Raw genomic sequence first — 57,671 nt, 5'->3', positions numbered from 1 at the left:
CAGGCCGAGTGAAATTCGGCGAAGTTTGCCGACCATCACGGAGGCATGCGCGAGACTTCGAAAGAACTATCCGTTGGAGTTTGTCCTAGCTCTTGCTCCCGGGCTGGATGAGCAAGTCATTCGGCCCTATGAGCGCCCTGATGTACCTCTGATACCCGTGAAAGGCGCTACTTATGAGGCGCTTGCAGCTGCTGACTGTGCCATAGTCTCCAGCGGCACTGCGACGGTGGAAGCGGCGCTGCTCGATTGCCCTATGGTGGTTGTTTACCGCGTATCCGCGTTGACTGCGGCAATCGCGCGTCACATGGTCACGAGCTCATTTTTCGCCATGGTCAACGTAATTTCTGGCCGGCAGATTGCAGCAGAACTGATCCAGGATCAATTCACAGCGGAAGCTCTCGAAAATGAGGTCCGGCGTTTGCTGGACGCGCCGCGGGCGCGCGAGGACCAGAAGCGTGGTTTGGCCGAAGTCCGGGCAAAATTGGGAAAAGGAGGCGCCATCGAGCGCGCTGCTGAAATCATCGCTGGAATGCTGTAACCTTATAGGTACGGGCAACTAGAAAGCGCTCTTACGCACTCTAACGAACGGACAATTATGGCAAATCGTACTGTCATTCGAGGTCTTAGCATGGTCAAATTCGGGCTTTGTCTCGCGTTGTTCGCTCTGCCCTTCTGTTTCATTGCTGATACAGCACTGGCGCAGCAACAACTCCCGGAATTTGATTTCGATGCCGTTCACTATGACGTTAAAGCGACTCTTCATCCGGATCAGGAGAGCTTAACGGCAGACGCAAAGGTTGAACTGGTAGCGAAAGTAGATTCGAGCACAATTCTTTTCGAGCTGCACCCGGATCTTCATATTGATTCCGTCACGTTGGTGGGCGACGGTCGAAAACTCGACTTTCATCGCGATTCGTTCAACCCGCTGGATGTCGTGGTATCTCTTCCCTCCAGCGCCCAGGCTGGGATGCATGTCACGATTGACTTCGAATATTCGGGCGCCTTTGCCAACGACGAAGACAGCCCCACAAAAGACGTTCGCTTCGCGTGGATCGATAAGAATTCTGCCTACTTACTGCTTCCCGCTCGCTGGTTTCCGCTTACCGATTATCCTTCTAATCGTTACACGGCGACGTTTCAGATCATAGCGCCTGACACTTTTGCGGTTACCGGCACAGGCGCATCTTCCATACCAACGGAGTTGCCGCCGGAAACAGCAGGCGAGCCTGGACGAGCTCAGTACACATTTACGTGCAACGCCCCCGGACCGGTTGGAACGTTTGTCGCTGGTAATTTACAGCTCTCCCCAGTTCACGCGCAGGGATTGTCAATTTCCGTTTTCGCTCCGCCTTCCGCGAGTTCAACTGCCGGACACATGGGCGACGCGCTGGCGGCCATACTGCTTTACTATTCGAGCGAATTTGGTCCTTTGTCGTCGCCGAACGTGACCCTGGCGCAGTTGCCGGACGGCACGCTCGACGATTACTCGGCTCCGGGTTTGCTGCTGCTGAGCGCGCACGAGTGGAACAACAGCCTTGATCAGTCTGCGCTCGCACACGTCGCTGCGGAGCAATGGTGGGGGAATCAGGTTCTTCCTGCGTCGCCATCCGACGTCTGGGTCACCGATGGTTTGGCGCAATATATTGCTGCGATGTATATCGAGCACTCGGCGGGCGAATCCGATTTTCGCAAGGAACTAACCTCTTTTGCGATCGGCTCTGTGATGTACCCAAACGCCTCTCCGATTGCTCAGGCGGGACAGTTGCAGCGCTACTCGCCCCAGTATGAATCGACAGTAGTGCAAAAAGGCGCGATGGTATTTCACATGTTGCGGTCGTCCATGGGAGATGCGTCTTTCGCCGCGTTAATCCACGATTTCTATGTCCAACACGAAGGAAAGAATGCCAGCATCGACGATTTTGAAAAGCTGGCGCAGTCGAGGCTGCCGGCGCCCGTGCAAGGCCAACGCCGATTGAATTTCGTGGCGTTCTTCTCACAGTGGCTCGCCTCGACCGGCATCCCTGAATTCAAGCTGGACTACATCGTTTATCGCACTCCCAAGGGATTCAAAGTGGTCGGGAAAGTGATGCAACCGATCGAAACCTTTAACATGCCCGTGGAAATTCGCGTCGACGCCGAAGGCAATCCTGTAACGAAAACGGTCCAGGTGATCGGCACGTCGACCGAATTCACGATCGACACATATGGCCAGCCCAAACCCGATGGCATATCCATTGATCCCGATGACGATATTCTGAAGACGGATCCAAAGCTGCAAATTCGCGCGCTCATTGCAAAGGGAGAAGGTCTCGCAGAGCAGGGTAAATTTGCCGAGGCGATCCAGCAGTATCAGCAAGCTCTCAGCATTCAGTCGAATAATTCGCTGGCCGACTTCCGCATTGGCGAAGCATTTTTCTATCAGAAGAATTATTCGTCCGCAGCGGACTCATTCCGCAGCGCACTCGATGGCGACTTGGCTCCGAGCTATCGCTGGGTTGAGGTATGGAGCCACATCTACCTCGGCAAGATTTTTGATTTGACCGGCTCGCGGGAAAGAGCCATCAACGAATACGAAAAAGCGGAAGAGCTGAAGGACGACACAGGCGGAGCCCAGAAGGAAGCTGAGAAATACATGAAGTCGCCGTACACGAGTCCTGATTCACAGCCGGCCGCTCCTGTGCCTTCAAAACAAGCAAAGTCGTAATGTACGGTATAGAAAACCGGCCAGATTTCTAAGAATCAGCGCGCGACTCTGGGCCTTTATCTTTCCAAACTTGCTCGAACGTTTTCAGTGCTCGTTCATCGAAGAGAACGAAATAGATCTTTTCGAGGGCAGTGGTCCCTTCGAGGTGCCGCGTCGCCGCCTCCAGCATAATCTCCGCGCATTCGTGCATCGGGAAAGCAGCGATGCCGGTTCCGACGGCTGGAAAGGCAATGCTGGTCAATCTGTGCTGTGCGGCAAGCTTCAAAGATTCTCCTACCGAACTGCGTAGCGCATTCGCTGTCGTTCGGCCGCCGAGTGCCATGCTTGCCGCATGAATCACATATCGTGCTTTGAGACGACCACCTGTGGTAATCGCCGCGCCTCCAACGGCAATTGAGCCAATCTCATCACACTCCCGTTGAATCTCCTCGCCACCCTTGCGCCGAATCGCGCCAGCCACTCCTCCGCCCAATTGCAAATCGTTGTTTGCAGCATTGACGATCGCGTCGACGTCCATATCTGTCAGATCGCCCTGCAGAAAAGAAATCGCCTTTTCGATACTCGCCATCGTGAGAACCTTCGACATACAGGACGCAGCACACGACGGAATCGTAATTTAGGATTTCGGCTTGGCCCCTGCTTCTTTGTAATCGTATACACCGCGCCCGGACTTGCGACCTAAGCGGCCCGCCTTCACATATTGTTCAAGCAGCGGACACGGACGATATTTTTCGCCCAGCGTGCGATGCAAGTGCTGCAAAATACTCAGCCGCACATCGAGACCAACGAGATCAACAAGCTCAAACGGTCCCATCGGGTGATTCAGCCCCAGCTTCAACGCTTTGTCGATATCAACAGCGCTGGCAACGCCTTCCTGCAACATGAAAAACGCCTCATTGCCAATCATGGCATTGATGCGGCTGGTCACGAACCCAGGCGATTCGCGCACGACTACTACGTCCTTGCCCATGTTCCTTCCCGCCTCGGCGCATGCCGCGACAGTCGCCTCCGAAGTTTCCAGCCCACGGACAATCTCGAGCAGCTTCATTTTCTGGACGGGGTTGAAGAAATGCATGCCGATGCAGTTTTCGGGGCGAAATGTGATCGCAGCCATTTCCGTAATAGAGAGAGACGATGTGTTACTTGCGAATATCGCGCCCGGCTTCGCGAATTTGTCGAGGATTGTAAAAATCTCCAGCTTTGTTTCCATTTCTTCAGGAACCGCTTCAATAATGAAGTCGGCCTGGCGGCAAGCATCCTGAACCACATTCGACGTTGTGATGTGCGCCATGGCCTGTTGTTTTTGCTCTTCAGTCGCTTTCCCGCGAGCAACCCCTTCGTCAAAAGCACGACGAATATAATCAAGCCCCTGCTCCACCATTGGCTGCGAAACATCCTCCAGAATCGTTTGATAACCCGCAAGCGCAGAGCAATAGGCGATCCCGCGGCCCATAGTTCCGGCACCGATCACTAGCACGGTTTTAATTTCCATGATTTCTCCCTGTGAAAAATGAAGCGATCCAGACCTGCCGGGACTTGCAACAAACAATATATCAAGGACCCACGGGGAACAGCCGCGCGGCATTGTCATGGAGAATCTTGCGCTGCGCAGCTTCCGAAATCGGCAGCCTGCGAAATTGTTCTATGTTGCCTCGAATCGCGGGAACTCCCGGCCCCGGCCAATCCGTGCCCCAAAGTACTTTATCGGCAATTTCTTCGATTCGAGGAAAATACTCCATGAGTCGCTGTGGCGGAATGCCGGAAATGTCCATGTACATATTCGGATGACGGCGAACAAGAAAGAACGCTTCGTTCATCCACAGTGGACGGCCACCGTGCGCCAGGATAACCACAAGTTTCGGAAAGTCGATGGACACGTCGTCGGCCAAGATCGGCTGAGCATATGGATTCCGCGCTCCGGGAAAAATAGAAGTACCCGTGTGAATCATCACTGGTATCCCGTTTGCCTGAGCCCGCTCATACATCGCCGCGAGCGGCCCGAATCCATCACGATATGCATTCGGGGCAAACTCCTGATGCGAAGGGTGCACCTTGAGGCCCCGGATGCCAATCTTTGCCAGGCGGTCCACTTCAGCGCCGGCATCGGGAACATGTTTCGGGTGCACGGACCCGAATGCGAGCAGTCGCTTCGGATCCGTAGAGCAATAATCGGCAATCCAATCGTTCACTTCCGGCGGAAAACCAATAACTTCAGGGCTGACGTAGTTAATCAAGCCAGCTCTCTCAATTCCCATCTCGTCCAGGAACTTGAGAAAGGCCTTCGAATCTGACGTGTATTTCTCAACCTCCGCGTAATCCTTGCGTCCTTTTTGGATTAATGCCAGAGCGTGAGGTTTGAACATGTGTAGTGGCTGAATATGGATGTGGATATCGATGATCGGGCCGCCTGATTCCAATGCCAAGCTATCCCTCCTTGCAAACCAAGGCCAATTGACACAACGGGGCTTACAGCGTTGTTTCCAACTTCTCACTCGACGAGCTTCTTTAACCCTTCCTCATCGTAACCCAATACAATTCTCTTCCCGGCAATCACCACGGGGCGGCGAATCAAATTTGGCTCGGCAGCCATCATTTTCAGCGCTTCCGCTCGCGACGGAGGGTTTTCTTTCATGTTTTTCGCGCGATAGAGTTCGTTGCGCGAGTTCAAAAATTGGCGATAATCGCGATCTCCGATCAAACTTTCCAATTCAGCGGCACTCAACCGCTCTCTGCCAAGATCGCGCGTTTCCAAATCAGCGCCGTGTTCGAGCAAGAGACCTCTTGCTTTTCGGCAAGAGGTTCAAGTTGGCTTCTGTAGGAATTTGATCTTTCCTTTTGTCACGATTTGAAACCTTTCAGTAGCGCGGCACGCTGGAGTCGATTTCGCGAGACCACCGGTCGATTCCGCCTGCCATGGAACGTGCGCTCGAAACTCCCTGTGAACGCAGCCACGCAGCTGCATCGAGACTTCGCCGCCCACTGTGACAAAAGACTACGACATTTTGGGCATTCTCGAAGGCGTGGAGATTGGCGGCGATCTGCCCTAGGGGGATTAGCTGCGATCCCTCGATGTGGCAAAGCTGATGCTCCCAGGGCTCGCGCACGTCGACGAACAAAACCTTTTCGCCGCGATCCAGTGATTGCCTCACCTCGTGGGGGCCGACTTCGATATTTGCAAACAAATCTTCTGGCATGGTCATCCTTCATTCAAAAGCAAGATCAAAATCAAACGCCAAAGTCAGCGGGCACCGAGGACGCATGCTCTCGCACCGCAAGCGAAAAAGTCCGTGCCGCGCCGAGCTTATCAAGGTATGCCCGGCGATCCGGCGCGCTCAATACCCATTTCTCAAGCCAGCGCTCGAATTCAGCCAATTCACGCGTCTCGTCATGATACTCGGCGAAGAATCTGTGATCGCGACCATAGTGACCCTGCACAGGCGAAGGATGCGCGCCGCCCGGCTCATGCACCACGGCAGAAACGAGAAAGCCGGGAATGAGTGTACGATTGGGGTCGGACGCAATCACCTCCGGCGCGACAATCTCTTCCGCAACCACCATCACGCTCCTCGCCGCTCGCGCGCCGTCGATGGCCACGCCGAGGCTGCCCCAGATATGCGCATTCCCTTGTGGATCCGCTTTCTGGACTTGAATGATCGCAACGTCGGGGCGAAGCGCTCGCACCGCAATGAGTTTTTCCTCGCTGACGGGCGAGGAGAATTCACGCAGGTTGCCATTCTTCTTAAGGAGATCGCTCCCGAGCGTCGAATACGTAGGCATAAACGGTATGCCCAAGGCGCCTGCATGAAGAGCGAGCGCCAGTGTGAAATTCGAATAATCGACTACATCAATCCGCCTCGGAATTTGCGCTTCGACCGCACGCCGGAAGCAATAGCCGGTCCCTTCAGACACATTGCCAACCCACGCAGCCATCACTCGCTCAACACAGCCCGCGCCTATCAACTGGTCAAACAGAATGTCGGAAATCGGCCCCACGAGCGTCAAATCGCGCCGGCCCTGGCGAATCAGTTCGTGCCCCGCCGAAAACGGAATCATAGGCTCAAGCTGCGCGCCCATTAACACCATCGAGCCTGAAGGTACATGGCGCCCAATGGCTTCTCTCATGCTGACGACTTTTGACTCTGCACCCATTCTGAACTTACCGTCCGTGCCAAGCGGGATCGCGTTTTTCGAGAAACGCTCGGATTCCCTCCTGCGCGTCTTCGGTCTTCATCAGCTCTCCCAAATAAAAATCCTCAACGGCCTTCAGCCTGCGATCAAAATCGAATCCTGCTGCATCCCAGAGCGCACGCCGCGCCATACCCAGTACTCGCGGACTCAATGCGCGTAAGTCATTTACAAGCGTTCTCACCGCGCCATCCAACGCACCCTCTGGGACAACCCGCGAAACGAGCCCAAGCTGCTGAGCTTCGCTTGCCGAAATCGTCCGACCGCTCAATATTAAGTCGGTCGCGACACGCATGCCGGCAATCTGAGGCAAAGTAACTGTTGCCACAGGCGGAAAACATCCCAGCTTAATCTCCGGTTGGCCAAATCTTGCGGATTCCTCGGCAATCAAGAAATCGCAAAACGTCGCCAGCTCGAAACCGCCTCCCAGACAATGCCCGTGCACTGCGGCGATGGTCACGACTGGGCTTTTCCAAAGCTTGCGGAATATCGCGTGAAATGTCTGCAACATTTCCGCGACTCGCTCAGTTTTGTGATCGCTGGCATCTGCACCTGCCGAAAATGCCTTGACTCCTGATCCTTCAAAGGCCAGGAAATCAATCTGCGACGCAAGCTCATCGATCGCCCAGCCGATTTCACGCATCATCGCGATATTCATTACGTTAAGCGGAGGACGGTTCAGAACAATGCGCGCGAGGCGATCACCGTTGTGTATTTGAATGTTCTTGTATGCGATCATTGCCGGCCAGTCCAGAATCCTTTTGGATCGAGATCGCGCATCGCGCGAAGCTCCGCAGCGGAAGGCGGGGCCGTTTCGTCCAGGTGCTCCGCCACTCGCAATGTCCATGAAGTACTTGCCAGGACTTCTTCAACAGGCACACCGGGATGAACAGAGGCGAGATACGCTTCGCCGTCTGGACCAAAACGCAGTACCCCTCGCGTCGTGATGATTGCCGAGGGGCCCGACTTGTGCGGCAAGCCATGTTCGCGCCGCCAGCGATCACCGGTGCCAAATCCCGGCGAAGTCACATAGCTCACGCGCTCCGCAAGCCGGTGCCTTTCGTGCGCGAGCAACACCACGGTGCGTTGCGAAAGGCACGCGATATCGCACGCACCACCGGAACCCGGCAAGCGCACAGCCACACCGGCCCGTCGTCCCCATGTCGAATTCAGATTGCCGAACCGGTCGACTTCTGCCGCCCCGAGAAAGCCGACATTGACGCGCCCCTGCTGCAGAAACGACATCACGTCGATCATCTGTCCGCAAAGTGTAGCTCCTCGAAGGTTCGGCGGATCACCCATTGTGTAGAGCATCTCCGGCGAGGGAGTCTCGCGAATTACGCCGTTCTCATAGAGGCCAACCGCCTGCGGCGCATGCGTGAGCTTCGCAATCAGAAAAGAGAGCAGCGGAAGCCGCATGCCAACGAACACCAATTCCTTGTTGGCGATTTCTCTCGCTGCGGCTACAACCATTAATTCGCCGGCCGTATATTTCCGCGCGGCGACATTTGTTTCTCCCATGGATGGCAACGCTATTCCACTATTCTTTCCGGCGCCGTCAGCTGGCTCGTGCGCAATGGTTCTTGCATTCGCATTCTTTGTCAGGTCCGAATCCGATTCAGCACTTTGGCAAGCTGCTTAAAATGACGCATCTTCACGCTGCGGCCTTTTGCATTCTTCGCACTGGTCGAAGGCAGAACGAAAACGGTGGCTCCGTAAAGCTTTTCCTTCTGCAGTCCGAGGAAACAGCGCCGCCCCGCAAATTTTTCGTAAACTAATTTCCCATTGAAAGCAACAAGCTGCGGCCGAAACTCCTCGAGCTTCTGCGCTAACAGAACGCGGCCTTCGGAGAACTCCTCGCGCGCAATATCTTCAATTCCCTTAGATGGCCGCTTGACAAGATCCGTCAGGCCGATCCCGAACTCAACCACGCGCCGGTCATCGTTGTAGGTGAGAGGTTCCGGAATGACGCCGGAATCATACAAGAGCGGCCAGAACTCATTCCCCCGGCCGGCATAGTAATGTCCTACGCGAGCCGAGCGTTCTCCTGGGTTACATCCCACAATTACCAGTCTCATTCCGCGGCGAAGATGATCAGGCAGCGTTCGCATCGTTTCCAGCAATCTCTGTCGTCAAGCTTGATTCCCCCATTTCATGCGCACCCCTCATTTTACCCGTAATGCTTGCTCGCGCCGCGTTACTTCCCTTTGAATTTGGGCTGCCGCTTCTCGACATACGCATCAATTCCTTCTTTTGCGTCCACACTCGTAAAAAGAAGCTGCTGCAATTCGCGCTCAAGGGCCAGCGCTTCACCAAAACCAACCTCAGCTCCGGTCACCACAGCACGTTTGATCCGTCCCACCGCGTTCGATGCTTTATTCGGAGGGCAGAACTGCCGTGCGTACGTCATCACGGCGTCCCAGAATTTCTCGCGTTCGTACACATGATGAACAAGCCCAATTTCCAATGCCTCCTCGAAACTGAACGTGCGGCCCGTGGCCATCATTTCAAAGGCGCGAGCCCGGCCAACAACCCGAGCGAGTCGCTGTGTTCCGCCCGTGCCGGGAAGGACGCCCAAATTGACCTCGGGCAAGCCAATCTTGCCTCCTTCTTTCTTCCCGATACGAATATCGCATGCCAATGCAATCTCGAGCCCGCCACCGACTGTATGACCGTTAAGCGCGGCGATCACGATTTTTGGCGTTTGTTCCAATCGGCACAGCGTTTCATTCGCATGCAAGCAAAAATAATATTTGAATTGTGGATCAGCCTTCGCGAGCATAGGAATACTTGCCCCAGCGGAAAAAAACTTTTCCCCTGCTCCGCGCAGCAGTAAAACATGAACGTTTTCGTCCATGCGCGCCCGTAGAATCACCGCGTCGAACTGGCACATCATTTCGTAGCTGTAGGTGTTCGCCGGGGGGTCGTCCAGCTCGACGATGGCGAGGCCACCATCGACGCAATACTTCACAAGCTGCTTCGTGTCTCTATCCTGTTCCCTTGTCATTCCCTATTCTTTCTCTTCAAAATACCAGTCTCGTTGACTTTATCCGTCAGCAAAACGAACGTCAAGCAGCCCAGTGCAGGTCATTTTCTGCGAGAAATCAGGCTCTGCAGCTAAGAAGTTTGCATCCTGCCAGCCTTACAAACGTCAAATGAAAGGCGGCTCTGGAGGATAGCACAGCGTGCGTTTGTGCTAGGCTTTATTGGTCCCGTACCCATATATGATGCCAAACGGAAAAAGCGTGGAACCCGCGCGGGCTAAGTCCACTGATCCCCAAGCCAGTCTGGCCGATAACGAATCTGTTCTTGTCGCCGCAGCGAGAGCCGGCGATGTAAACGCGTTTGAATCGCTGGTGACGCGCTATGAGCGCAAGATTTTTCGCCTCGCCCAGCACATCACCCAAAACACGGAAGACGCACAGGATGTCACACAAGAAGCGTTTCTGAAGGCATTTGAGCACCTCGCCGAATTCCAGGGCAACTCGCGTTTTTACACCTGGCTCGTGCGTATTGCGGTGAACCAGGCGTTGATGAAGCTGCGCAAGCGCCACAATAAGGACATCTCACTCGACGAGGAAGTTAAAACCGAAGACAGCGTAATGCCGCGCGAGATCGAGGATTGGGGACCTTCACCCGAGGAGCGGTATACCCAGCGAGAGCTGGCAGAGATTCTCGCCCGCGTGATCGGCGAACTCGACCCTCCTTTCCGGACCGTTTTCCAATTGCGCGATATTGACGAACTTTCCACCGAGGAAACTGCGGAAGTTTTGGGCATTTCCATCCCAGCAGTTAAGTCGCGCCTGCTCAGGTCTCGCCTGAAGCTGCGCGAGAAACTGAATCGTTATTTTCAACGAGGTGTGCCCCAATGAACTGTAAAAATGTAGTACGTGAACTTTCCAACTATTTGGATGACGCGCTCGACCAGAATCTAAAACAATCGCTTGAGGTCCATCTCGAGCACTGCGAGGATTGCCACCTGCTGGTTGACACAACCAAGAAAACGATCCAGATTTTCTGCAATTCTGAGCCGCTGCCACTTTCCGAGGATGTTCGCACGCGTCTGCACGACGCACTCTTGAAGCGCTTGCACCGCCCCAAAAATTAAGAAGCCGTCCGCTCCCGCGCCCCCTCGTCTCGCCAGAACGGCACTTCCCGCCCCACCCCTCTCTTCAACGCTAGCTCGTAGACTTTCCCGGCGGTCACGACATCTTCAATCGCAATTCCGCTCGACTTGAATAGCGTGATTTGTTCCCGCGATGCGCGTCCCGTCGTTCGTCCCGCAACTAAATCGGATAGCTCTTTCACAGTTTCCCAGTGGCTCGGTGTTCCTGCAAACGACTGGATCAAATCGCCAGCTTCCATCTCGGCCTGCTCGCGCGAGTCTACGAAAATCACATTCGCGCGGTCAATAGCGGATGCGTCCAGCTCGCGCTTTTGCGGGAAGTTCGCACCGATGGCGTTGATGTGCGCCCCCGGTTGGAGCCACCGGCCTTCAACGACTGGAGTGGAAGATGTCGTCGACGTGATCAAGATGCCAGCTTCACGAACAACAGCTTCTGCGGTTGCCGCTGCTTCCACCCTCACTCCGAGCTTGGCCGTCATTTCGCCTGCAAATCGCTCGCGCCTGCCTGGATCGCGTCCAAACACAAGGATTCGTTCCGCTCCGCGCACCGTGGTCACCGCTTCGAGTTGTGTTCGTGCTTGCAGCCCGGTGCCGATGATGCCAACCGTACGGGAATCCTCGTGCGCAAGGTATTTCGTTGCTACTCCGCTCGCCGCGCCGGTGCGCATCTGGCCAAGAAAGTCTGCTTCGATAAACGCCAGTAGCTCACCGGTCTTCGCACGGAAAAGGGGAATGAGAAATCGCAGCCCATCGCGCGAACTCGTATAGATTTTCAGGCCTTCATACCCACCCGCTCCGTCCGCGGCGGCCATGTAGTGGAGATATGAGAATCCTTCCAAGTGCAGTCGTCGTCGCGGATGAACTTGCGCGGTAGCATCCGCCAGCCTTCGGAACGCTGTTTCGACCGCCTCCAGCGCAATCGACATCGTCAGCAACGATCGAACATCCGTTTCAGTCAAGAGCAAGGGCACGGTCACACCTCTGCGGAACTAGCCGCGTTCAAATGCATCGGTCATTCGGAAATGTTCATCTTAAATCGCAACACGCGCATGTCCGGCTGGTCAAGAACCAGGAGCTCGCCTTTGGGGGTAAATGCGATGTCTGCCGGTGCGGCATTTTGTCCCCATTCCGGATGTCGCGAAAAATCCACGCTCAATTCTTGCTGGCCGTCCAATGTCCAAACGCTCAGCAATCGTTTGGTGAGATCCGATGCCGCTACCAGATTCTGAAACACAGCAAGTCCGCATGCACGGGGCGTGTCGCGTGTGCCCTTCGAGTCACTAAAAGGAAAATCCCAGGAAGCCACGTAATGGCCATTGCCAGATAGCTTGTCGATCTTTTGGCCCGTCGGATCGGCAACATACAAATCGCCGTCCATGCCGAGGCGAATTCGAGATGGTGTCCACGTCTTGGCGGGCATATCCGCCGGTTTACGCCAAGCTTCGAGAGTGCGGCCGCGCGGATTCAGAAGAGCGACCCGTCCCGTTTCAGAATCTGCAAGATAGAAATCGCCGCCCGATTCGATCGCAATGCTCGTCGGATCGTTGAACTCGGGTCGATAACGAAAAAATAGCGTGTGGAAGATTTCTCCTTCGGGTGTGTAAATGTGAATCTGCGCGTGGGAAACGTCTACGAGAAAGATCGCTTGCCCTGAGTCGACGGCAATGTCCCAATCGTTCTGCACTCCCGTAACACCGAATGTCAGCAATGGGTGGCCCATAGCGTCGAATTTCTCAATTTGAGCAGGGTTGCCATCATCCGCGACGTAAACATTTCCCACTGCGTCGACGCTGAATGTCCGTGGATTTTGGAACTGGCCTGGCTCAGTGCCCGGTGTGCCCCATTGTCCAAGATATTGAAAGATTGGGGGCGGAGGACTCTGGGCCGCAGTCTGTGGATGCGAACAGGAAACAGTCGAACAGACAACAGAAATTAATAGAGCAGCCGCGAGAATGCGGATGGATACGTCATGGATCGACACGCTCCTGCCAAGCGTTCTTCGCCGGATTTCCAAAACTCCTTTCAGCGTCTTGATTCCTGGGTCGTGCCGGTGCGATCAATGCGCCGCACGGTCGTCGACCGCATTCTGTATTGGAGCATTTGCACACCATCTGCGCTTCTATTTTGAAAACGAAAATACGCGTCACCGCCAGAGATTCGCGCTGGCGTAACCTGCACGGGCAAATTCCCGCAGATCCCTCCCTCGACAAATGCGGTCTCATAGCGTTGTCGCGAATCGCTCCACGTATAGACGCGCAACAACGTGAAGTCACACGGACGCCCGTCTCCATCGCGTGATCCCGTCACGAGAAATTCCGACTTCACTCCACCTGAGGAATTCGCCACCTTGTTGATTTCATACCAGGAGACGATTTTCATGCTCTCGGAGCTTTGATAGCCCGCGAGCGGGCTCGGCAAATCAGGATCCACAAATCGCCCAAGCACCCAACCGGAAACCTCGCCCACATTTCTCAGTTGTGCGCGAACCAGCCACCAATCCTCTGCATTCTCGTTCTGCCCCGCGCCGCTCTCAGCGGACTTTGCGCCGTCATGCGGCACAACCTTCCTCTCCAAGAGCAATACGGGAGTCTGAGCGAGCGCTTCGGCAATTACCGGTTCGTGACGGCCGGCGCGTGTGTGTAAATTGCTTGGCACGCGAGTGAAACCGCGGGCTTGAATGGGCATCACTTTCGTCATTTCACTCAGCTGAGATTCTTCGTGCCACACCGATGCATCCAGCAAAGAATCTGCCGAAACCCAACCCCGAATCTTCGTCGTTGTCTCAATCAGCTCCATGTTCCCATTGCGCTGGGCGATTTGTACCGGCTGCCCGTAGGCCAGCGTCGTAATCGGTGTTCGGACTTCCGCGGTGCTATTCCAGACCGTTACGCCCTGCGACCCGGCATAGGCTTCGGCCATAGGCAGCGGCCGATGCATCCGGTACACACGAATGCTCACCGCAATGAGCGATCCTACAACCAACGCGACCACAAAAATTCTTCTCATCAGGGCCGGTCTCCAAATGTTATTCCGATACCACGAGCCGTGCGAATCACATCGCTATCAGGGTCGACGATTTTCAGCGCACCAATAGCTTCTTCCAGCAGCACGGAGCGGATTTTCCCCGCTTGTAAACAAACCATCCGTCCGAATTCGCCTCGCGCAACCAAGTCCACTGCATGCACGCCAAACCGCGAGGCCAGAATGCGATCAAAAGGACTCGGCGAGCCGCCGCGTTGAACGTGCCCCAACACGGTCACACGCACCTCCCTATGAAGATATTCTCGTATGGCATATCCGATTGCGTTACCAACCTGTCCTGCCGCCGATTTTGGAAACGGCTTCCCGAACGCATCGCGCTCAGGAAGTATGGCGCCTTCCGCAACTACCACAATGCAAAATGACCGGCCTGCTTCTTCTCTGCGCCGAATCGCTTCGCATACGGTCTCGATTGTAAATGGTATCTCTGGAATCAGAATCGCGTCGGCGCCTCCGGCAATTCCCGAGTGTAGAGCTATCCAACCCGTCTGGCGTCCCATGACTTCAACCACCATCACCCGATGATGACTTTCCGCAGTCGTGTGCAGGCGATCGATCGCGTCGGTTGCAACGTGCAACGCCGTATCAAAACCAAACGTGACCTCCGTGGCGCGGATATCATTGTCAATCGTCTTGGGGACCCCCACCACTTTCATCCCGAGTTTCTCAAATTCATGAGCAATGTGCAGCGTCCCGTCACCGCCGATGACAATCATCGCCTCGATACCCATTTTGGACATATTTCCCATGCAACGCGCGGAAAAATCCGAGGTGAGTGTGACGCCGTCGGTCTCGGTGGGAAAAGCGAAGGGATTCCCACGATTTGTTGTGCCTAGGATAGTCCCGCCGCGCGGCAGAATGCCTCGGATCTTATCGAGGGTCAGGTCGAAGGACTGTTCCGGCCAAATCAGCCCATTGAAGCCGTTTGTAATGCCAATCAAGCGCCAGTTATAGCCGCGGATGGCCGTGCACGCAACCGCACGGATGACGGCATTCAATCCTGGCGCGTCGCCGCCACCATTGCAGACCCCAATAATCCGCTGGGCGGAGGACAATTCATCTGCCTCATGAACCACAAAGCTTGATTGTACATCAATGTATAAGATGCTGCAGACTGCCGAACCGGCTGCGCCTTGGAACTGGCCAGGTTTCTGCTAAAATGCCACCGCTTGGGGGAGTGACTGCACAAATGAGGTATAGCCTCCAGCTAGGAGGGTGACGATGCATAATCTCGAAAGATTAAAGCCGCTTGCGCTTCTAATCCTTCGCGTCGGGCTCGGGGTTATTTTCATCTACCATGGCTGGCCCAAACTCATCACGCATACCCATGAGACATTGCAAGCCTTCCCACACATGGGCTTTCCTTCCTACTTCGCTTACATATCGGGAATAGTGGAGCTATTCGGTGGGATTCTCTTGATTGCGGGTCTATTCACGCGAATCGCCGCTCTCCTGATTGCTGGCGAAATGGCCATTGCCATCCTCAAGGTGCATCTGCCGCAGGGCGGCATCATGGCGGTGGGCAACTATCAATTCCCGCTGGCCTGCGCGGTCGGTGCATTCGCTCTCGTAGCCGTGGGAGCAGGTGCAATTTCTCTGGATCGGGCAATTTTTAAGGATAAGGCCTAGGGGCGGGCCCTATGCAACAAAGCGCAGCGACGCGTCCCAGCCTAGGCACGGGGTGTCTGCGATGCGTCGGGAGACGGCGCAGGAGCGCCAGATTGAACGAACACGGGCCCCAACGGCATAATTAACCACGCGGCCAGATACACGAGCAACCCCGGCACGATTCCCGTGAATATGGTGACGAGCGCCCAAACGAGCCGTACAATCGTCGAATCCGTGTCGAAATATTCGCCCAATCCGCCACACACTCCTGCGACTTTGGAATCGATAGCGGAACGGTGCAGCCGCCGCGGCGGCGCACCAACCTCTGCCGCGCGGGCCTGCCGCGTGCCGCAGTAATAGCAATAGCTTGAGTAATCCGCGATTTCTCTCTGACATTTAGGACAAATCATCGTCGCCTCCACATGTTCCTTCCTCAGCCTCTGTAATTCAGATACGACTTGGCTGCTAAAAAGGTTTCATGCGAGCGCCGCAGAATCAGAACGCTATCAGCTCACGCACTGCCCTAACGATATCCTCCGTCTGCGGCAAAATCTTATCTTCGAGCTTCGGCTGATAGGCACAGAATGTGTCTGTCGCTGCCACGCGGCGAACTGGTGCATCCAGCTCCTCGAATAACTCGTCGGCAATGCGCGCTGCGATTTCCGCTCCGTAACCCCATGAAAGCGTATCTTCGTAGGCAACGATCACTCGATTTGTCTTCCGCACCGACCGGGCGATTGCTTCCCAATCGTAAGGGCTCAACGTCCGCAGGTCGATGATCTCGACATCCGTGCCCTGCCGAGCCAGCTCCGCGGCGGCCACTTCAGCGCGATGAACCACTGCTCCGTAAGTGATGATGCTCACGTCCTTGCCTTCGCGAACCATGCGCGCTTTGCCAAATGGAATCGTGAAATCCGCGCCCGGATACGGCTCGCGATTGTATGGTTGCCGATAGAGATGCTTATGTTCGAGAAACATCACCGGATCATCGCATCGGATCGAGGTCCGCAGCAGTCCGCAGAGGTCCAGCGCCGTCGAAGGCATCACAACCCGCAGGCCGGGCTGATGCGTGAACATCACTTCCCCGGATTGGCTGTGATAGATCGCTCCGCCGGTTAAATATCCACCAATCGCCACGCGTATCACCGCTGGCGATTTGAAATTCCCCCCCGAACGCCACCTTGTCGTCGCCAGCTCGTTGCGAATTTGCATCATTGCAGGCCAGATGTAGTCAAAAAACTGAATTTCCACCACAGGCTTCATTCCGCGCGTGGACATTCCGATAGCGCGTCCAACAATGTTCGCTTCCGCGAGCGGCGAATTGAAGACACGCTCTCCGCCGTATTTGCGCTGAAGTCCAGCCGTCGCTTTGAATACTCCGCCTTTGCCCTTGACCTTATTTAGGTTTTCTTCATGGCTGCAATCGGCCACATCTTCGCCGAAAACAACGATACGTTCATCGCGCCCCATCTCATCCATTAGCGTCGCCGATACCATCTCCACCATCGTCAACGCCGAACCAGCATTCGCCGGCTTTGTCGCAAAGGCTTCGCTCTTGGGATCTATATCTGGCGAGTACACGAAATCGTAAATCGAATCCGCCGACGGAATCTCTGCCGCAAGAGCGCGATCCGTGGCCTCGAGAATTTCTTTCTCCACACCCGCTTCCAGCGCCTCCAGGTCTTGCTCGTCCAAAACTCCTTCGCGCACCAGAAACAAACCGAATTTCGGTATCGGATCGCGATGCGCCTCCATCTCCCGCTCTTCCGCCGTCTTGTAGAGTTTTTCGTCGTCAGATAAGGAATGCGAATAAGGGCGCGTCACGTGAGCGTGGAGCAGCGCCGGCCCGCGCCGCTCGCGACAATGCGTTGCCGCGCGCTGTGCCGCGGCATAGCTTTCCAGTGGGTCCGTGCCATCGTAATCTTCAATGTGTAAATTCGGATGATTCGACAGCAGCCGCGATACGCTTCCTCCCGGATGCTGCACTTCCGAAGGCACCGAAATCGCGTAGCCATTGTTTTCTACTAGGAAAATGACGGGCAACTTTCGAAGGCACGCTGTATTAATCGCCTCCCAAAATTCTCCTTCGCTCGTCGCACCTTCGCCGCCGGAAACACAAACAACTTCGTCGCGATAATGGCGCACCGCATTTCCGAGCGGCGCAGCCTCCGCCTGTTTCAGCGATTTTGGAAACTGGTCGTAATAAAGGGATGCTTCCGCCGCTCCAACTGCTTGTAACCATTGCGTCCCCGTAGGAGAAGACCTGGAAACGATGTTGTGCGCTTGGTGGCCCCAGTGCGATGGCATCTGCCGCCCACCCGACGCCGGATCGTCTTTCGCACCTACTCCTTCGAGCAGCATTTCGTATGCCGTCACTCCTAGCATCAGGCAGAGCGCACGGTCGCGGTAGTAGAGATAGAACCAGTCGTAGCCCGGTTTAAGAACGAGTCCGGCGGCAGCCGTAGCTGCTTCGTGCCCCGCGCCGCTGATCTGAAAATAGATCTTGTTCTGGCGTTTGAGCTGAATCTCGCGGTCATCGAGCCGCCGTGACAAAAACATTGTACGGTACAAGCGAATCAAGGCATCGCGGTCGAGTCCGTGATACTTGGCGGCGTCAAATTTTGCTGTTCTTGTCTTTGTCTGCAGGGCCATCAGTTTCCTTTCGCATCGTACTGGTGGGTGGCACGACAATTATAGCAGAGCGAATTTCCGTCCAGCCTATGCCAAAGATTCGTATAAGTTGTTCGTCTTCTCGAAGCCGTCCTCATTCGCCCTAACGATTTCGGACTCGGCAGATTTAAAGGGCTCTTCGCTCGGAATCCGTTTGATCCACGTTTGGAACAAATGCTTTTCGTGATTCGAAAAGTCGAGGCGCACGAATAGGCGCACACGTGTATCGGCGCTGGATTCATTGACTTTGGTCCTTGCATCCTTCGCGGAATCAGAGGATGTTCTTTCGAATTTGAATTGCAGCTTGTTACCGAGTCGAAATCCCTGTTTCCATCCGTCAATGCGGTGCCGCGCCTGCTGTGCCGCTTCTTCGTTCTTCCTAAAGTCGAAAACCAGAAGAGCTTGCGCCATACCGCCATTCTATAGCGTCATGCTGTTTCGAGCCACTGTGATTCGCTTCCAGTCGCCCGGCCTATGTTCGCTCAACGACTTCCGCCATTTCATCCAGCATCGTGAGCAGCTTCGCGAACTCATTCTCAAGATGCTTTACCGCTTCTTCCGCCAGAAATCCATAGCCGCGCAACTTTTTTGGATCTGACTCCTCCAAATTGATGATAGCGCTCGACACCAGCGCGCGAATCCTCCGCCTCCGCGAATTCGTCGCCAGGTCCAATTCGATCTCCGAGGTGATCCGCCGAATTTCCGAGCGCACCGCCTCGCTCATTCGCCGCAGCGTTTTGCCTTGTTCCGTCGAAAGATCGTCGCTCACCATCCGCATCACGCCCGTCGTTTCGTCGAGCGTAGCTTCGACCTCATCGCACGTTGCTTCAATGCCGCGTAGCAATACAGATACAACTCGCTTGTGGTTTTCGCTGAGCTTTAGTTTCTCACTCATATTCCGAGCCCGCCGTCTTTCCCTAACTCGGCTCTAATGCTTGGCGCTTCGGTAGAGGATCACGCGCACCTTTTCAAGCGTGATCAGGCCGCCCTCAACCATTTCGTCGAGTTGGGGCAGAATCTGTTCGATGCGTTCCGTGTATTCCACGATTTCGATAACCATCGGCAAGTCCTGCGAGAGCCTCAAGATCTTGTCAGTGTGGTACACGCTTGAACTTCCATAGCCGCCGACTCCCCGCAGCACTGTCACGCCGGAAAACTTTTCTCGCCTCAGCATTTCGACAATCGCTTGATAGAGAGGTTTCCCATGCCAGTGGTCCGATTCCCCGATGTGAATCCGCATCAATGTGCGTTCGCCTTCGAACTTTTCGTGTGTCATGGCAGTCTCCTATAGCGCATCGCCAAGCCGCATTCCTGCGAGCATGAACACCAATCCCACAAGCACGCTTGCCAAGATGTAAAGCAGCGCTCTTGTCCATTCTCCATCTTCAAGCAGGCGGACGCTTTCCCAGCCGAACGTCGAAAACGTCGTGAAAGCCCCAAAGAATCCGACCGTGATTCCGATGCGCCAGTCTGGTGAAATCGAGACGTGGTTTAACGCAAACTTCCCCACAAGGCCCAACAAGAAACATCCCGAAAGATTCACGCACAGCGTCCCAAAAGGAAAGCCGGATCCTGTTCGCTCCTGGATCAAGCCCTCCAAACCGTAGCGCGCCAGCGTCCCCGCGATTCCAAACCCTGCCAGCAACAAGATCCGCACTTTTGCTCCGATTCTGCGCCACTGGCGCTCAACAAAAAACTCCTGGTCGCCTCGTGGCAGCCAGGAGTCATCAGCCCTTTCGGACGGTTACGGCGAACTCCATCGCCGTTCATTTAGGATTACAACGCCATTGTACGCGTTCCTCTCCGTCGGCAAAAGGGTCCATTTCGTATGTATCTCAGACCGAAATCCAAAATTCCAATTGCGCCGCTTGCTCCTCAGTGTTAGCCTTAGCGAACAAAAGGCGAAGGAGAAAGAGATTGGCACAATCGCTGGCAGTCCGTACCCGCGCCTCCCTCGACGTCATCCATGAGGCCCTACGCGAGATTGCGGCGCGCGACCGCACCGGGGAGGTCCTGACTGTCGTTCAGCGCATCCCTGCGCGCGAAGCTCAGCTTGCTCCAATGCCTTCGTGGGTTGCCCCAGACTTGGCTGCCGTTTATCGTGCCAAGGGCGTTGAGCAGCTTTACACGCATCAAGCCTCAGCCATCGAACGCGTCCACGGCGGGGAAAATATGGTCGTCGTTACGCCGACCGCCTCCGGCAAAACACTCTGTTACAACCTGCCTGTGCTCAACGCCATCCTTGAAAGCTCCGACACCCGCGCGCTCTACCTCTTTCCCACAAAAGCTCTTGCTCAAGACCAGCTCGCCGAATTGCACGATCTAGCAACGCGCCTCAATGATCGCTTCGGCGTATTCACTTATGACGGCGACACGCCCGGCGACGCTCGCAAAGCCATTCGCGAGCGGGGCCACATTGTTCTCACCAATCCCGACATGCTGCACACAGGAATCCTCCCACATCACACCAAGTGGATGCGCCTCTTTGAAAATCTTCGCTATATCGTCCTCGACGAACTCCACACCTATCGCGGCGTTTTTGGCAGCCATCTCGCCAATGTTCTTCGCCGCCTCCGCCGCGTCGCGCGATTCTACGGCTCCAATCCCACTTTCATCTGTTGCTCCGCCACAATCGCAAATCCCGGAGAATTGGCTTCTCGCCTCATCGAGGATCGCGTCGAAGTCGTGGACGAGAATGGCGCGCCCTCCGCCGAGAAAGTATTCGTCTTCTATAATCCGCCTGTCATCAATCGTAATCTTGGCATCCGCCGCAGCTATCTGAACGAAGCCACGCGCGTCGCCAAGGAATTGCTGGCCCGCAATCTTCAGACCATTGTTTTCGCTAATAGCCGCCTGCACACGGAAGTCATGCTCACGTATCTCCGCCAGGCTTTTCCTGCCTCGCCCGGCCATTCGGAACCGATTCGCGGCTATCGCGGTGGGTATTTGCCCGGCGAACGCCGCGACATCGAACGCGGTCTCCGCGACGGCAAAATTCGTGGCGTCGTCTCCACGAACGCACTCGAATTCGGCATCGACATCGGCTCGCTCGACGCTACGGTCCTCGCTGGCTATCCCGGTTCCATCGCTTCCACGTGGCAGCGTGCTGGCCGTGCTGGCCGCCGCAGCGGCACGTCATGCGCCGTGATGGTCGCTTCGTCCTCGCCGCTCGATCAATTCATCGTCCAGCATCCCGAGTATTTCTTCGGGCGTTCGCCTGAGCATGCTTACGTTCAGCCCGACAATCTGGAAATCCTCGTCAATCACTTGAAGTGCGCCGCCTTCGAATTGCCTCTCGATCCCGCAGAACGTTTCGGCGACGTGGATCTGCCCGCGCTCTGCGACCGCCTCGCCGAGGCTGGATTTCTTCACAAGAGCGGCGGCAACTTTCACTGGACTCAGGAAGCGTATCCCGCCGACGCTGTCAGCCTGCGTTCTGTCACTTCCGACAATTTCGTGATTATCGATATCACCGGCGACGAGCGCGATGAATCCACTGGGCCCGAAGTGATTGGCGAAGTCGATTTTGCGAGCGCTCTGACGACCGTGCATCCCAAGGCCATCTATATCCACGAAGGCCAGCAATTTCATGTCGAGCGCCTCGACTTCGCCGAACGCAAAGCCTACGTCAAGCGCGTCAATGTTGACTACTTCACTGACGCCATTCGCTACACGCAGGTTCGCGTCCTCGAAATCGCTGGCTCGCACTCATCCGCTGGCTCATCTGAGCGCGCACATGGTGACGTTCTCGTTCGCTCACAAGTTGTCGGCTTCAAGAAAGTCAAATTCTTCACCAACGAAAATGTCGGCGCCGGAAAACTCGAATTGCCCGAAAACGAAATGCACACGACTGCATTTTGGCTCACCCTTCATCACGAGCTCGTCGCCTCGCTTCCCTTCTCCGTTTCCGACCGCCAGGGCGGCATGTTCGGCTTGCTCCATGCTCTCGAATCGGTCGCCACTCTGCTCCTGATGTGCGACCGGCGCGATCTTGGCACCGCCATCGGTGAGCGTCCGCCAAATCCCGGAGTCGAAACCGAATGGGAGCACGTCCCCGAAGCGGCCGTGGATCCCGTGGAGACCAAGGAATTTTTCGAGCCCAATCTTTATCTTTACGACGCTTATCCCGGTGGCATCGGCTTCAGCGGGCCGCTTTATCGCATTTCGAGCCTTCTGCTCCATCGCACGCATGAACTTATATCCGCGTGCCCTTGCGAGAAGGGCTGCCCGTCGTGTGTCGGCCCGCTTGGCGAGCGTCACGAACGCGCAAAAGAAGCGGCACTCGAAATTCTTCGCCGCTTGGACGGTTAAGCTCCGGTCAAAATGGCCACTGCGCCCAAAGACAAATTCGCAAGTCTAAAGGCTCTCCGGCCGGCAAATCGTCCTGCGTCTGCGTCGACAGCCGAACTCTCTGTTCAAACAGTTGAACGATGCGATTCTCTCGCTGAGCTTCTCGGCGCGACGCCGCAGCGCAATCGCTTCGGCGAGCATCTTTCCATCCGTCGCTGGTATTCCGATCCGTCCTCAATGGACCCGGACTTGGAATCACTTCGTTTGCTCTCGCCAGCTGCTCCTTCCGAGGCTCTCGACCCTCAGCGCTGGTTGTTCCTCGATACGGAAACCACCGGCCTATCCGGAGGCTCGGGCACTTACGCATTCCTGGTCGGTATCGCCTGGTGGGACGCCGCCGGTCTCGAAGTCGAGCAATTTTTCATGCGCGACCACAGCGAAGAGCATTCGGTTCTCTTCGAACTTCGCACGCGCATGCGCGAGCGTCCGATTCTTGTGACTTTCAACGGCAAATCCTTCGACTGGCCTTTGCTCGAGACTCGCTTCCGCATGACGCGCTCCATACCGCCGCATCTTCCTCTCGCGCATATTGACCTCCTTCATCCTGCGCGCCAGCTTTGGCGCCTGCGCGTCGGCAATGCGCGGCTCTCGCAGCTCGAGGAGCATGTCCTGGGCTGGCGCCGCGAAGGAGATGTATTTTCGGAATTGATTCCGCAGATTTACTTCGATTTCTTGCGTACCGGCGCCGCAGCGCCGCTCGTCCCTGTGATCCGTCATAATCAGATGGACCTTCGCGGCCTTGCCGCGCTCACGCGAAAAGCATTCTCTCTGCTGGCTTCGCCGGAATCGGAAGAGTCGGACGCGTTTGAACTTTACGGTGTCTCTCGCATCCTCAACCGCCGCGGCCATCGCGCACGCGCGCGTCAGCTTTACGACCGCACTCTCGATGCCGGTTTGCCCCCGGAACTTGAGACTTTAGCGCGAGGACAGCTCGCGCGCTTGGCGAAGCTCGATCGCGACTATCCTGCTGCTATGCGACTGTGGGAGGAATTACGCCTTAGGAAAAATGTCGGCATCGTGGAAAAAACAGAAGCCTGCATTGAGTTGGCGATTCACTTTGAACACCGCGCCCACGACCCTCTTCGAGCCGCCGAAATCATGCGCGATGCTCTGGCCCAGCTCTCAAGTCCCGCAAAGCAGAGCGGTGCTGCCACCGTACGATGCCGCAAACTCCGCGCTCGCGTCCAGCACCGCCTCGACCGGCTCGCTCGTAAGTGCCTTCAGCCAAGAATCGACGCAGCGCTCTCAGCGCCTTCCGCCCGCCAGCGATGAACCCCCTCCGCTCCGCCGATTTGTTGTATTTCTCTGAGCGTTCTCCGCCGGCCAGCTAAGCTCCCGGACGATTCGATCATCAACAGATCGCTCCGCTCCTTCGACGCTCAAGCATTCATCTTTCACACACCGAAGATACACATCGCCCGCCGCCATAAATTCCGGTCCTGCATTGTCCGGTTTTTGAATTCCGTGTTTCTTCTCTAGCGCGTCGCGATACGCACCGAAAAAAGCGCCCGTGTCTTTCGCATTGTCGATTGCCAGCAAGACAACGAGAATCGTCTGTTTCGTGTCTTTGTTTTCGAACACCGCATAGCGATCGCCATCCCACATGGGCGCGAATTCATCGGCGTCGCCCGGCCCGATGAACTGCTTCAAAATTTCACCAAGAGCAAACTCTCCAACGACATTCTCATCCAGCTTCTCGTATCCGTCTGGCAGATCCCGCTTCAAACGCGGCAATGTGATTTTCCTGGGCTTTATCTCATCAAAATAGAGCTTCGGATGCAAAATCTGTTGCGTGGAGACCGGCGGATTCTCAAACACTTTTTTGAAATCCGCCCATCCTGATGTGGATTTCAGCACCGCCTGGCTGAACTCGGCTCCTTGCAAGTAGGGAAAAAGCAATTCGTCGCGAATGAATGGCGGCGCTTTCGCTAGATTCGGATCCGTGTCCATATCTGCCGCAAGGCCCGATTCAATGAACGGAGCGATGTCCGGAATCTGCCGCACGCTGGTGTGCAGATCGCTCAGCGAATAATCCATCATCGAAGCGACTGCGGAACCCTCGATGACCGCCTCGCGGGCCAGCGACGCATCATCATTGGCCTCCGCGCCTTTCTGCCACTTTTTCAAATGAAAGTACTCATCGTCCAGCGCATGCGTCAGCTCATGCGCCATCACTGGCTTTTGCTCTACGGGATCGATCCAGTCCGCGATATAGAATTCCTTCTTGTCCGGATCGTACAGGCCGGCGACCTGATCCGTAAGCAGGCTCAGCAAGAAGGCATCCAGCGGGAAACCTTTGGGGATTAAGCCAAAGGCTTCGAGAGTGCGCTGGTCGGCGTAATGTTTTTTTGCTGATTCGTCCTTCTTGTCCTGGGCGACGAGATACTCGCGGATTTCCGCCTTGGTGCGAATGCTCTCCTTGACTGGCGTCTTGACCGGCAATGCGAGGATTTTGCTCATCACCTGCAGCACTTCGTCCGCGGCCGCAAAGAAATCCGTATTCGACCGAGCATCGGAATTCGCAGGCCGCCGTAGCGTCGCTATTTTGTCCTGCGCCCAAGCCATATTCGCCGCGATGAATACAACGGTAAAAAGACTCGCGTACTTTCGAATGTCCATGGCGCCTCGTCCCCGATTGGATGTTTCTCGAGTCTGAATCGTTTCCTCTGCCTCGGTCCTATTTCATATGCCGGCGTGCAATATGAAAACGAGCCGCGCTGCCCGAACAGACGGCCCTTCCATGGACGGAAATTGTTTTGTTCCGATTTCTGAACACCTTTATCTCTCTGCTATAATCGCCCGCTCAATCGAACAATTCCCGGAGTTGCGCGGTGATGTTTCCTGGAACGTGCCTGCGTCAAGTGAGGGAGCGGCTCGGCTTGACGTATCGAGACGTTGAGCACGCAAGCTATGAACTTGCAAACCGACACGGTCGTCCCGAGTTCATTTTGCACATCAGCCGCTTGGCCGACTTCGAAAATGCCGGGACGATCCCAAGCCTTCACAAACTCTACAGCCTCTGTGCAATTTATCACCTTGATCCGGACGAGGTTTGCAAGTGGTACGGCGTCCCGCTGAGCGATACCTTCGGCAGTCAACATTCATCTCTCGCACCGCGCACTCATCTAGCTGCTTCGCCTCGCATCGTTCGATTGCCGATTCGTTTTGATCCGGCTTTTGATCCGCGCCGCACAACCTATCTGACGCGCATGGTTGAGGACTGGGGGCATTTCGAGGCTGCAGCCCTGGCAAATCCCAACGGTTACAATTATGGTTATGTCGGACAGGATGATCATTGGATGGAACCGCTTCTCCGCCCCGGCGCCCTCGTTCTCATCGACCCGAATCGTCAAAAAGTCTCCGCAGGGATTTGGCGTAACGAAGCAGAAAGGCCTATCTACCTTGTGGATATTCGCGATGGTTACCGATGTTGCTGGTGTCTTCTCGAAGGGAATCGCCTGGTCCTGCAACCGCATCCTCTGTCTTCATGCGCGCCGCAAAACTATCGCTTCCCGGATGACGCTGAAGTTGTCGGCCAGGTTGTGGCCGTTTCGATGCGCCTTATTTCTCCTTAGCCTCGCCATTCGCGATCAGCGCAAGCAACGCGCTCTGGTTGGAACAAAACAGATCTCTCAAATAGCCCGGGACGCCCGACGGAATCAGCAAGCGGTAGAACTCGTGCTCCTGCCAGCGCGCGGCGATTTCTTTCACCGGTTCTCCAAACCCTTCCAGGCAATTCCGAAGCTCGCCTGACTGTCGTTCCAGCGAAGTCTCGAGATTTTTCTCGAACAGTTCTTCGTGGCACACACCGAGGGCTTGGTTAACCGACCCCTCGGAATAGATTTTCTCCAAACCTTCGTGCCGGTATCGCCCTGTCGCCAAATCGCGCAGCGTTGCCACGTGCAGAAGACGCCCGAAGTCTCCTGGAATCGCCGCAAGCGTCGTTGCCGCGAAGTCTTCGATAACTCGCCGGTTTTGTCGAAATTCGTCCAGTGTTAGCTCTCCTGCCCCTGTTCCGTGTTCAGAACATTTCTGCTTCTGTTTGTGACCCCTGACCCCATCTCTCTGAAACTCATGCCCGGAGGTGGTCAATCATGAAACGGATCGCTGATGTGCTTTTTGTCTGTGCGTTACTTCTGGTGATGGTAGTCCCCATAGTTTCCGCCGTCAACTTGCAGTCATCTCGCACAGTGATACATCCCGTTACTTGGGCTGATGGTAGCGCACCAGTGCCCCCAACGGGTCTGCCGGGTCAATCCCTCTGTGTCGGCCTTTAAGCTGAGCATGCGCGCTCGGATGCCTTTTGGTAGACGTTACCGATATCGAAATGGTATATTGCCGTCCTGGCGCGCATGGGTCTTTCACTTTCCGCATCGATTCACTGGGCCGCAGGCGTCGCGGTCGAAGCAGTCCTTTTTGTCTTGGCGCTCCGTCGCGGCCTTTTTCGCCGCCTCCCATTTCTCACCCTCTATCTCGGCTTGTTGCTTGCCAACGAAGCTGTCATGTGGCTGACGTATCGCTTGACTGGAATTAATTCAGCGACCTCCGCCAACGTTTACTGGATCATCCAAGCGACTTTGATCATCGCCCGTGCCGTGGCTGTCTATGATATTTGCCGCGCGATTTTGTCTCCTTATAGAGGCATTTGGAAGTTTTGTCGTCTGTTTCTAACAGGCTTGGGCGTCGCTCTCACAATTGCCGCGGCTGCTTCCACAAGAAGTCATCTGCAGCACGTTATCGTCGCCAAGGTTTTTACCGCTGAGCGCGGATTGGAATTAATGATTCTCAGCATTTTGATTTCCGGCCTCATTTTCTGCCGGTATTATGGCGTCAAGGTCGATCATTACCTTACGTGGCTGATGTTCGGTTTCGGTTTTTATTCTGCTGTTCAGGTCGCCAACGATACGTTCCTGAGAACTCCGATTTCCTGGCACCGCTTCACACTCTGGCAGGATTTGCGTCTCGTTTCTTTCAACATCGCTACTCTTCTTTGGTGCGTGGCCCTGCTTAGGCCCCTCCCCGAAGTAAGCCCTTCGCCGGCGCTCATGAAACCGGACAAATATGAGACGATTGCTCCCCAAATGTCTGCCAGACTTAGGCAGCTTAATTCTGCGTTACTGGGCTTGTGGAAATGACGCTGCTCACCGCCATTTTGCTCTCTCTTGCCGTTCTCATTTTTCTCGTCTGGCTTCTCTTTCCTCCGCGCGTTGCCTCATCGACCGCCACAGTCGAAGCGCTTGAGATCGAGAAGCTATTGCCGCTGCATTCCCGTCACTTCCCACAAATCAGTCAGATCCTATGCAACGAAGACCGGGAGTTCATGTCTCGCCACTCTCCAAAGTCCATCGAGACGCCGTGGCGCAGGCAGCGACGCAAGATTCTGCGCCAGTATCTCAATAGTCTGGCCGAGGATTTTACGCGCCTCGAACGCCTTGCTCGCCTGGCCTCAGCTCTTTCGCCGGAACTAAACAAGGCTCATCAATGGGAGTGGTTGCGTCTTGGCCTTCAGTTTCGCGTCATGTATCGCATGCTCGCCATTCGCATTGCGTTTGATAGCGTCACTCCGAAACAGCTTGTCCGGATAACCAATCTCATCTCAGGTCTTTCGGGCGAACTGGAAACTCGCATGTCTCAGATTGCCGGAATTATGCCTTCTCGCCTCGGCCCGAATCCCAGCAATTGAAAAAGGACTTTCGGCCGATAATTTTTCAAGTCCCCGCGCCATTTATTCCAACGTAACTTCTACGCTCAATCACAAGAGAATCGCGCCTGCTGCGCCTCTTTTCGCCGCTATAATGCTCGAGTCGGGGAGATGCGCCTTGGCCGGGGAAAAAATTCTCGTTTGCGACGACGAAGAAGCGATTCGTGAAGTTGTCTCGACGCTACTTGAGGCTCAGGGGTATCACTGCACGACTGTCTCCGATGGCTTTCAGGCAATCCAGAAAATCAACAAAGACTCCCATGACCTGGTGCTCAGCGATATCGTTATGCCGCAAATGGACGGCATGCGTCTCCTGCGCCAGGTTCGCACCCAGGATGTCGACGTTCCGGTCATCATGGTCACAGCCATGCACGATATTTCCATCGCTCTGGAGGCGATCCGCGCCGGCGCTTATGACTACATTCTAAAGCCCTTCGAAAAGGATCAGCTCTATCACAGCGTTAATCGCGCTCTCGAACACCGCCGCCTGGTTCTCGAAAACCGCTCCTACCAACATAACCTCGAACAGCTAGTCGCCGAACGCACCCAGCAGCTTTCCTTGACTCTCCGCGACCTCGAGCAATCGTACGACTACACTCTCGAAGCGCTCGGCGGCGCTCTTGACGCCAAGGACGCGGAAACCGAAGGCCATTGTCAGCGCGTTACCGCCATTACAATTCTGATCGCCAGGATCATGAAAGTCGACCGCAACGAACTGCGCCAAATCGCACGCGGCGCTTTTCTCCACGACATTGGCAAAATGGGCATTCCCGACCAGGTGCTTCGCAAGCCCGGCCCTCTGTCCGAAGAAGAGCGTCAGATCATGAAGCGGCACTGCGAAATCGGGTACACAGTGCTCAAGAGGATTCCCTTCTTGAAAGATCCTGCGCAGATCGTCTTGGCCCATCAGGAGTTTTATGACGGCACCGGCTATCCGCGCGGCCTAAAGGGCGACGAAATTCCCTTGGGAGCAAGAATTTTCGCGGTCGCGGACACTCTCGATGCCATGACGTCCGATCGTCCGTATCGAAAGGCTCTGCCCTTGTGCGCCGCTCGCGCGGAAATCGTCAAGTTCTCCGGCACGCAATTTGATCCGCGCGTCGTCGAAGCTTTCCTGTCCAAGCCGGACGAATATTGGGCCGAAATCCGCAAGAGCATCGGCGACCCGTTCAATTTCCTCCAGTCCGAAGACGAGTGATTTCATTCGCGAGATTATCTATGCTGCCTTCTGGTATGATACCTTCCGTTCGCAAGGGATCTTAAATTCAAGGAGACGGCGCATGAAACGTATCGTTACGATGGCCCTGCCTCTGCTCCTGGCGCTTTCCGCGCTCGCGTTTGGACCGCCCGCGCAAGCTCAGGACCAAGCCACCATCACGACAACGAATCTGAAAGTCGGCGACCTTGCTCCCGATTTCACGCTGCCGAGCGACCAGCATTCCACAGTTTCGCTCAGCAGTTTTCGGGGCAAGAAGAATGTCATCCTCGCCTTTTACGTTCTCGCGTTCACCGGCGGTTGAAAACAGGAACTTGAGGCCTATCAGTCTGATTTGGCCAAGATTGAAGCAAGCGATTCGGTGGTTTTCGGCATCAGCATCGATAGCCCGCCAGCCAATGGCGCCTTCGCGAAGGAAATCGGCGTCACATTTCCGCTCTTAAGCGACATGAATCGCAAAGCGCTCGCGGCGTACGGCATTGTTCACTCCTACGACATGGCCGGCGACAAAGTCGAATTCGCTCGCCGCACCACGTTCGTCGTCGGCAAGGACGGCAGGATCAAGCACATTGATTTTGATTCTACCGCCATCGATCCGAACAACGCTGTGACCATTTGCACGGATCTTCACCGGAAGCAGGGCTCATAGTTCGCCTCCGTTGCGCGAGGGCGGCCGCCGGTCGCTCTCGCGCAGCTTCGTTTTCCGCTCGAAAGCCCGCAAAAATTCCGCCCGCATAGGTACACCCGTGCTGCTCTGACGTACAATCCCATTCTTTTCGGAAATAACTCAGCTCAGCGGAAGGACGATTTCACCGGCGTTATGCCGTTCAAAAGACGCCTCCGAAACCTTTGCTTCAGACCCAAAATGCACGTTTCGCCGCCGGTAAAGCATCCCGTAAAAAAAAGCGAAAATTACCATCGGAGGAATCAGCAGGATCAAAATCCCGTGTCGCAGCGCGGCCTCGGCCTGCGGGCCGGACGCCGCCGCGTCGTTATAGCAGAGCGCGCAGCCCTGCGCGAAAGTCGAAGTCGCGCCGAGCAAAATACCCGCCACCGCCGCGCCCGCCGCGATCAGTTTCCCAGCCATCTTTCGCCAATTCATAGATTCGCCTTTGTCATCCTACATCCGCCGTGCCTGTTCTTGGAAGCGCGACGCTTAGTGCCCCAATCCGCTCAGTTGCGCAATCCGCAGGCTATCCGGAAACACAAAGATCAAAATCATCGTCAGGCAAAAAACCAGCGAGGGAACGATGATCAGGAATAGCCCAATCTTCTCGAATCGCAAGTGCATGAAGTACGCTACAATCAGCGCCGCTTTGATCAGCGAAAGCCCGATCAGCAGCGTCAGCATGAGGCGGGGTTGCAGTTGCAAATACGCCAGGAAAGTTTCAACCCCCGTCAGAATCAATAGCCAGAACCATACCCACATGAACAGTTTCTTCGATCCGGGTTGGTGTGTTGCTTCAACCGTTGTCCCATGCGCGCTCATCGTGCGTTTTGCTCCTTAGCCTTTCAGACTGACGGACATCAAATACACCATCGGAAATATGAACATCCAAACCAAATCGACGAAGTGCCAGTAAAGACCGCTCACTTCCACATGATCCGCGTTGAATTTTCGCCGTCCGAATCCGTACGCGATAATGCACAGATAAATCACGCCGATGGACACGTGCAGCATGTGCAGCCCTGTCAACCCGAAAAACGTCCCACCAAACAGCGGATCGCCCGGCTGCCCGTCCACCACAAAGTGATTCGACCACGGCGTCACGCCCTCAGCGAACAATCGGAACCACTCCATCAAGTGCAGCACGACGAATGCAATTCCGCCGACCGCCGTCAGAAGAACATAAATCACGGCTTTGCGAATTTCGTCACGGTGCGCCGCCGCCACGGCCATCACCATCGTCAAGCTGCTGGAGAGAAGAATGAACGTCAGAAACGTCGCGTTCACGACCGCTGGTGAAAACTCAAATGGCCGCGGCCAATTCGCGCTCGATAATCTCAGGTATGCGTAAGCCAGAATTGCCGTCGAAAACGTCAGCGAGTCGGAAAGCAGGAACAGCCACATTCCCAGCTTTTTCGTGTTCGTGGCAAACGGCGCCGCGCCACCATCCCACGCCGTTCCTGTCAGTGTATCCATCTCGAGTTCAGACAAGTTTCACCGTCCCAACAGTAAAAGTAAGAAGAGAAAAATCCACAGCCCATCCATGAAGTGCCAATAAAGCGCCGCCACTTCGGTCGCTGTTTCAAGCGTCAGCTTCCGCAGTCGAAGCCAGCCGACATAGCCTAGTGCGAAAATTCCGCCGAGCAAATGCGCTCCGTGCGCTGCTGTCAGTACGTAAAAAAAACTGCTGCTTGGATTCGTCGCCAGATAGAATCCCGAAGCCACCATCTGCCGCCACGCAATCAATTGCCCTGCCAGAAACAGCAGCCCCAGCATCGTCGTCATCGCCCACCAGTGCCGGAATCCTGCGCTGTCCCCGCGTTTGAAAAGTCGCCGCGCATAAATCATCGTTCCGCTGCTGGCCAGCAGAATCGCTGTGTTCAGCCACAAAACCCGGGGAATCGCAAACGCGCGCCAATCGTTCCCCATCCCCTTGCGAACAATGAACGCGCTGACGAGCGCCATGAAAAACATTAGAATCGCGCCCATCCCAATCGTAATTCCCGTCACGTAGACGCGCTGAGGCAGCGCCGATCCCCCTCCTCCAGAAGATCCATCGCCGCCGTCGCCCGGACCGCCTCCTCCGGGCTTTTTCGGTCCGCCGCCGGAGATGATGATCTCTAGCTCGTCGGTTGTTGTGCTATGCGGCATTCATTCGCCTCAAATCTCTGTCAGGCCTTGGCCACGAGTTCCGGAGCCAGGTCTTGCGGAACGTAATCGTCCCTCATCCCCGGCACGCTGTATTCGTATGGTCCGCGATAGATCGTCGGATAATGCCCTGCGAAATTGTCGTGCGGCACGGGCGTGCTCACCGACCATTCGAGCGTCGTCCCATGCCACGGATTCCGCTCCGCCGGCTTTCCGTGCTTGATGCTCCAGAAGAAATTCCAATAGAAGAGCAGTTGTGCGCTCGCCGTGAAAAACGCCGCGATGCTGATGAAATAGTGCACCGGATGCAGCGGAAGCAGATAATTCACGGATTCGATGCTCGCATACCGTCGCGGATCGCCCGCGTATCCCAGATAATGCATCGGCATGAAGATGCAGTAGACGCCCAGGAACGTGCACCAGAAATGGATCTTCCCGATCGTCTCATTCATGTGCCGCCCAAACATCTTTGGGAACCAGTAATACGTCGCTGCGAACATCGCGAAGATCGCCGCCACGCCCATAATCAGGTGGAAGTGTCCGATGACGTAGTACGTGTCATGCAGATACAAATCCAGCGCCGGCTGCGCCAGGAAAATCCCTGACAGTCCGCCGGTCACAAACAGTGACACAAATCCGATCGCGAATAGCATCGCCGCAGTGAATTGAATTCGCCCGCCCCACAGCGTCCCGAGCCAATTGAATGTCTTGATGGCCGACGGCACCCCGATTACCAGCGTGATAATCGAAAACGCGAGAGCGGAGTAAGGATTCATTCCGCTGATGAACATATGATGGCCCCAGACCGTAAAGCTCAGGAAGCCAATCGCGCTCAGTGAATAGACCATCGCCTTGTAACCGAACACCGGTTTGCGCGAAAACGTCGAAAGTACATGCGAGATGATTCCCATGCCCGGCAGGATTGCGATGTAAACCTCCGGGTGTCCGAAGAACCAGAACAGGTGCTGCCATAGCAGCGGTGACCCGCCTCCGTGATGCAGCAGCACGCCGCTCACATCGAGATTTGCCGGAATGAAAAAGCTCGTCGAAGCCAGCCGGTCGAGCAGCAGCAGGATGCACGCCGCCAGCAATACGCCGAACGCCAGCAGCGCCAGGCACGCCGTGATGAACCATCCCCACACGGTCAGCGGCATGCGCATCAGCGAAAGACCCTTGGTTCGCAAATCAATCGTCGTCCCTAGGAAATTCAGCGCCGACATCAGCGAAGCGGCGCAAAACAGCGCGATGCTCACCACCCACAGCGTCTGCCCCATTCCTAATCCTGGCCCTGCGACTTCGCCTACCGCGCTTAATGGCGCATAAGAGGTCCATCCGCTGATCGACGCGCCGCCGGGCACGAATGCCGAAGCCAGCAGCACAATCATGGCCAGGAACGTGAACCAGAACGACAGCATGTTGATTCGTGGAAACGCCATGTCTGGCGCGCCGATTTGAATCGGCAGAAAGTAATTGCCGAATCCGCTCTGCGGCACGGTTGTCAGCACGAAAAACACCATCAGTGTTCCGTGCATCGTAACCACGCGCAGATAGTCCTCCGGCGAAACGATCCCATTCGCGAATCCCCACAGGTGCGCATTTGGCCAGACCAGATGGATGCGCATGATCAGCGACAGAACCATTCCAATCGTCACCGCCGAAAGCCCCAGCAGGATGTATTGCGTCCCAATAATTTTGTGGTCGACGCTGAAGATGTAATGCCGGATAAATCCCTTGGGCGCTTCCGCGTGATGCACTGGGCCTGCGTGCGCGCTCATTGATCTCCTCCGCGGAGCTGGCTCCTCGAACTAAGAGTCCTGAATATGATTTTCATTGCGCGTTCTGTGCCTCCTGCTTCCTCTCCCACTGATCGAAATCCGCCTCCGACAGCACGTGCATGATCGCGTGCATGTGATAATGCCCCAGCCCGCACAACTGATTGCACGTGATTTCGTAATCTCCTGTTTTCTCCACCCGGAAATGAATCGGTATGATGAGCCCGGGAACCGAATCCTGCTTGATACGCAGTTCGCGGACGAAAAAGCTGTGAATCACGTCCTGCGACCGAATCATCAATTCGATCTCCCGATCGACTGGGACGTACAAGTCCGAAACGACGATGTCGTCTTTCCCGGCGGGATCATTCGGATCCAATCCCAGCGGATTCTCCACCGACGCATCGATATCCGCCGGAACGATCTTCCCAAATTTCCCGTCCGGCCCCGGATAGCGGAACGTCCACGTAAACTGCACTCCCGTAACTTCCACTTGCACCGCGTTCGGTTCGATGCCCGAAAAGTGCACTTGCCCCCATGCATGCGTGGCCAGCGCGCCCAGACCGACGAAAATCACCAGCGTCGCCGTCGTCCAGATCACTTCCAGCGCGTGGTTTCCGCGCGTGAAATGCGCCTTTTGTCCGTGATCGCGGTACTTGAATACCATCCATGCCAGCGCCAGTTGCGCCAGCACGAACACGATTCCCGTAACCACCAGCGTCAGGAAAAATTGCTGGTCGATTTCATGGCCAACCGGCGTGATCGCCGGAGGAAACCACCATGTCTTTGCTATGTGGAAATAGAGAGTCGATCCAACGAGAAGTAGAATAACAATGGCCAATAAAACCGCGGGAGCTGCTGATCCTGCATTCGATTTTCTCGAACCCATTTCCTCCGCTCCGAAAAAATTGCGGCCTCAGTCGCACCTCCCGATGGCCGCTCTTCACATCCGACCCAAACCTGCGTGCCGTACCCCTCAAATTTCAAACGCCACATCATATACGTCACGCGCAAAGGAATTCAAGCAGGATTCCGCATTCGATTTCTTTTTTTTGAAGCGATTCTATAGGTCGGCAAGATTTGGTGCGGTCGAGTGGATTCGAACCACCACGGTATTGCTACCGTCAGCCCCTCAAGCTGATGCGTCTGCCAGTTCCGCCACGACCGCACATTCCCAACATCCGGGATTCCAATGATTCACGCCTTACTTATGCGGCGCAGGATTTTGCTGATTGGGAGTCTGCACCGGCGCAGACGCTGGTTTGCTCGGCGCCGTCGGCATGGTTTGTTCCAGGATGGAACTCCCCTGCTCCGTCGTCGGTGCTCTCTTCAGGGAAAGCGCCAGCGAACTCATCATGAACACAATCGCGCACCACGTCGTCGCTTTCGTCAAAAAGGTCGCCGCTCCGCGCGGACCAAATGCCGTCTGGCTCCCTGCTCCGCCGAACGCTCCCGCCAAATCCGCCGCGTTTCCGCTTTGCAGCATGATTACGAATATCAACAGCAGGCACACAGCTACGTGCAGTGTGACCAGCACGAAGCTATAGTGCCATCCAAGCCAAACCAGCAGCACCGCTGCCAGCAATGCAAGTCCCCATTTTCCTGCGTTTGGCATCCTCTACTCCCACTCCGATTAGGCTTAGCCTCCAAATCCTCTGAGGCAAACTTCTAATAGTTCACAATATTTGAAAATGCCCGTGGCTCAAGGCTCGCTCCGCCGACCAGCGCGCCATCAATATCGTCCTGCGCCATCAGGCCACGGATATTTTCCGGTTTCACGCTGCCGCCGTAAAGAATCCTGCACGCTGCTGCCTTATCCGCGCCGAATTTCTTCGCAACGAGACGCCGAATAAAGCGATGCGCTTCCTCGGCCATCTCTGGCGTCGCCGTCTTGCCCGTGCCAATCGCCCAAACCGGCTCGTAAGCAATCAGAATACGCGAGAACTCCGCATCGGTCAACGTTGCCATTCCGCCCGCAAATTGGCGCTCCAGCACCTCTTCCGTCTTCCTTGTTTCTCGCTCTTCCAGTCTCTCTCCTACGCAAACAATCGGCTGCAATCCCGCCGCAACTGCCGCCTTGGTCTTGCGATTCACCGTCGCATCCGTCTCACCGAAGTATTGCCTGCGCTCGGAATGCCCTAAAATCACTGCGCGGCAACCGGCTTCAACCAGCATTCCCATCGACACTTCGCCCGTGAACGCCCCTTCGCGTTCCCAGTACGCATCCTGCGCCGCGATTCCAATCGCACTCCCCTTCGCCTCCTCCACCGCAGTCGCAACCGCCGTGAACGCCGGTGCAAGAATGATGTCGCAGTGCTTCGTTCCCGCAACCAGCGGCTTGAACGCCTCGAAAAACGCCCGCGTCTCTGCGAGCGTCTTGTGCATTTTCCAATTCCCTGCGATGACTGGTCGCCGCACCAAATCCTCTGTCAACAATTCGTCAGCGCTTCAACGCCGGGCAACTTTCGTCCCGCCAGAAACTCCAGCGAAGCTCCGCCGCCTGTCGAAATGTGCGAAATTTTCCCCGCCACTCCTGCCTGTTCCACCGCCGCCACGCTGTCCCCGCCGCCGACAATCGATGTCGCGCCTTTCATTGTCGCGTCCGCCACAGCCTGCGCAATCGCCAGCGTCCCTCGCGCAAACGCCGGCTTCTCGAACATTCCCACCGGCCCATTCCACACAATCGTCTTCGCCCCCGCAATTTCTCTGCAAAACAAATCAATCGTCTTCGGCCCGATGTCCAGCCCCATCCAGTCCGCCGGCGTGCCTTCGACTCCAGTGATCTGCGTCTGCGCGCCTTCTTCCAGTCCGCGCGCCAGCACGTGGTCAACGGGCAGCACAATCGCGCAATGCCGCTCGCGTGCTTCGCCCAGCAGCGTCAGCGCCAGTTCCACCTTATCTTCTTCGACCAGCGATTTCCCCGTCGTATATCCCTTCGCGCGAAAGAATGTATACGCCATCGCACCGCCGATCAGCATCGTGTTGGCGATCTTCATCAAATTCTCAATCACTTCGATTTTGTCCGAGACTTTCGCGCCACCCAGTATCGCCACAAACGGCCGCTCCGGATTGCTCATCGCCTGTCCGAGATATTTCAACTCCTGTTCCATCAGCAGCCCCGCCGCCGCTTTCTGCACGAAATGCGTGATGCCCACCACGGACGCGTGCGCGCGGTGCGCCGACCCGAACGCGTCGCACACGAAAATCCCGTCGCACAACTCCGCGAGCTGCTTCGAAAACTTCTCATCGTTTTTCTCTTCTTCCGCGTGGAACCGCACATTTTCGAGCAGCATCACATCGCCGTCCTTCAGCGCGCGGCTCCGCGACATCGGCCCTTCCCCCACGCAATCCGACGCAAAAACGACGGGCTTGCCCAGCAGTTCCTTCAGCCGCGCCGCCACCGGCGCCAGGCTGTATTTTTCTTCTGGTTTTCCCTTCGGTCGTCCCAAGTGCGAAGCCACCACAACTCGCGCCCCGCGTTCCATCGCCAGCCGCAGCGTCGGCAGCGTCGCGCGGATGCGTGTGTCGTCTGCGACCTTCCCATCTGCCAGCGGCACATTGAAATCCGCGCGCACGAACACGCGCTTTCCTTTCAATTCCAGGTCGCGTATCGAGAGTTTGTGCATGTTTGTTGGGCAACCATCGCGGAAGTTCAGCAGACCTGCCAGTTTACAGCCGTGCCGCCATCATCTTGATCAAATCCAGGCATCGCGATGAATAACCCCATTCATTGTCGTACCACGCCAGCACCTTCGCGCAATTCGTTCCCACCACGCGCGTATAGCTCGCGTCCACAATCGCCGAATGTGGATTCCCGCGAAAATCGATCGACACCAGGTCCTCTTCCGTGTACTCCAGAATTCCCTTGAGCCGTCCTTCCGCCGCCGCGCGAAACGCCGCGTTGATGCTTTCCGGCGTCGCCGTCTTTTCCAGCATCACCGACAGGTCCACCACGCTCACATTCGGCGTCGGCACGCGCATCGCATATCCATCGAGCTTTCCCTTCAGCTCCGGAATCACCAGATGCAGCGCCTTGGCCGCTCCCGTCGACGTCGGAATCATAGACAGCGCCGCCGCCCTCGCCCGCCGCAAATCCTTGTGCGGCAAATCGAGCAGCCGCTGGTCGTTTGTGTACGAATGGATCGTCGTCATCGTTCCCACGGCAATTCCAAACGTCTCGTGCAGCACTTTGGCCACCGGCGCCAGGCAATTTGTCGTGCACGACGCATTGGAAATCACATGATGCTTCGCCGGATCGTACGTCTTGTCATTCACGCCCAGCACCAGCGTACAATCCGGGTCCGTCGCCGGCGCTGTAATCAGCACTTTTTTCACCGGCCCGCGAATGTGCTTCCGCGCCTCCGGCCCTTTGTTGAACACGCCCGCTGACTCCACCACGATTTCCGCGCCCGTCGATGGCCAGTCCACCTTGTCCAATTCTTTCACGCGAAAAACGCGGACGCTTCGCCCATCCACTTGTATCGAGTCTTCCGTCGCCGTAACGCGGTTCGGCAAATTCCCAAGAATCGAGTCGTATTTCAGAAGATGCCCAAGCGTTTTCGCGTCGGTCAGGTCGTTCACCGCCACAAACTCAACGGCCGGATCGCCGATCCCCGCGCGAAATATATTTCGCCCAATGCGCCCGAATCCGTTGATCGCCACTTTTACTGCCATTCTTCCCTCCGAACGCGAAAATATGCCGAATCAGACTCCAAACTGTGCATCCACAGGCGCCGTGTCCGAGCGATGCTAGGTCTCCTCGCACAAAATGTCAACGCACCATGCACATGCATTATGATTCACCACGCAGGATGGGTTGCATGTGACCCCAGTCACATCTCTTCATGCAAAAAACGTCCGTGCGCCGCGCCGTTCCACCACTCCCCACAGCATCGCGCGATCGCATTCAGCCTGGTTGTTCTCGACGCTCTGCGATGGCTCACCGAAGCTTCTCAAAACTACGACGGCATCATTCGCTGCCGCGCGCTGTACGGCCCGCGCTAATCGCGCGCGATATTCCGGCTCTGCTCCGTCCAGAATGTTCGAGAGTGTAAATGCATCAAAATATCCCTCTGGACACGATTCCAGCCACGATGCCGCATCCCCCGCAACGAATCGAATGTTCGCGTTCTTCGGCGAAATTCTCTCGCTCGATTCGCAGAGCAGCAGCGCTCGCGCGTAGGGATTCGCAGCGTTCGGATGCCGCGCAAATCCCCGTTCCAGCCGCTTCCGCATCACTTCGCCGAATTTTGCGGGCAGGAAAGAAAGAAAATTTTGCGCATACATCACGTGCAAGGCTGGCGCGGACATCAGCAAATCAAACCCCACACGAAATCGCCATGTATCGAAATGCTCGCGCCAAAAAGTCCTCTGCGCCGCGACGTCCGACATCTCTAGAAACTCGCGCAGGGCTTCCTCGCGCCAGCCCGCCAGCGGCATCAACCGGCGCGCGAATCTCATCGCGCGCTCGGCGTCGCCGATTTCCGCTGGACCGCCACTCGCGCGCCGCTCCGCATACGCAAGTTGCACGGGATTGATGTCGCAGGCTACGACTTCATGCTCATCCGCTAGCCGCTGCGCCGTGTCGCCCGCCGAAGCGATGCAAAAAACGCGGCCTTTTCCCCGAAACGCCGCGCGTTCGATCTCCGCATCCTCATACATCCGCCCAAAAAGCAGCCGCTGCGAACCATTTCTCCACCCGAGCCGCCCCGCCCGCCACGCAGTTTCCGATTTCACAGCTTGCTTCCGGGGATCGCCCCGCACACCCACACCAGCACCAAAAACGCAATGTTCTTCACGATCATTCCCGCCGGCTCGCGAATAATCCGGCGTGCCCATAGCAATCCGTTCGCATTCATCAACACCAGCAAAGCCGTCTGCATAATCGCGCACAATCTCGGCTCGGTTCCAGCCATCACCCATGCGGCCAGCGTCACCTCCACGGCGCCAAGCATTTTCAGGAACGCGCCTCCAAATCGTGGCCCCAGCCGCGGCACCGCCGTCACTACCTCTAGCTGCGTTTTCACGCGCCCCAGAATCTTGCACCATAGCCCCTCGTACACCCACACTGCCGCGACGCTGGTTCGAATCACAATTAATGGCGGGAACGCGATTGCGAAATCGTGCACGCAAATCCTCCCGCCGCAATATCACTTTCGGCCGCGTGCGGTCTCCGCGCCTCCTTGCGTCCAACTCTGCTTCTCCCCAGAATCGCCGCAGAAATCCCACGCAGAATATGCCGATGCAGTTGGCTCACTAGCGCGGCTTCCACGCGGCGCCACAACGCCCGCGGTCGCAAATACGCTTCATAATTCGTCGTTAGCACAACTTCACTCCCCTCGCCGCAGCTCTTAATCTCGTACGATCCTCCCAGCGTCCGAATGCAATCCTCGATCCCCAATCGCTGTTCAATCACCTCGAACCGCAACGACCGCGGCGCTTCCACGCTCTTGACACGCTTCGTCAGCTTCGCCCCGCCGCTATACACGCACCGCACCGTCGCTCCCGCGCGCCCTTTCTCGCCTTCGGTCCGCACCGGCTCCGCCAACAGTGTCCGCAGCAGCAGCGGCGCGCGCCCCGGCACTTCCTCATAAAACATCAACTCCTCCCACACCGCTTCGGCGCCGGTCTCGAACCGCACTCGCGTTGAAACGGCTTCCTTGACTCCGTCGCGCGCGCATGCCCAGCTCACAATTCGATACCGCGGCCCTGCCTCCCTCTTCGTTCGCAAGGCCGCCGGCAGCAAATCCTCAGCTGGTGCGCCCGCATCGCGTCCCGCGCTCATCTCATTCTCCCGGACTCGTCCATCCATGCTTCAGCGCAAGCGGGCCAAATCACCGCCATTTGCAGTCCGCGCTTAAGCCTCCGCGTGCGCTTTCAAAACAAATCGCGCCACTAGGCTCCTCTTTGCGACGTCACTCCCACCAGAATCTTCGCGTTGATTGTTCCTGCGAACGCGCCCGCAAACGCACCGATGAACGCCGGAACAATATAGATGCCGCTCACCACCGCCGCATCAAACCAATGTCCCAGCACCGCCGGTCCCAACCACGCTCCCACCCACGCCACCATCCACTGTCCCAGGCACCCTTCGATTCCCTGAAACAACCGATAGCGGAATCCCCAGTGCACAATCGCTCCGGCAATTCCGCTGATAATTGTCACCACAACGAATGCCGCAAACGACATTCCGATCAATGGCGCACTCATTCGATCCTCCTCGCGACGCTCTAACCATCTGGATCTTTCTTGCTAAGGGAACCTAACGTCTGCGGAGTTTTCTCCGCCGGCCTCCATTGCCGCGTCTTATACACCTTCCCCGCCGGGTGAACCCACTAGTTTTTCGCGCCGCGCCCGCATCATTCACAAAATGGTGTCAACTGTGTGTGACCATGGTCACATTCGCATACCGCCTGCCGCGCGCGATGCGCAACAAAAAGGTTGCATTTTTTCTTTGCCTGCGCTAACGTGCAACCCGGAGGTTGCACATTATGCCCGACTCACAGAGCGTCACCGACCGTATCGTCAAGCGCATGGAACTCAAAGCGCCCATCTCCCGCGTCTGGCGCGCTCTCACCGACCACCGCGAATTCGGCGAATGGTTCCGCGTCAAAATCGACGGCCCCTTCGTCCCCGGTCAGGTCTCTCGCGGCCACATCACGTATCCCGGCTACGAACACATCCAATGGGAAGCCGTCATCCAGAAAATGGAGCGCGAGCGCCTTTTTTCCTTCACCTGGCCTCATCCGAAATCTTTCGACAAGACCGGGACGCAGGATTATTCCGGCGAACCCACCACGCTCGTGGAATTTCGTCTCGAGAAAACTCCCACAGGCACTTTGCTTACGATCATCGAGTCCGGCTTTGACAATCTTCCCGCCGATCGCCGTCTCGACGCTTTCCGCCGCAATGAAGGCGGCTGGACCGAGCAGATGAAGAACCTCGAGGCCTATGTCACGAAGAAAGCCTAGCCGCGCGTTCGCCGCACGCCGCGCTCATGCGCTCACCTTCGCCGCGCTTGGCGACGCGACGCGCCTCGTCATTGTCGCCAAGCTCTCCGGCGGTCGCCCGCGTTCCATCTCGCAACTCACCGCGGGCTCGCGCCTGACGCGCCAGGCCATCACCAAGCATCTTCGCGTCCTCGAATCTGCCGGCGTGGTTCGCAGTATCCGCTCCGGTCGCGAGAGCCTCTTCGAATTCCATCCCGAGCCTGTCGAAGACCTCAAAAAATATCTCGAACTCGTCTCCGCCCAGTGGGATCGCTCTCTCGCCCGCCTCAAATACTTCGTCGAACGCTGAGCTTTACAACATAGGCCGCGTTAAAATCACGCTTCTATCAGTCTCTACCAAGCTCCTGCCCGCGCACGCCGCTGTTTTTTCGCTCTTGTGTCATCCTGAGCAAAGCGAAGGACCTGCTTTTGTCTTTTGCAGCGTGGCATCTCGCCGCCACTTCTCGGTCAGCCTCTCTCTTCGTAGGGCGCTGCTTGTTTACCCTGACGAAGGGCCCCGCCCGTTGTCATCCCGAACCCAGCCCGCACGCACAGGGCAGCAGTTCAGCGCAAAAGAAGCGTGCGGGATGGCGGTGAGGGACCTGCTTTTGTCTTTTGGGGCGTAGCATCGCCGCTGCTTCTTCGCTCCAGCCTCTAGCCTCCAGCATCTGGTCTCCAGGACGCGGGTGGCCCATCCTGCTTGCCCTGCATGCCCTGACAAAGGAAGGGAGTGCCTTGCGCGCGCTTCACCGCGCGCAGCAAAGGGTGGGTTCTGTGTCAGTCTGAATTTTCCGGATTGTGGGCGGCGCACGATACAAGACGGACGACGCTTACGGATATTATGCAACCCTCGCCGGCAATTCCGCGCATTTGTCTTTCCTGTAGGGTCGGATCTTCAGATCCGACCGGGCGAGACTCCCGTCTCGCCTCCGTCTCGCGCCCAACCACCGCCCCGACGCACGACACTTGCCACTCGCTTGCCCTGCCTGCCCTGAGTCGCCTTCGCGAAGGGACCGAACCGAAGGACCTGCTTTTGTTTGTTTGGAGTGCAGCGGTCCGCCTCGCGGATTCCGGTCGTCGTGTGACCGAAACTCGACGCCGCTATGCCGCTCCCATTACAATTCGGCGGCGTCGACTCGTGGCTGGCCATCCTCTCCGCCTCGCGCGCGTGCTGCCCCTCTACGCTGTCATTCCGAGCTTGCCCGCCGTGGCGGGAATCTGCTTTTGCCTCAGCTCGGCCACTCGCACCCCGTGGGTGGCCCATCCTTTGCGCTCTGCGCGCATGCGTCCGCACGCAGCAAAGGGCGGGGATCTTGCGTGTGCTTCGCGGTCGCTATTTGACCGTTGGGCTTTCGCGCGCACTAACTTCTTCTTGCGCGTGTCTCAACGCGCTCAGCCTCTGCCTTTGTAGAGGCGCTGCTTGCCGCGCCCGTCTCTCTTTTGTTGTCATTCCGAACCCGTTCACACGCCTTTCGTGAACGGCGTGAGGCCTGCCCGCCGTTTGCCCGCCGCAGGCGGGCTCTCAGCCTGTGTGTTCTTGCCGGTCGTAGGGGCGCTGCTTGCTGCGCCCGTCGCGACTCCCCGAGTCGCGTTCAGTTCCCGTTCTTCGTTCTCACTCGGAGCCTCGCCCGCTCGCGCGTCGCCTGCCAAGGCCTCGTAGGGGAGAGTCTTCGGACCCTCCCTGCATCGCATTACTGCGGCCGCGTCCGCCGTCAACTTCCTCTTGCGCGGCACTTCGCTTTGCAAAATAATCCGCGCAAGGTATCCACTGGCCACTGAACACTGACCACTGCCTCTCCCCACCTTGGGCGTTTTTCCAGGATTATATACTTCAAGCAAGACAGGGTACATAATCCGCTTACATGTCTAAGGGTGCAAAGTTTGGCTACGGATTCTTGCTGGCAGGCGTTGGCGTGCCTTATCTGATGGAACACCTAGTTGGGCAGCGTCTCGCTTTCGGTGCAGCACTCATTTGTACGCTTGTGGGCGCGTGGTTATTGTTTTCCGGACACACACACGGACGTCATGACCTATATCGGCTGCGAGTGATTGTAGCCGTAGTGTTAATAGTCGTGGCGCTGGGAGGGGCAGGATGGCGCTGGAAATCAAAGGCCCAACGCGAATCGGAAGAAAAACCTTTACCGTCTCCCCCAAATTCTGCCGACAGACCGCCGACCACACTTGAAGAAACGTTTAGGCAGGATTTCCCATCACTAGACAGGTATACTTTCAACGATATTGAATTTGCCCCAAAGGACGGCCCGAAGATCCCGATTGAAAGTCAAGTCTATGCAAATTATCTAGAGAACTATAAATTCGTAGGTTTTTACATTCCCTCAACAGAAGCGATACCTCAGCACTATTACGATTACAGAGCTTCTTTGGCGCTCGTAGATTTCGTTCAGAGGGCGATGGATGATGTTTCAAAACATCTGCGCATTGAAGAAGGGTTACCGGATCAACAGACAAAATATGAAGATTTGGAGTTCTCTGGAAGGGTTATGCTCTACGTTGGGGATGATCTATCGATTCCCCAAAAAGCTGAAATTCTTAGTCGTTATAAGGCCAAGAATTTCGATGTTTTCTTTTTCGGGCCAAATCACTTGAAGGAAGATCAAGACGGATGGCTGAGACAGCACAATGCGACTGCAATTAGCCATTAAGGTGGCGGGTGGCGCGCGCCGACCGCTCCACGCCCGTTTCTCAAACGCGCTCTAGTTGTACGACCTCACGCGAATGACTTTATCGCCAGAAAACGTAACAAAAGTCACTTTTGCCGGCGGGTGGCCGTAAATCCAATCTTCGGTTTCCTTCCCTTTGTCATCCGGCTCGCGTACTTTCTGGTCCGGACGTCCCATCGCCGCAGTCACCATGTCGTGATTCATCCCCGTGATCGCGACATGATCCTTGATCGCATCCTGGTAGACTTTCGGCAGCGTGTCCACCCAGTTCACCGCCGAGGAATGTTCGCCCGCAAAATTCAAAAATGGCGCAAGATCGTTTTTCAATTCATCGGGAGTTAACTCAGGAACTTTCTTGCCGAAATCCAGAACCAACACCGCGCCCAGCTTCTGAAACGACGGATTGTCAGGATAGATCGTCGTCGACGGGACCGGTCCCGCGTCGATCGACACGTGCTGGCGCCAGTTGAATTTTGATTTTGTTCCGCCGTTGATGTCGATCACAATTTCTTTGTCGCGAAATTGAATGTTCGTGATTTGCACTTGATCGCCGCGATTCGCCGCCGAGCCGCGCATCAGCGCGTAGTGCAATTGTTTCGCATCAATCGGCGCGCCGACCTTGTAGCGAAATCCGTTTTTCTGCGCCGGCAGCGGCTGCACCACGCGCGCGTACTCTCCTTCCACATAACGAATGATTGCATAGCGCGATTTCACCTGCGGATCATTTACTTTTTGCCAGGACTCTCCCGCGAGCGTGAGGAAAATATCTGTCGGCGAAGATTCAATCGGCAGATTCAAATTCAGCGGCGACGATGGATCAGAGTGCAACGGGTACACGTGCGGAGTGTCGTATGACGTGAGCAGCAAGGCCGCCGCGGCGAAAGTAGTCAGGCGAAACATGGAGGCACCTTAATTGTAATGCAGGAAGCCTCTGCCGGATACGCCCTTTTGCGTCGCGCAACCCCCGATTCTTTCTGCCGGAAATTGGGACGCGCGAAATCCGCGCCGCGCGCGGCGGCGACCATCACGTCCTAGTACAGGCCAATCCAGCCAAATTGTCTTTTTCGAGGCGCTTTTTCGGCTGCGAATTGGCCTGATGAAGCAGGCCATTGAATTTTCGTGTTTTTGACGATTTTTTCGCTTTTTGTTCGCTGCGCGATTTATGGCGCGGCGGCGCGCGATTTGGCGCGCGAATCTTTGTTTTCGGAATTTTCCGGGGCGCTTTGCGCAGCGGCTTCCGCGGGGATTTTTCGCGGCGCGGATTTTTCCGCTTCGATTTTTTCGACGGCGAGCTGCGGCTCGAAGCAGCGGCGGCAGCGCGCTTCGTACATTCCGCCGGCGCCGACGACGATCAATTCTTCGGACGCAACCAGGCGCTGCGTATTCACCGCGGGATTTCCGCAGCGCGCGCAAATCGCGAGCAATTTTGTGATTTCCTCGGCGGCGACGAGCAGCCGGGGCATAGGCTCGAAGGGGCGTCCCATGAAATCCGTGTCGAGGCCGGCGACGATGACCCGCTTGCCGAGATCGGCGAGGCGCGTGCAGCTTTCGAGAAGCGATTCGCCGAGGAATTGCGCTTCGTCGATGCCGATGACTTCGGTGCGCGCCTCGACTTTCGCAAGAATATCGGCGCCGGTGGAGACGAGGTCGGAAGGAATTTCCAGGCCGGAATGCGAGACGATGCCGTTGGAGGAGTAGCGCTTGTCGATGACGGGCTTGAAGATTTGCACGCGCTGGCGGGCGATTTCGGCGCGGCGGAGGCGGCGGATGAGCTCTTCGCTTTTGCCGGAAAACATGGGGCCGACGATGACTTCGATCCAGCCCATGTTGCCCTTGACGATGTCCACGCTTGCCTCCTTCTGCGATTAGGCTAACACAAATGGGAGAAGAAGTGGCCAGTGGTCAGTGGTCAGTGGAAAGTGCGAGGGCGATTACCTTTTACAACTCGCGGACGAGGCGCGCAAGAGGAAGTTAATGGCGGGCGGGCCGCGGTAATGAGATGCAGGGAGGGTCTGAAGACCCTCCCCTACGAAGGCCTTAGCACGCGGTCCGCGACCGGGCGGGCAGGCGCGGGCGTGGTAAGCAGCGGCCCGACGAAGACAAAACGAAAAGCAGGTCCCTCACCGCCATCCCGCACGTTTCTCTTCTGCTGAACTGCTGCCCCATCCGTGCGGGCTGGGTTCGGGATGACAGCGGGTGGGGCCCTTCCTCCGTCAGGGCAGGCAGGGCATGCAGGACGGGCCACACGCGGATAAATATACACCGGGCGGAAAGCTATCAAGGAGTCGAACCAGCGGTTGAGCTCGTGCCAGCGCCGGAGTTGGAATTGGGACAGGCGGAGGCACTCATTTTGCAGAAGACCTGGCTGAGATTGAGGCCAATTCCGATGCGGAAATAGTCGCGATTAGGTTGGCGCAAGGGAAGAATGAAGACGGAAGGGGATGGGACGGTCACGGGCGTAGTAGGCACTTGCAAGACCAAGGGAGAAAGCTGGACATCGTCGAGAACTCGCATGTACACAGACCCAAAGAGGTACAACCAAGAAGAGCTGAAGACCGGCAGGGGAAGTTCTCCATCCAGCTTGAATACAACGCCACGAGGCGAACCCCCCGATACGGTCTCATCCTGACCGAGCGTCATGTCCAGCAACGCATAGGAATCGGAGCAGGGATTTTGGGCGGAGCCGGTTTGGCAAGGCATTTTGAGGGTTGACCGAAGTCCTCCTGCATATTTCACCAGGAAATTGGAGCGGTCCTGATTTGCAAAGGCGATGTCTGTGTAGCCGCCCTGGAGACAAGTTCCCGAAGTGGTGGAGGCCATTAAGCCTGGATTGTAGCCGTTCTGAGGAGAGAAGCGACTCACGAGCGTGGAGCATTCGATCGTGCCAGCGGGAGGGACAACGAATGTGAGCGGCGTGCTTTGGGAGGAAAGAGGCGTAGTCGCGCCGAATTCGAGAATGGCAGCCCAATGCGAACCCGGCTTGCCCAGCCTATATTCCGGGCCGATCATGAAATCCATTGCCTGCCCGACCGTTGAATAACTCTGCGTCGCGATTTGTCCCTGGGGGTTTGCGAAGGAGCCCGCGATTCCCTGGGTTGAAGGTTGTGGAGCACCGAGTAAGCGTACATTACCCCAGCCGTACCACCCATGCCAAGACGGGCTTTGATAAAACAAATCCACGAATGCATTGCCATTTAGGCCTTGAGAGCTGTAGGCCGCCTGTTCGTAACCAGCAATCATGATGATAGTGGCGGATGGCGGCTTTGGGCTGGCGCCAACCGTAACCACGTTACTGACAGAGCCGTACACCGGCGGATTACTCGAGGAAACCGTCTGTGCCGTGACCTTGTCACCTTTTGCGACCGTAATCGAGGTTGTGCCGCTATCAAATTTGCCATTTCGAATGGGCGTTTGAGTTGTCAGGGGAATATCGTTGACGCAGACGCGGACTGAGCCTTTCACTGCTTTGTCCACCGTTCCGGAGTAAGTCGCAAGCGCGTCGTCACTATTAACGCTTTTGATTGTTAAAGTCGGTGCCGTTGCCGAGTTCGAACTTCCCGCTTTTGCGCAGCTTCCGCCCGTGACGGTCACGTCGTCACTGGCGGGACTGAAGACTGTTGTTCCTTCAGCATTCTCGAATACAACTAGTTGCGCCTGAACCTTGTCCTTGGCTTTGAACTTCGCTGTCAGCGGTACACTGAATGACCCCATCGAATCAGGGGTGGAAGAACTTGCGACAAGCGCCCCGTTACTACAGATTTGAATCCTGCCGGTTTTGCCTGCGGGCAGGGTTGCGGTTGCAGTCACTGTAGTCATATCCTCGGTTATCGGACCCAGTTTGGGCTTACTCAAACTCACATCTACAATTTCGCTTGGGCAAGTCGAGGTTCCGCCAGGGGGCGCCGGATCTACAGCTCCCCGGGTTGGCTTCGCCGGCTCGTTCGGAGTTTTTCGTTCCCCTTTGTCGTGAGCGCAGGCAGTCGAAAGAGACGCGAGGACTAGAAATGCTAGAGCCAGCCATTTCGGCAGATTTCCAGCACTCATCCAGGATTTCCGAGGGCGGATTCGGAAGCGAGAATTCATCAGGATTTACTCCATTCGGATGTTTTTGGCCGGCACATTGGGCGACTGCACGGGATCGGGGCAATGAATGCGGGCACGGTATCGTAAGGATATATCCATGTCAAGCTAATATATCTGACATTTAATAACACATATAGAAATAAAACGGACTCGCAAGAACCGTTTTGCGGCAGTTTGGCAGCGGCACGTTTTTTTTCATCACTCAAAGTACGCCGGGATTGCCCTTGGCCCAGGAGCCGCACGGCTGAGCGAAGCGAATACCTTCGGCGGGTGAGGCGCCGAAAAAGAAGGGGCGCGAGAAGTCAGCAGACATTTGGCTGACAGCAAAAGCCCCCACCCTTTGCTGCGCGCGGTCGTATGCGCGCAGAACGCAAAGGATGGGCCACCGCGGGATGCGAATACCTTGCGCGGATGAAGAAGCGCAAAAGGAACGGGGTGACTTCGGTTTGCGCGCGCACGGCGTGCGCCCATCGACTTCGCCCGCCGCGGCAGGCCCTTCCTCCGTCAGGGTAAACAAGCCTCACGCCTACGAAGACAAAACGAAAAGCCGGTCCCTCACCGCCATCCCGCACGTTTCTTTTGTGCTGAACTGCTGCCTCGTGCGTGCGGGCTGGGTTCGGGATGACAACGGGCGCAGCAAGCAGCGCCCCTACGAAGACAAGAACGAAAAGCAGGGCCTTCGCTTCGCTCCCTTCGCAAAAGCGACTCAGGGCAAGCAGGAAGTGCCGCGCACAAGGAAGATAACGGCGGGCGAACCGTGCGGCTCGAATCTGGGTAGCGCAAGGCGAGAAGCAGGTTCCTCGTCGCCCGTCGCAAAAAGCGCTCGGGACTCGCCCACCGCGGCGGGCAAGGTCGGAATGACAATGAATGCGGGGAGTGCTCGATGGGCCGCAAAAGCCCCACGCTCAAAAAGCGAGCATGGGGCACCCGAAAAATCAAAAGCAAAACCTGAGCCACGCGGGCGCGAGCGAGTTCGGAATGACAACGGGCGCAGCAAGCAGCGCCCCTACGAAGACAAGAACGAAAAGCATGCCCCTGCCCCGGCAGGCAAGCTTCGCCGTTATCCCGTACCAAGAGACGGCAGGGCGTGTGGCCGACCTGAAAAGAAGCAGGTTCCTCACACGGCCGAAATGCGGCCGGTTCGGAATGACAACGGGCGCAGCAAGCAGCGCCCCTACGAACTACAAACACACAGGCTAAGAGCCTGCCTGCGGCATGCAGATTCCGGTCGCACGACGACCGGAATCCGCGAAGCGAACCGTCCTTCGGCTGCGCCCGCCGCAGCGGGCAAGCTCAGGACGCATCCCGAAAGTCAGGACGCGGCGCGGGAGCGGAGGAAGGCTTCGACGCGAGGGACGTCGGAGGGAACGTCGACTTCGACGCCTTCGTAGGCGCATTCGGCGACGCGGATGCGGTAGCCATTTTCCATCCAGCGCAGTTGTTCAAGCTGCTCGAGCCGTTCGAGTTCGCCGGGAGGGAGCGCGGGGAATTCGAGAAGCGCGTCGCGGCGAAAAACGTAAAGGCCGATGTGCTTGAAATGGCGCGCGGCGACGGGCGTCGAGGCGTCGCGGACCCAGGGAATGGGCGCGCGGGAAAAATAAAGCGCGTGGCCGTCGAAATCGCAGACGACCTTGACGATATTGGGATTCATGATTTCTTCGGGCGTGGTGATGGGAACGCAGAGCGTGGCGACTTGCGATTCGGCGCCAGAATCTTCGGCGGAGAGAATGGCGCCGACGGCAGCGTCGACGACTTCCGGAGGAATTAGCGGGAGATCGCCCTGAACATTGACGTAAATATCGGCGGGGATGTGCACGGCGACTTCGGCGATGCGTTCGGTGCCGGTGCGATGCTCGGCGCGCGTCAGGATGGCTTCGCCGCCGAAGGCTTCGACCGCGGATTTGATGCGCTGATCGTCGGTGGCGACGAGGACGCGCGAAACGAGGCTGCTCTGGCGCGCGCGTTCGACGACGTGCTGAATCATGGGGCGGCCGGCGATGGGCGCGAGCGGCTTGCCGGGAAAACGCGTCGAAGCATAGCGCGCGGGAATGACGGCGAGGACAGACGGATTGGAATTTTCGGGCATGCGGAATCTCTCCGGCGAAATGCTAGCACGAAGCGCGGCGATTCGTCAGAGCGATGCGAGAAATTGGCGGGGGTCAGCAGCTTTCGGAGGCGAGCGGAATTCAAATATAAACGAGTTACGTCTGTGTGCAAGATTTTGCGAGAAATGAGGAGAAATTAGCCGCAGGAAAAGCGAGTCTCGTGACGAAGATCGTATCAATTTGCAACAAACTGGGACGAAAGCTGCCCGAGCATTGATAAATATCGAGATATGGCGTCCGAAAAGTTCGTGGCTACCAGCGAAAATTGGCACGAGTTGAGCTTGATTTGCAGTGGACTGGTGGTAGAATCACAGCAATAAATCCGGCTGCTGTTGCGATTGAGGACGGATGCCGAACGCAGCCAAGTTGTTCCGAGGGGGTTGCGCCGCGGGGGTTGTTGCGGCGCTGATGATCCTGTGCGGCCAAGCCCACGCGCAGCAGGCCGGCCCTCTGATCTACAAACCTCCGCCGCCAGTTAAGCAGCACATTCCCGAAATCCGGAAAGACGTCCGGCTGGTGACTGTGAATGTCACGGTGACGGATCCGTATGGGCGGCTGGTGACCGGCCTGTCGCAAGATAATTTCCAAGTGTACGAGGACGGGCGCGAACAAGAGATCATGCGGTTCGAAGAGGACGATGTGCCGATTTCGATCGGCGTGATTTTCGACGTCAGCGGGAGCATGGCGGAGAAAATCTCGAAGTCGCGCATGGCCGCGGTGCAATTTTTCAAGACAGCGAATCCGGCGGACGAATTTTTCCTGGTGGATTTCGCGGATCGCGCGGAATTGGCGACCATTTTCACGAGCAGCATCGAGGAATTGCAGAATCGCCTGCTTTTCAGCGCGCCGAAAGGAATGACGGCGCTGCTGGACGCCGTGTATCTGGGGATGAGCGAGATGAAAGGAGCACACAACACGAGAAAGGCTTTGCTCATCATATCGGATGGAGGCGATAATCACAGCAGGTACGACGAGTCGGACGTAAAGCGGTTTTTGCGTGAATCGGACGTACAGATTTACGCGATTGGCGTATACGGATTCGATCCGTGCAGCGAAACGGCTCAGCCGGAACTTTGCCAGGGGCCAGAGATGCTGAGCGACCTGGCGGCGATGACGGGCGGCCGGTCGTTCATCGTGAGGAACCTGGATGACCTGGGCGACATCGCCACGAAAATCAGCATGGAGCTGCGTAATCAGTATGTGTTGGGATACCGTCCGAGCAATGCAAAAGACGACGGGAAATGGCGGAAAATCCGAGTCAAGCTGCACCCACCCAGGGGACTGCCGCCGCTCACGGTTTACTCGCGCTACGGGTATTTTGCGCCAGGACCATAAGCGAACCATCGGCCGTCCAGTTTTCGTTCTCTCCATTTTCATTCTGATTGCGGGATTGTTTGCCGGCGCGCGAACGGTCTCGGCGCAAAACGGCTCGACGATTCAGCTTCCCCCGCCGCCGGGAGCGCCACAAAATAAACCTTACACACTGAAGCGTACGGTGGACATGGTGCGCCTGCCGGTGTCCGTTCTGGACAAACAAGGAAACTTCGTGAACGGGCTGAGCGAGCAGGATTTCCACGTTCTAGAAAATGGAGCGCCGCAGAAAATCGACCTGTTCACACATGCGGATATGCCCATAACGGCGGGGCTGGTGATTGACAACAGCGCGAGCATGAGGCCGAAGCGCGCGCGCGTCAATGCGGCGGCGCTGACGTTCGTGCACACGAGCAATCCACAGGATGAGATGTTTGTCGTGAATTTCAACGACGAATTTTACCTGGACATGGATACGGACTTTACGAATGACCCCAACGTGCTGAACGCTGCGCTGGACCGCATCGACTCGCGAGGCGGGACAGCGCTATACGACGCAATTCTGGGATCCATGAATCATCTGAAGAAAGGGACGCGCGAGAAGAAAGTGCTGCTGGTGATTACCGACGGCGAGGACAACGACAGCACGCACAGCCTGGCGTATACGGTTGAGAAACTGCAACAGTCGAATGTGATGATCTACGCTGTGGGGCTTTTCGCAAAAGGCGAAGATGAACGGTCGGAAATCCGCCAAGGAAAGAAGGCGTTGCTCGCACTGACGGAGGCCTCCGGCGGCGAGGCGTATTTTCCAAAGACCACTGATGAAGTGGATGCGATCTGCAAACGGATCGCCGAGGATATTCGCGACCAATACATGATCGGCTACTACCCCTCGAATACGTCGAAAGACGGCACGTTCCGCACGGTGAAAATTGCCGTCGCTCCCGTCAAGGGCATGGGCAAATTGAGCGTGCGCGCACGGCCCGGATATTTCGCACCCAAGGCGGCCGCGGATGCGACAGCGACGGCGGGAAATTAGGAGTTCGCGAGGAACAGTCCCCACTAATTTATTCGCGTCAGTTCCAGTGATGGGAATGCCACCAGATTTTCTGAATGTCGAACTTGGCTCCGCGGCAGAGATAAATCGGAGTGTTCTCCTCATCCATGCCGAATTCCGAATGATGATCGAAAGCCTGCCATGAAGTGCAATTATCCTGCACGTCCTGAAGACCCCACTGAACGACGATGAGGTTTGTATAAGCCACCGGCGGCGGACCCCAATACCAATAATTCTGATGGCGCGAATAGGCGCGCGGGAGCCGATAGGCCGGGCCGAAAAGATTCACGGCTCCGGCTTCGCCGTAATTTCCGGTGAAGATGCCTGTCGTGGCGCGCTCATCGGGCGGCAAGGAGTTGTAAACATCAGCGATCTGACGAACGAGGCTGCGCCAGCCAAATTGATCTCCGAAGAATTGCGGCAGCGACCCGGATTGGTGGACTTCTGTTTTCGTGAGATGCAAGTGTAGAGCGTCGGCATAGGCCAGATAGCGCGATGGCGGAAGTATGGGCGTGAAGAGCGGAACGAGCAGGCCGCCGAGAACGATAACGGCAGTCGCGATGGCGGCTTTTGGCCACAGGCGCGCGGCGGCCCAGCGGCGATGGGCGAGCCAGCTTTCCACGGCGACCGCGCCCGCGGCGTACATCATGGGATAGATGGGAGCGACGTAATAATCCTTGCCGTGGAGGATGAGGAGCGTCGCGAAGAAGATGATGAACGTGAAGCCGAGGAGGCGGAATCTTTTGTTGCTGCCTGCGACGAGGGAAACGAGCCCTGTGATCCAGAAAACGGCGAAGATCGGCTGCTCCATCAGAATTTGCTGGCCGATGAAAGCAAGCGGGCTCAAGACTACGTTTTTGCCGGTGCGGCGGACATTTTCGAGGTCCTGGAGCGTCGGGAAATTGCGATGAATCTGCCAGATGAGATTGGGCATGAAGATGAGCAAAGCGATGGCGCCGCCGAGCCAGATCCAAGGCTTGGCGAATTCGCGGCGCAAGCGCGTGAACGCAACGGCGAGAAAGACGGCGAAACCGAAAAAGAGAGTGGAATGCTTGTTCTCGAGCCCGAGGCCAGCGAGCAAGCCGAACCAGAGCCAGAGCTTCGAATCCCCCGTGCGGATGATACGGATGAGAATGTAGACACAGGCCATCCAGAAGAGCGGCTCGAAAGCGTTCATGGAAAGCATGTCGTTCATGACCAGATTCACGGGAACGAGCAGAACGCACAGGCCCGCGAGAGCCTGCGCGAAGCGATCGCCGCCAAGCTGGCGCGCGATGAGAATCGTGAGCGCGATGAGCGCGGTGCCGGCGAACACAGGAAGGATGCGCAGCGCAGGAAGCGAGCCGCCAAGAAGAAGCGCGATTTTCGCGTAGACGGCGGAGAGCGGAGCCATATCGACATAACCCCAATAAAGATGGCGGCCGCAATCGAGCAAGTAGAGTTCGTCGCGGAAGTAGCCGTAGCGATAGAGACTCGTGAAGGCGTGGAGCAGAAATTTTGCGGCGCAGAGAATGATGAGCACGCTCGTGGCGAGGCGCGGGAGCGGCTCGGAGGCGTTTACGTTTGCGGGTTGAGAAGTGACGTCGGTGTTCATCGGAGGGAGAGTTTAACCCAGATTTGTAAGTTTTTAGTGAGGCAGACAGCCTGCGACACAAACGTCATTCGTAACGCAGCGCGACCATGGGATCGACTTTCATCGCGCGACGGGCGGGAATGTACGTTGCGACGAGGGCGACGGCGACGAGCGCCATGATGGCCAATGCCAGCGTTGATGGATCGTTGGGCGTGAGACCGAAGAGAAGCTGGCGTGCGAGGCGCGTGATCCAGATGGAGCCGAGCACCCCTGCAACGATACCGGCGACAAGGACAATCGCTGCGTCGCGCATGACGAGGCGGAGGATGGAAGTTTGTTGCGCACCGAGGGCCATGCGAATGCCGATCTCGTGCGTGCGCTGCGTGACCACATAGGCCATAACGCCGTAGAGGCCGATGGCGGTGAGCAGGAGCGCGAGGCCACCGAAGAAGCCAGAAAGAACGGCCATTAAGTGTTCCTGCAGCACGGAATCGTCGGCTTCTTGTCGCAATGTGGTGAACTGCAGCGACGCAGATTTATTGACACTGGCCATGGCGTCGCGCACGGCGGGAATCAGCACGCCGGGCGTCATCGCGGTACGAATTTCAAATGTAGTTCCTTCGCCGACGGCGCCGATCTGCGCTAAAGGGAAATAGGCTTCTGGCTGGAAATCTTCGCGCAAGGAATTATATTTCGCGTTTTGCGTCACGCCGATGATTTCCATCGGCTGTGTGCTGAGCATGCCTTTGTTATTGGCCAGCAGGTGCTTGCCGATGGGATTTTGCCCGGGGAAGTATGTGCGGGCCAAGAGCTGATTGACGATGACAACCGGTGTAGAAGCCGCTGTATCGCGCGCGTCGAAGGCGCGGCCTTCGAGGATTGGCGTGCGCATCGTGGCGAAGAAGTCGGGCGTTACCCAATTCAGTAAGACATCCGAGTCAGCACCCGCTGGAAGTGAACCACCCGGAATCGTCAAAGAATTGTCCCATTGCCTGCCGGAAAGAGGCGTCACCCAGCACTGGCTGGCCGAGACCACACCCGGAACGGCTTGCAATTTGGCGAGCATCTGGCCGTAGAGCGGGGCGCGCGCAGGTTCAGGAATCTGCGCGTTGTGAATATTTGTTTCGACCATCAAGACGTTGTTGCGGTCGAAGCCTGCATCGAGAGTCATGAGATTCGCGAATGTGCGGATGAAGAGGCCGGTACCAATCAGCAGAACGAGCGAGAGCGCGATCTGCATGGCGACAATCCAGCGTGCCGCAACGGACTGAGAGCGGCCGCTTGCGCCTTGCGACTGTCCCTCTTTCATTGCAGACATGGCGGAGACGCGCGTTGAGCGCAGCGCAGGAAGAATGCCGAAAAGCAGGCCGCACAGCACGGCAATGCCAATCGTGAATGCCAATACGCGGCCGTCCAGTTTCAGATCCAAAAATACCTGATTCTGCTGCGTGGAAACAAAACGCACCAAGAGCGCACTACCCCAGCGCGCAAACAAAATGCCGAGGAGCGCTCCGGCGCCCGAGAGAACGACGCTCTCCGTGAGTACTTGACGGACCAAACGCCCGCGCGAAGCACCGAGAGACAGTCGCACGGCGATTTCTTTTTGCCGCGCGGCAGAACGGGCAAGCAGAAGGCTGGCGATATTCGCGCAGGCAATGAGCAAAACGAGGCCCACGACAAACATGAGGATTTCCAGCGGCTGCCTATAGTAAGCCCGCAACCCAAACGGACCTCCCGCACCTGTTGCCGCTGGCAGAACGGCAAAGGTATATTTCCGGAACATGTCCTGATACTTCGAGGGCCAGTCCTGAGGGACAACGGCGCCGAAGAGAGGCTGCGATAGAACCTTCATGCGAGCGTCGGCCTGCTCAACGTTCGTGCCGGGCTTGAGGCGGCCCATCATCGCCAGCCACCAGTCGGCGCGTAAATCCAAGGACGAATCCTTTCCGTCAAGAATCGCCTCCGCGCAAATCGGAATGGCGACATCGAAGGAAGTGCCGATGTCAATGCCGGAAAAGCCGCGCTGGGCTACGCCGATAATTGGGAAGTAGTGGCCGTTGAGGCGAATCGAAGAGCCGACCGCGGACTGTGCGCCGACGTAATGCGCCTGCCAAAAACCGTAACCCAAGACGGCAACGCCACTGCAGCCGCGTGTGTCGTCGGAAGCAGTCAGCAAGCGGCCCGCTGCGGGTCGCACGCCCAGCGTTGTGAAGTAGCCGCCACTCGCGTAAACGCCGGGGATCGTGTTTTCCTGGCCTCCGTCGGCAAGATCGAAGTCTGTGGACCTCCAGGCAAACACACTGGCAAATGCGTCCTGATGATCGCGCACTTGCTCCCAGATGGGATTTGTAACGTTCGGCCTGGGCCTTGAAGTGGTCGGCGAGCGGAACAGAATCTCTGCCAGTTGCTCGGGATTCTGCACCGGCAACATGCGGAGCATGACGGCGTCGATGAGGCTGAAGATAGCAGTGTTCGCGCCAATGCCCAACGCGAGGGACAGAATGGCGATGCCAGTGATGAGCGGCGTTTTGCGGAGGATGCGAAACGCGAAGCGAATGTCTTGAAGCAGCGTTTCGATGAAATGCGTGCCGCGGGCGTCGCGGGTTTCTTCTTTGCGCGATTCGAGGCCGCCGAATTGCGCAAGAGCGCGGCGGCGGGCTTCGCCGGGCGCCATACCGGCGGCGATA

57 protein-coding genes, 1 tRNA gene, 2 pseudogenes and 1 riboswitch (1 of these 61 running past the window's edge) are annotated in these 57,671 nt (G+C 56.7%); of the genes and pseudogenes, 17 read left to right on the top strand and 43 right to left on the bottom strand.

The features are described 5' to 3' along the window. Both lpxB and VGR81_12565 read left to right on the top strand, forming a co-directional pair. On the top strand, positions 1–538 hold the end of the coding sequence (gene lpxB, locus VGR81_12570; GenBank protein HEV2289775.1) for a lipid-A-disaccharide synthase. It extends 587 nt beyond the left edge of the window; only the last 538 of its 1,125 coding nucleotides appear in the window; its start codon lies beyond the left edge, outside the window; the stop codon is at positions 536–538. Positions 539–595: 57 nt separating this feature from the next. Continuing rightward, positions 596–2,704: a M1 family aminopeptidase gene (locus VGR81_12565; protein HEV2289774.1), complete on the top strand. Its 2,109-nt coding sequence runs from the start codon at positions 596–598 to the stop codon at positions 2,702–2,704. A gap of 28 nt (positions 2,705–2,732) precedes the next feature. On the opposite strand, the gene VGR81_12560 is transcribed toward VGR81_12565, so the two are convergent. From VGR81_12560 to VGR81_12515, 10 genes and pseudogenes are all read right to left on the bottom strand, one after another. Then, positions 2,733–3,272, bottom strand: a complete 540-nt coding sequence (locus tag VGR81_12560; GenBank protein ID HEV2289773.1) for a macro domain-containing protein — start codon at positions 3,270–3,272, stop codon at positions 2,733–2,735. Between the two features lie 48 nt (positions 3,273–3,320). Beyond that, positions 3,321–4,295, bottom strand: a complete 975-nt coding sequence (locus tag VGR81_12555) for a 3-hydroxyacyl-CoA dehydrogenase NAD-binding domain-containing protein (protein HEV2289772.1) — start codon at positions 4,293–4,295, stop codon at positions 3,321–3,323. Beyond that, the gene (locus tag VGR81_12550; GenBank protein HEV2289771.1) at positions 4,258–5,127 is read right to left on the bottom strand and encodes an amidohydrolase family protein; all 870 of its coding nucleotides are present in this window, start codon (positions 5,125–5,127) and stop codon (positions 4,258–4,260) included. Before VGR81_12550 ends, VGR81_12555 begins: the two co-directional genes overlap by 38 nt. A 65-nt stretch (positions 5,128–5,192) precedes the next feature. Continuing rightward, positions 5,193–5,492 (bottom strand): annotated as a pseudogene (locus tag VGR81_12545) (ArsC/Spx/MgsR family protein). Between the two features lie 67 nt (positions 5,493–5,559). Further along, a complete protein-coding gene (locus tag VGR81_12540; GenBank protein HEV2289770.1) occupies positions 5,560–5,898 on the bottom strand; it encodes a rhodanese-like domain-containing protein in 339 nt (112 codons plus the stop codon). 31 nt (positions 5,899–5,929) lie between these two features. Beyond that, entirely contained in the window at positions 5,930–6,853 is a 924-nt protein-coding gene (locus tag VGR81_12535; protein HEV2289769.1) for a CoA-transferase, read from the bottom strand. A gap of 7 nt (positions 6,854–6,860) precedes the next feature. Further along, positions 6,861–7,628, bottom strand: a complete 768-nt coding sequence (locus VGR81_12530) for an enoyl-CoA hydratase/isomerase family protein (protein ID HEV2289768.1) — start codon at positions 7,626–7,628, stop codon at positions 6,861–6,863. After that, the gene (locus VGR81_12525) at positions 7,625–8,410 is read right to left on the bottom strand and encodes a CoA-transferase (protein ID HEV2289767.1); all 786 of its coding nucleotides are present in this window, start codon (positions 8,408–8,410) and stop codon (positions 7,625–7,627) included. The genes VGR81_12530 and VGR81_12525 overlap by 4 nt, the downstream gene beginning before the upstream one ends. 80 nt (positions 8,411–8,490) lie before the next feature. Beyond that, positions 8,491–9,000 carry a mismatch-specific DNA-glycosylase gene (locus VGR81_12520; protein HEV2289766.1) on the bottom strand — a complete coding sequence of 170 codons (510 nt, stop codon included), beginning with the start codon at positions 8,998–9,000 and terminating at the stop codon, positions 8,491–8,493. Between the two features lie 86 nt (positions 9,001–9,086). Beyond that, positions 9,087–9,896: an enoyl-CoA hydratase/isomerase family protein gene (locus tag VGR81_12515; protein HEV2289765.1), complete on the bottom strand. Its 810-nt coding sequence runs from the start codon at positions 9,894–9,896 to the stop codon at positions 9,087–9,089. A gap of 238 nt (positions 9,897–10,134) precedes the next feature. Here VGR81_12515 and VGR81_12510 point away from each other — a divergent pair, with 238 nt between their 5' ends. Together VGR81_12510 and VGR81_12505 are read left to right on the top strand one after the other, a co-directional pair. Beyond that, positions 10,135–10,761, top strand: coding sequence for a sigma-70 family RNA polymerase sigma factor (locus VGR81_12510; protein ID HEV2289764.1), 627 nt, complete (start codon positions 10,135–10,137; stop codon positions 10,759–10,761). Further along, a complete protein-coding gene (locus VGR81_12505; protein HEV2289763.1) occupies positions 10,758–10,997 on the top strand; it encodes an anti-sigma factor in 240 nt (79 codons plus the stop codon). Before VGR81_12510 ends, VGR81_12505 begins: the two co-directional genes overlap by 4 nt. Here the strand turns inward: VGR81_12505 and VGR81_12500 are convergent. From VGR81_12500 to VGR81_12485, 4 genes are all read right to left on the bottom strand, one after another. Next, complete coding sequence (locus VGR81_12500) at positions 10,994–11,986, bottom strand: ornithine cyclodeaminase family protein (protein ID HEV2289762.1); 993 nt, start codon at positions 11,984–11,986, stop codon at positions 10,994–10,996. The two genes, VGR81_12505 and VGR81_12500, sit on opposite strands and share 4 nt — an antisense overlap. A 41-nt stretch (positions 11,987–12,027) precedes the next feature. Continuing rightward, positions 12,028–12,735 carry a hypothetical protein gene (locus tag VGR81_12495; GenBank protein HEV2289761.1) on the bottom strand — a complete coding sequence of 236 codons (708 nt, stop codon included), beginning with the start codon at positions 12,733–12,735 and terminating at the stop codon, positions 12,028–12,030. A gap of 302 nt (positions 12,736–13,037) precedes the next feature. Further along, on the bottom strand, positions 13,038–14,021 hold the full coding sequence (locus tag VGR81_12490; protein HEV2289760.1) for a hypothetical protein: 984 nt from the start codon (positions 14,019–14,021) through the stop codon (positions 13,038–13,040). After that, complete coding sequence (locus VGR81_12485; protein HEV2289759.1) at positions 14,021–15,109, bottom strand: ATP-dependent 6-phosphofructokinase; 1,089 nt, start codon at positions 15,107–15,109, stop codon at positions 14,021–14,023. The genes VGR81_12490 and VGR81_12485 overlap by 1 nt, the downstream gene beginning before the upstream one ends. Positions 15,110–15,275: 166 nt before the next feature. Between VGR81_12485 and VGR81_12480 the strand changes: the two genes are divergently transcribed. Beyond that, positions 15,276–15,683 carry a DoxX family protein gene (locus VGR81_12480; protein HEV2289758.1) on the top strand — a complete coding sequence of 136 codons (408 nt, stop codon included), beginning with the start codon at positions 15,276–15,278 and terminating at the stop codon, positions 15,681–15,683. A 41-nt stretch (positions 15,684–15,724) separates the two neighbouring features. On the opposite strand, the gene VGR81_12475 is transcribed toward VGR81_12480, so the two are convergent. The 6 genes from VGR81_12475 to crcB all read right to left on the bottom strand — a co-directional run bounded on the left by VGR81_12475 (position 15,725) and on the right by crcB (position 19,989). Further along, complete coding sequence (locus VGR81_12475; GenBank protein HEV2289757.1) at positions 15,725–16,072, bottom strand: PspC domain-containing protein; 348 nt, start codon at positions 16,070–16,072, stop codon at positions 15,725–15,727. 85 nt (positions 16,073–16,157) lie between these two features. Next, positions 16,158–18,314: a dehydrogenase E1 component subunit alpha/beta gene (locus VGR81_12470; protein HEV2289756.1), complete on the bottom strand. Its 2,157-nt coding sequence runs from the start codon at positions 18,312–18,314 to the stop codon at positions 16,158–16,160. A gap of 66 nt (positions 18,315–18,380) precedes the next feature. Further along, positions 18,381–18,743 carry a hypothetical protein gene (locus VGR81_12465; GenBank protein HEV2289755.1) on the bottom strand — a complete coding sequence of 121 codons (363 nt, stop codon included), beginning with the start codon at positions 18,741–18,743 and terminating at the stop codon, positions 18,381–18,383. A gap of 61 nt (positions 18,744–18,804) precedes the next feature. After that, complete coding sequence (locus VGR81_12460) at positions 18,805–19,227, bottom strand: hypothetical protein (GenBank protein HEV2289754.1); 423 nt, start codon at positions 19,225–19,227, stop codon at positions 18,805–18,807. A 33-nt stretch (positions 19,228–19,260) separates the two neighbouring features. Beyond that, positions 19,261–19,608 carry a DUF190 domain-containing protein gene (locus VGR81_12455; GenBank protein ID HEV2289753.1) on the bottom strand — a complete coding sequence of 116 codons (348 nt, stop codon included), beginning with the start codon at positions 19,606–19,608 and terminating at the stop codon, positions 19,261–19,263. A 9-nt stretch (positions 19,609–19,617) separates the two neighbouring features. Beyond that, positions 19,618–19,989 carry a fluoride efflux transporter CrcB gene (gene crcB / locus VGR81_12450; GenBank protein HEV2289752.1) on the bottom strand — a complete coding sequence of 124 codons (372 nt, stop codon included), beginning with the start codon at positions 19,987–19,989 and terminating at the stop codon, positions 19,618–19,620. A gap of 54 nt (positions 19,990–20,043) precedes the next feature. After that, positions 20,044–20,105: riboswitch (Fluoride riboswitch) on the bottom strand. Between the two features lie 144 nt (positions 20,106–20,249). Between crcB and VGR81_12445 the strand changes: the two genes are divergently transcribed. Both VGR81_12445 and VGR81_12440 read left to right on the top strand, forming a co-directional pair. Further along, complete coding sequence (locus tag VGR81_12445) at positions 20,250–22,643, top strand: DEAD/DEAH box helicase (GenBank protein ID HEV2289751.1); 2,394 nt, start codon at positions 20,250–20,252, stop codon at positions 22,641–22,643. A 12-nt stretch (positions 22,644–22,655) separates the two neighbouring features. After that, positions 22,656–23,954: a ribonuclease H-like domain-containing protein gene (locus tag VGR81_12440; protein HEV2289750.1), complete on the top strand. Its 1,299-nt coding sequence runs from the start codon at positions 22,656–22,658 to the stop codon at positions 23,952–23,954. Here VGR81_12440 and VGR81_12435 read toward each other — a convergent pair. After that, positions 23,928–25,301: a hypothetical protein gene (locus VGR81_12435; protein HEV2289749.1), complete on the bottom strand. Its 1,374-nt coding sequence runs from the start codon at positions 25,299–25,301 to the stop codon at positions 23,928–23,930. The genes VGR81_12440 and VGR81_12435 overlap by 27 nt on opposite strands. A 215-nt stretch (positions 25,302–25,516) precedes the next feature. Between VGR81_12435 and VGR81_12430 the strand changes: the two genes are divergently transcribed. Then, on the top strand, positions 25,517–26,257 hold the full coding sequence (locus VGR81_12430; GenBank protein HEV2289748.1) for a hypothetical protein: 741 nt from the start codon (positions 25,517–25,519) through the stop codon (positions 26,255–26,257). Here the strand turns inward: VGR81_12430 and VGR81_12425 are convergent. Continuing rightward, a complete protein-coding gene (locus tag VGR81_12425; protein ID HEV2289747.1) occupies positions 26,244–26,582 on the bottom strand; it encodes a hypothetical protein in 339 nt (112 codons plus the stop codon). The genes VGR81_12430 and VGR81_12425 overlap by 14 nt on opposite strands. 452 nt (positions 26,583–27,034) lie before the next feature. Here VGR81_12425 and VGR81_12420 point away from each other — a divergent pair, with 452 nt between their 5' ends. From VGR81_12420 to VGR81_12405, 4 genes and pseudogenes are all read left to right on the top strand, one after another. Next, entirely contained in the window at positions 27,035–27,817 is a 783-nt protein-coding gene (locus VGR81_12420) for a hypothetical protein (protein ID HEV2289746.1), read from the top strand. Next, a complete protein-coding gene (locus VGR81_12415; protein ID HEV2289745.1) occupies positions 27,814–28,365 on the top strand; it encodes a hypothetical protein in 552 nt (183 codons plus the stop codon). The genes VGR81_12420 and VGR81_12415 overlap by 4 nt, the downstream gene beginning before the upstream one ends. A 136-nt stretch (positions 28,366–28,501) precedes the next feature. Continuing rightward, a complete protein-coding gene (locus VGR81_12410) occupies positions 28,502–29,581 on the top strand; it encodes an HD domain-containing phosphohydrolase (GenBank protein HEV2289744.1) in 1,080 nt (359 codons plus the stop codon). A gap of 193 nt (positions 29,582–29,774) precedes the next feature. After that, positions 29,775–30,248 (top strand): annotated as a pseudogene (locus VGR81_12405) (peroxiredoxin). Between the two features lie 138 nt (positions 30,249–30,386). On the opposite strand, the gene VGR81_12400 reads toward VGR81_12405, so the two are convergent. The 15 genes from VGR81_12400 to VGR81_12330 all read right to left on the bottom strand — a co-directional run bounded on the left by VGR81_12400 (position 30,387) and on the right by VGR81_12330 (position 41,395). Beyond that, a complete protein-coding gene (locus VGR81_12400) occupies positions 30,387–30,701 on the bottom strand; it encodes a hypothetical protein (GenBank protein HEV2289743.1) in 315 nt (104 codons plus the stop codon). 54 nt (positions 30,702–30,755) lie between these two features. Further along, positions 30,756–31,088 (bottom strand): cytochrome C oxidase subunit IV family protein, encoded by a 333-nt coding sequence (locus tag VGR81_12395; GenBank protein ID HEV2289742.1) that lies wholly within the window; start codon positions 31,086–31,088, stop codon positions 30,756–30,758. Between the two features lie 15 nt (positions 31,089–31,103). Further along, positions 31,104–31,742, bottom strand: coding sequence for a cytochrome c oxidase subunit 3 (locus tag VGR81_12390; protein HEV2289741.1), 639 nt, complete (start codon positions 31,740–31,742; stop codon positions 31,104–31,106). Between the two features lie 18 nt (positions 31,743–31,760). Next, positions 31,761–32,417 (bottom strand): cytochrome c oxidase subunit 3, encoded by a 657-nt coding sequence (locus VGR81_12385; protein ID HEV2289740.1) that lies wholly within the window; start codon positions 32,415–32,417, stop codon positions 31,761–31,763. Positions 32,418–32,437: 20 nt separating this feature from the next. After that, positions 32,438–34,189 carry a cbb3-type cytochrome c oxidase subunit I gene (locus VGR81_12380; protein ID HEV2289739.1) on the bottom strand — a complete coding sequence of 584 codons (1,752 nt, stop codon included), beginning with the start codon at positions 34,187–34,189 and terminating at the stop codon, positions 32,438–32,440. A 52-nt stretch (positions 34,190–34,241) separates the two neighbouring features. After that, a complete protein-coding gene (gene coxB, locus VGR81_12375) occupies positions 34,242–35,075 on the bottom strand; it encodes a cytochrome c oxidase subunit II (protein ID HEV2289738.1) in 834 nt (277 codons plus the stop codon). A gap of 192 nt (positions 35,076–35,267) precedes the next feature. After that, positions 35,268–35,354 (bottom strand) — tRNA-Leu (locus VGR81_12370). Positions 35,355–35,390: 36 nt separating this feature from the next. After that, complete coding sequence (secG, locus tag VGR81_12365) at positions 35,391–35,801, bottom strand: preprotein translocase subunit SecG (GenBank protein ID HEV2289737.1); 411 nt, start codon at positions 35,799–35,801, stop codon at positions 35,391–35,393. A 53-nt stretch (positions 35,802–35,854) separates the two neighbouring features. Next, on the bottom strand, positions 35,855–36,604 hold the full coding sequence (tpiA, locus tag VGR81_12360; protein HEV2289736.1) for a triose-phosphate isomerase: 750 nt from the start codon (positions 36,602–36,604) through the stop codon (positions 35,855–35,857). 11 nt (positions 36,605–36,615) lie between these two features. Further along, positions 36,616–37,812 carry a phosphoglycerate kinase gene (locus tag VGR81_12355; GenBank protein ID HEV2289735.1) on the bottom strand — a complete coding sequence of 399 codons (1,197 nt, stop codon included), beginning with the start codon at positions 37,810–37,812 and terminating at the stop codon, positions 36,616–36,618. A gap of 43 nt (positions 37,813–37,855) precedes the next feature. Beyond that, a complete protein-coding gene (gap, locus tag VGR81_12350) occupies positions 37,856–38,860 on the bottom strand; it encodes a type I glyceraldehyde-3-phosphate dehydrogenase (protein HEV2289734.1) in 1,005 nt (334 codons plus the stop codon). Positions 38,861–39,028: 168 nt separating this feature from the next. Next, the gene (locus tag VGR81_12345; protein HEV2289733.1) at positions 39,029–39,922 is read right to left on the bottom strand and encodes a DUF3419 family protein; all 894 of its coding nucleotides are present in this window, start codon (positions 39,920–39,922) and stop codon (positions 39,029–39,031) included. Continuing rightward, the gene (locus VGR81_12340) at positions 39,919–40,314 is read right to left on the bottom strand and encodes a DoxX-like family protein (GenBank protein HEV2289732.1); all 396 of its coding nucleotides are present in this window, start codon (positions 40,312–40,314) and stop codon (positions 39,919–39,921) included. The genes VGR81_12345 and VGR81_12340 overlap by 4 nt, the downstream gene beginning before the upstream one ends. Further along, positions 40,281–40,970, bottom strand: a complete 690-nt coding sequence (locus VGR81_12335) for a hypothetical protein (protein HEV2289731.1) — start codon at positions 40,968–40,970, stop codon at positions 40,281–40,283. Before VGR81_12335 ends, VGR81_12340 begins: the two co-directional genes overlap by 34 nt. Positions 40,971–41,080: 110 nt before the next feature. Beyond that, positions 41,081–41,395, bottom strand: coding sequence for a hypothetical protein (locus VGR81_12330; protein ID HEV2289730.1), 315 nt, complete (start codon positions 41,393–41,395; stop codon positions 41,081–41,083). A gap of 281 nt (positions 41,396–41,676) precedes the next feature. On the opposite strand from VGR81_12330, the gene VGR81_12325 reads away from it, so the two are divergent. From VGR81_12325 to VGR81_12315, 3 genes are all read left to right on the top strand, one after another. After that, positions 41,677–42,156, top strand: a complete 480-nt coding sequence (locus VGR81_12325) for an SRPBCC family protein (GenBank protein HEV2289729.1) — start codon at positions 41,677–41,679, stop codon at positions 42,154–42,156. After that, positions 42,137–42,484 carry a metalloregulator ArsR/SmtB family transcription factor gene (locus tag VGR81_12320; protein ID HEV2289728.1) on the top strand — a complete coding sequence of 116 codons (348 nt, stop codon included), beginning with the start codon at positions 42,137–42,139 and terminating at the stop codon, positions 42,482–42,484. Before VGR81_12325 ends, VGR81_12320 begins: the two co-directional genes overlap by 20 nt. Before the next feature lie 1,552 nt (positions 42,485–44,036). Continuing rightward, on the top strand, positions 44,037–44,837 hold the full coding sequence (locus VGR81_12315) for a hypothetical protein (protein HEV2289727.1): 801 nt from the start codon (positions 44,037–44,039) through the stop codon (positions 44,835–44,837). Between the two features lie 51 nt (positions 44,838–44,888). On the opposite strand, the gene VGR81_12310 is transcribed toward VGR81_12315, so the two are convergent. From VGR81_12310 to kdsB, 4 genes are all read right to left on the bottom strand, one after another. Then, positions 44,889–45,755 carry a hypothetical protein gene (locus VGR81_12310; protein ID HEV2289726.1) on the bottom strand — a complete coding sequence of 289 codons (867 nt, stop codon included), beginning with the start codon at positions 45,753–45,755 and terminating at the stop codon, positions 44,889–44,891. Positions 45,756–46,015: 260 nt separating this feature from the next. Next, positions 46,016–46,702, bottom strand: a complete 687-nt coding sequence (locus tag VGR81_12305; GenBank protein ID HEV2289725.1) for a thymidine kinase — start codon at positions 46,700–46,702, stop codon at positions 46,016–46,018. 430 nt (positions 46,703–47,132) lie between these two features. Next, entirely contained in the window at positions 47,133–48,662 is a 1,530-nt protein-coding gene (locus tag VGR81_12300) for a hypothetical protein (protein ID HEV2289724.1), read from the bottom strand. A gap of 1,588 nt (positions 48,663–50,250) precedes the next feature. Continuing rightward, complete coding sequence (kdsB, locus tag VGR81_12295) at positions 50,251–51,024, bottom strand: 3-deoxy-manno-octulosonate cytidylyltransferase (GenBank protein HEV2289723.1); 774 nt, start codon at positions 51,022–51,024, stop codon at positions 50,251–50,253. Between the two features lie 367 nt (positions 51,025–51,391). Between kdsB and VGR81_12290 the strand changes: the two genes are divergently transcribed. After that, positions 51,392–52,378 (top strand): VWA domain-containing protein, encoded by a 987-nt coding sequence (locus VGR81_12290; GenBank protein HEV2289722.1) that lies wholly within the window; start codon positions 51,392–51,394, stop codon positions 52,376–52,378. Next, on the top strand, positions 52,362–53,393 hold the full coding sequence (locus VGR81_12285) for a VWA domain-containing protein (GenBank protein ID HEV2289721.1): 1,032 nt from the start codon (positions 52,362–52,364) through the stop codon (positions 53,391–53,393). The genes VGR81_12290 and VGR81_12285 overlap by 17 nt, the downstream gene beginning before the upstream one ends. Positions 53,394–53,430: 37 nt before the next feature. Here VGR81_12285 and VGR81_12280 read toward each other — a convergent pair whose 3' ends face one another. After that, positions 53,431–55,005, bottom strand: a complete 1,575-nt coding sequence (locus VGR81_12280; protein ID HEV2289720.1) for a glycosyltransferase family 39 protein — start codon at positions 55,003–55,005, stop codon at positions 53,431–53,433. Positions 55,006–55,069: 64 nt separating this feature from the next. Beyond that, a partial coding sequence (locus tag VGR81_12275) for an ABC transporter permease (protein HEV2289719.1) occupies positions 55,070–57,671 on the bottom strand: 2,602 nt, incomplete at its 5' end.

It is taken from the genome of Candidatus Acidiferrales bacterium (assembly GCA_035934015.1).
In the GTDB taxonomy this organism is placed as follows: Bacteria; Acidobacteriota; Terriglobia; order Acidiferrales; family UBA7541; genus DAHUXN01.
The sequence above is the reverse complement of the archived record's forward strand: the minus strand, read 5'-3'. Positions and strand labels throughout refer to the sequence as shown.

Coding starts and splice junctions, on each gene's coding strand:
- VGR81_12565 (HEV2289774.1), top strand. CDS start 596: ATGGCAAATCGTACTGTCATTCGAGGTCTTAGCATGGTCAAATTCGGG.
- VGR81_12560 (HEV2289773.1), bottom strand. CDS start 3,272: ATGGCGAGTATCGAAAAGGCGATTTCTTTTCTGCAGGGCGATCTGACA.
- VGR81_12555 (HEV2289772.1), bottom strand. CDS start 4,295: ATGACAATGCCGCGCGGCTGTTCCCCGTGGGTCCTTGATATATTGTTT.
- VGR81_12540 (HEV2289770.1), bottom strand. CDS start 5,898: ATGCCAGAAGATTTGTTTGCAAATATCGAAGTCGGCCCCCACGAGGTG.
- VGR81_12535 (HEV2289769.1), bottom strand. CDS start 6,853: ATGGGTGCAGAGTCAAAAGTCGTCAGCATGAGAGAAGCCATTGGGCGC.
- VGR81_12530 (HEV2289768.1), bottom strand. CDS start 7,628: ATGATCGCATACAAGAACATTCAAATACACAACGGTGATCGCCTCGCG.
- VGR81_12525 (HEV2289767.1), bottom strand. CDS start 8,410: ATGGGAGAAACAAATGTCGCCGCGCGGAAATATACGGCCGGCGAATTA.
- VGR81_12520 (HEV2289766.1), bottom strand. CDS start 9,000: ATGCGAACGCTGCCTGATCATCTTCGCCGCGGAATGAGACTGGTAATT.
- VGR81_12515 (HEV2289765.1), bottom strand. CDS start 9,896: ATGACAAGGGAACAGGATAGAGACACGAAGCAGCTTGTGAAGTATTGC.
- VGR81_12505 (HEV2289763.1), top strand. CDS start 10,758: ATGAACTGTAAAAATGTAGTACGTGAACTTTCCAACTATTTGGATGAC.
- VGR81_12495 (HEV2289761.1), bottom strand. CDS start 12,735: ATGGGCCACCCATTGCTGACATTCGGTGTTACGGGAGTGCAGAACGAT.
- VGR81_12490 (HEV2289760.1), bottom strand. CDS start 14,021: ATGAGAAGAATTTTTGTGGTCGCGTTGGTTGTAGGATCGCTCATTGCG.
- VGR81_12480 (HEV2289758.1), top strand. CDS start 15,276: ATGCATAATCTCGAAAGATTAAAGCCGCTTGCGCTTCTAATCCTTCGC.
- VGR81_12475 (HEV2289757.1), bottom strand. CDS start 16,072: ATGATTTGTCCTAAATGTCAGAGAGAAATCGCGGATTACTCAAGCTAT.
- VGR81_12470 (HEV2289756.1), bottom strand. CDS start 18,314: ATGGCCCTGCAGACAAAGACAAGAACAGCAAAATTTGACGCCGCCAAG.
- VGR81_12465 (HEV2289755.1), bottom strand. CDS start 18,743: ATGGCGCAAGCTCTTCTGGTTTTCGACTTTAGGAAGAACGAAGAAGCG.
- VGR81_12460 (HEV2289754.1), bottom strand. CDS start 19,227: ATGAGTGAGAAACTAAAGCTCAGCGAAAACCACAAGCGAGTTGTATCT.
- VGR81_12455 (HEV2289753.1), bottom strand. CDS start 19,608: ATGACACACGAAAAGTTCGAAGGCGAACGCACATTGATGCGGATTCAC.
- VGR81_12440 (HEV2289750.1), top strand. CDS start 22,656: ATGGCCACTGCGCCCAAAGACAAATTCGCAAGTCTAAAGGCTCTCCGG.
- VGR81_12435 (HEV2289749.1), bottom strand. CDS start 25,301: ATGGACATTCGAAAGTACGCGAGTCTTTTTACCGTTGTATTCATCGCG.
- VGR81_12430 (HEV2289748.1), top strand. CDS start 25,517: ATGTTTCCTGGAACGTGCCTGCGTCAAGTGAGGGAGCGGCTCGGCTTG.
- VGR81_12420 (HEV2289746.1), top strand. CDS start 27,035: ATGGGTCTTTCACTTTCCGCATCGATTCACTGGGCCGCAGGCGTCGCG.
- VGR81_12415 (HEV2289745.1), top strand. CDS start 27,814: ATGACGCTGCTCACCGCCATTTTGCTCTCTCTTGCCGTTCTCATTTTT.
- VGR81_12400 (HEV2289743.1), bottom strand. CDS start 30,701: ATGAATTGGCGAAAGATGGCTGGGAAACTGATCGCGGCGGGCGCGGCG.
- VGR81_12395 (HEV2289742.1), bottom strand. CDS start 31,088: ATGAGCGCGCATGGGACAACGGTTGAAGCAACACACCAACCCGGATCG.
- VGR81_12390 (HEV2289741.1), bottom strand. CDS start 31,742: ATGGATACACTGACAGGAACGGCGTGGGATGGTGGCGCGGCGCCGTTT.
- VGR81_12385 (HEV2289740.1), bottom strand. CDS start 32,417: ATGCCGCATAGCACAACAACCGACGAGCTAGAGATCATCATCTCCGGC.
- VGR81_12380 (HEV2289739.1), bottom strand. CDS start 34,189: ATGAGCGCGCACGCAGGCCCAGTGCATCACGCGGAAGCGCCCAAGGGA.
- coxB (HEV2289738.1), bottom strand. CDS start 35,075: ATGGGTTCGAGAAAATCGAATGCAGGATCAGCAGCTCCCGCGGTTTTA.
- secG (HEV2289737.1), bottom strand. CDS start 35,801: ATGCCAAACGCAGGAAAATGGGGACTTGCATTGCTGGCAGCGGTGCTG.
- VGR81_12355 (HEV2289735.1), bottom strand. CDS start 37,812: ATGCACAAACTCTCGATACGCGACCTGGAATTGAAAGGAAAGCGCGTG.
- gap (HEV2289734.1), bottom strand. CDS start 38,860: ATGGCAGTAAAAGTGGCGATCAACGGATTCGGGCGCATTGGGCGAAAT.
- VGR81_12335 (HEV2289731.1), bottom strand. CDS start 40,970: ATGAGCGCGGGACGCGATGCGGGCGCACCAGCTGAGGATTTGCTGCCG.
- VGR81_12330 (HEV2289730.1), bottom strand. CDS start 41,395: ATGAGTGCGCCATTGATCGGAATGTCGTTTGCGGCATTCGTTGTGGTG.
- VGR81_12325 (HEV2289729.1), top strand. CDS start 41,677: ATGCCCGACTCACAGAGCGTCACCGACCGTATCGTCAAGCGCATGGAA.
- VGR81_12320 (HEV2289728.1), top strand. CDS start 42,137: ATGTCACGAAGAAAGCCTAGCCGCGCGTTCGCCGCACGCCGCGCTCAT.
- VGR81_12315 (HEV2289727.1), top strand. CDS start 44,037: ATGTCTAAGGGTGCAAAGTTTGGCTACGGATTCTTGCTGGCAGGCGTT.
- VGR81_12310 (HEV2289726.1), bottom strand. CDS start 45,755: ATGTTTCGCCTGACTACTTTCGCCGCGGCGGCCTTGCTGCTCACGTCA.
- kdsB (HEV2289723.1), bottom strand. CDS start 51,024: ATGCCCGAAAATTCCAATCCGTCTGTCCTCGCCGTCATTCCCGCGCGC.
- VGR81_12290 (HEV2289722.1), top strand. CDS start 51,392: ATGCCGAACGCAGCCAAGTTGTTCCGAGGGGGTTGCGCCGCGGGGGTT.
- VGR81_12280 (HEV2289720.1), bottom strand. CDS start 55,005: ATGAACACCGACGTCACTTCTCAACCCGCAAACGTAAACGCCTCCGAG.